Annotated in this window: 59 protein-coding genes, 2 tRNA genes and 1 rRNA gene; 3 read left to right on the forward strand and 59 right to left on the reverse strand. The window is 41.4% G+C overall.

All coding sequences use genetic code 11. The annotated features are described in order from the left end of the window. Positions 1-461: 461 nt before the first annotated feature. From lysS to spoIIE, 16 genes are all read right to left on the reverse strand, one after another. The gene (lysS, locus tag J7I90_RS24935) at positions 462-1,961 is read right to left on the reverse strand and encodes a lysine--tRNA ligase (RefSeq protein WP_214774336.1); all 1,500 of its coding nucleotides are present in this window, start codon (positions 1,959-1,961) and stop codon (positions 462-464) included. Positions 1,962-2,149: 188 nt separating this feature from the next. Then, positions 2,150-3,148: a tRNA dihydrouridine synthase DusB gene (gene dusB, locus J7I90_RS24940; protein ID WP_214774337.1), complete on the reverse strand. Its 999-nt coding sequence runs from the start codon at positions 3,146-3,148 to the stop codon at positions 2,150-2,152. A gap of 24 nt (positions 3,149-3,172) precedes the next feature. Next, complete coding sequence (locus J7I90_RS24945) at positions 3,173-3,385, reverse strand: helix-turn-helix domain-containing protein (RefSeq protein ID WP_095394493.1); 213 nt, start codon at positions 3,383-3,385, stop codon at positions 3,173-3,175. Next, complete coding sequence (gene folK, locus J7I90_RS24950) at positions 3,337-3,864, reverse strand: 2-amino-4-hydroxy-6-hydroxymethyldihydropteridine diphosphokinase (RefSeq protein WP_214774338.1); 528 nt, start codon at positions 3,862-3,864, stop codon at positions 3,337-3,339. Before folK ends, J7I90_RS24945 begins: the two co-directional genes overlap by 49 nt. Positions 3,865-3,866: 2 nt before the next feature. Next, a complete protein-coding gene (folB, locus tag J7I90_RS24955) occupies positions 3,867-4,226 on the reverse strand; it encodes a dihydroneopterin aldolase (RefSeq protein ID WP_034316287.1) in 360 nt (119 codons plus the stop codon). Between the two features lies 1 nt (position 4,227). After that, positions 4,228-5,064, reverse strand: coding sequence for a dihydropteroate synthase (gene folP / locus J7I90_RS24960; RefSeq protein ID WP_214774339.1), 837 nt, complete (start codon positions 5,062-5,064; stop codon positions 4,228-4,230). A 163-nt stretch (positions 5,065-5,227) separates the two neighbouring features. Next, positions 5,228-6,154 carry a cysteine synthase A gene (cysK, locus tag J7I90_RS24965; RefSeq protein WP_034316291.1) on the reverse strand — a complete coding sequence of 309 codons (927 nt, stop codon included), beginning with the start codon at positions 6,152-6,154 and terminating at the stop codon, positions 5,228-5,230. 130 nt (positions 6,155-6,284) lie between these two features. Then, positions 6,285-7,181, reverse strand: a complete 897-nt coding sequence (locus J7I90_RS24970) for a peptidyl-prolyl cis-trans isomerase (protein ID WP_214774340.1) — start codon at positions 7,179-7,181, stop codon at positions 6,285-6,287. A gap of 18 nt (positions 7,182-7,199) precedes the next feature. Then, complete coding sequence (hslO, locus tag J7I90_RS24975) at positions 7,200-8,081, reverse strand: Hsp33 family molecular chaperone HslO (protein ID WP_214774341.1); 882 nt, start codon at positions 8,079-8,081, stop codon at positions 7,200-7,202. A gap of 26 nt (positions 8,082-8,107) precedes the next feature. After that, positions 8,108-8,887: a type III pantothenate kinase gene (locus J7I90_RS24980; RefSeq protein ID WP_214774343.1), complete on the reverse strand. Its 780-nt coding sequence runs from the start codon at positions 8,885-8,887 to the stop codon at positions 8,108-8,110. 158 nt (positions 8,888-9,045) lie between these two features. Next, entirely contained in the window at positions 9,046-11,106 is a 2,061-nt protein-coding gene (gene ftsH, locus J7I90_RS24985) for an ATP-dependent zinc metalloprotease FtsH (protein WP_082854481.1), read from the reverse strand. 117 nt (positions 11,107-11,223) lie between these two features. Next, positions 11,224-11,763 carry a hypoxanthine phosphoribosyltransferase gene (gene hpt, locus J7I90_RS24990; RefSeq protein ID WP_214774391.1) on the reverse strand — a complete coding sequence of 180 codons (540 nt, stop codon included), beginning with the start codon at positions 11,761-11,763 and terminating at the stop codon, positions 11,224-11,226. Positions 11,764-11,795: 32 nt separating this feature from the next. Next, on the reverse strand, positions 11,796-13,190 hold the full coding sequence (gene tilS, locus J7I90_RS24995; RefSeq protein WP_214774344.1) for a tRNA lysidine(34) synthetase TilS: 1,395 nt from the start codon (positions 13,188-13,190) through the stop codon (positions 11,796-11,798). Positions 13,191-13,283: 93 nt separating this feature from the next. Further along, the gene (locus J7I90_RS25000; protein ID WP_214774393.1) at positions 13,284-14,279 is read right to left on the reverse strand and encodes a protein kinase domain-containing protein; all 996 of its coding nucleotides are present in this window, start codon (positions 14,277-14,279) and stop codon (positions 13,284-13,286) included. Continuing rightward, on the reverse strand, positions 14,248-14,985 hold the full coding sequence (locus tag J7I90_RS25005; protein ID WP_034316300.1) for a VWA domain-containing protein: 738 nt from the start codon (positions 14,983-14,985) through the stop codon (positions 14,248-14,250). Before J7I90_RS25005 ends, J7I90_RS25000 begins: the two co-directional genes overlap by 32 nt. 191 nt (positions 14,986-15,176) lie before the next feature. Further along, positions 15,177-17,651 carry a stage II sporulation protein E gene (spoIIE, locus tag J7I90_RS25010; protein WP_034316302.1) on the reverse strand — a complete coding sequence of 825 codons (2,475 nt, stop codon included), beginning with the start codon at positions 17,649-17,651 and terminating at the stop codon, positions 15,177-15,179. A 327-nt stretch (positions 17,652-17,978) separates the two neighbouring features. Between spoIIE and J7I90_RS25015 the strand changes: the two genes are divergently transcribed. Both J7I90_RS25015 and J7I90_RS25020 read left to right on the forward strand, forming a co-directional pair. Next, positions 17,979-18,052 (forward strand) — tRNA-Met (locus J7I90_RS25015). 20 nt (positions 18,053-18,072) lie between these two features. Next, positions 18,073-18,144, forward strand: a tRNA-Glu gene (locus tag J7I90_RS25020). Between the two features lie 164 nt (positions 18,145-18,308). Here the strand turns inward: J7I90_RS25020 and J7I90_RS25025 are convergent. The 31 genes from J7I90_RS25025 to metG form a co-directional block, all read right to left on the reverse strand. Beyond that, the gene (locus J7I90_RS25025) at positions 18,309-18,764 is read right to left on the reverse strand and encodes a S1 domain-containing RNA-binding protein (RefSeq protein ID WP_034316303.1); all 456 of its coding nucleotides are present in this window, start codon (positions 18,762-18,764) and stop codon (positions 18,309-18,311) included. 81 nt (positions 18,765-18,845) lie between these two features. After that, complete coding sequence (locus J7I90_RS25030; RefSeq protein WP_214774345.1) at positions 18,846-19,232, reverse strand: FtsB family cell division protein; 387 nt, start codon at positions 19,230-19,232, stop codon at positions 18,846-18,848. A gap of 13 nt (positions 19,233-19,245) precedes the next feature. Beyond that, on the reverse strand, positions 19,246-19,878 hold the full coding sequence (gene yabQ, locus J7I90_RS25035) for a spore cortex biosynthesis protein YabQ (RefSeq protein ID WP_214774346.1): 633 nt from the start codon (positions 19,876-19,878) through the stop codon (positions 19,246-19,248). Beyond that, on the reverse strand, positions 19,875-20,183 hold the full coding sequence (gene yabP / locus J7I90_RS25040) for a sporulation protein YabP (RefSeq protein WP_034316308.1): 309 nt from the start codon (positions 20,181-20,183) through the stop codon (positions 19,875-19,877). The genes yabQ and yabP overlap by 4 nt, the downstream gene beginning before the upstream one ends. Before the next feature lie 76 nt (positions 20,184-20,259). Next, a complete protein-coding gene (locus J7I90_RS25045) occupies positions 20,260-20,523 on the reverse strand; it encodes an RNA-binding S4 domain-containing protein (protein ID WP_057915395.1) in 264 nt (87 codons plus the stop codon). 23 nt (positions 20,524-20,546) lie between these two features. Then, the gene (gene yabN / locus J7I90_RS25050) at positions 20,547-22,019 is read right to left on the reverse strand and encodes a bifunctional methyltransferase/pyrophosphohydrolase YabN (protein ID WP_214774347.1); all 1,473 of its coding nucleotides are present in this window, start codon (positions 22,017-22,019) and stop codon (positions 20,547-20,549) included. After that, a complete protein-coding gene (locus tag J7I90_RS25055; RefSeq protein ID WP_214774348.1) occupies positions 22,012-23,634 on the reverse strand; it encodes a putative polysaccharide biosynthesis protein in 1,623 nt (540 codons plus the stop codon). Before J7I90_RS25055 ends, yabN begins: the two co-directional genes overlap by 8 nt. A gap of 221 nt (positions 23,635-23,855) precedes the next feature. Continuing rightward, positions 23,856-24,392, reverse strand: coding sequence for a stage V sporulation protein T (gene spoVT / locus J7I90_RS25060; RefSeq protein WP_034316314.1), 537 nt, complete (start codon positions 24,390-24,392; stop codon positions 23,856-23,858). A gap of 187 nt (positions 24,393-24,579) precedes the next feature. Next, positions 24,580-28,116 (reverse strand): transcription-repair coupling factor, encoded by a 3,537-nt coding sequence (gene mfd, locus J7I90_RS25065; protein WP_214774350.1) that lies wholly within the window; start codon positions 28,114-28,116, stop codon positions 24,580-24,582. Positions 28,117-28,271: 155 nt separating this feature from the next. Next, entirely contained in the window at positions 28,272-28,502 is a 231-nt protein-coding gene (fin, locus tag J7I90_RS25070; RefSeq protein ID WP_034316319.1) for an anti-sigma-F factor Fin, read from the reverse strand. Between the two features lie 105 nt (positions 28,503-28,607). Further along, entirely contained in the window at positions 28,608-29,168 is a 561-nt protein-coding gene (gene pth / locus J7I90_RS25075; protein WP_095394532.1) for an aminoacyl-tRNA hydrolase, read from the reverse strand. A gap of 261 nt (positions 29,169-29,429) precedes the next feature. Next, positions 29,430-30,068 carry a 50S ribosomal protein L25/general stress protein Ctc gene (locus J7I90_RS25080; protein ID WP_034316323.1) on the reverse strand — a complete coding sequence of 213 codons (639 nt, stop codon included), beginning with the start codon at positions 30,066-30,068 and terminating at the stop codon, positions 29,430-29,432. Between the two features lie 161 nt (positions 30,069-30,229). Beyond that, the gene (locus J7I90_RS25085; protein ID WP_214774352.1) at positions 30,230-30,982 is read right to left on the reverse strand and encodes an ATP-binding cassette domain-containing protein; all 753 of its coding nucleotides are present in this window, start codon (positions 30,980-30,982) and stop codon (positions 30,230-30,232) included. Between the two features lie 13 nt (positions 30,983-30,995). Beyond that, entirely contained in the window at positions 30,996-31,769 is a 774-nt protein-coding gene (ssuC, locus tag J7I90_RS25090; protein WP_214774395.1) for an aliphatic sulfonate ABC transporter permease SsuC, read from the reverse strand. After that, positions 31,744-32,910 carry an FMNH2-dependent alkanesulfonate monooxygenase gene (gene ssuD / locus J7I90_RS25095; RefSeq protein ID WP_214774354.1) on the reverse strand — a complete coding sequence of 389 codons (1,167 nt, stop codon included), beginning with the start codon at positions 32,908-32,910 and terminating at the stop codon, positions 31,744-31,746. Before ssuD ends, ssuC begins: the two co-directional genes overlap by 26 nt. A 12-nt stretch (positions 32,911-32,922) precedes the next feature. Further along, complete coding sequence (locus J7I90_RS25100; protein WP_214774356.1) at positions 32,923-33,903, reverse strand: sulfonate ABC transporter substrate-binding protein; 981 nt, start codon at positions 33,901-33,903, stop codon at positions 32,923-32,925. 311 nt (positions 33,904-34,214) lie between these two features. Beyond that, on the reverse strand, positions 34,215-35,168 hold the full coding sequence (locus J7I90_RS25105) for a ribose-phosphate diphosphokinase (RefSeq protein WP_034316329.1): 954 nt from the start codon (positions 35,166-35,168) through the stop codon (positions 34,215-34,217). A 15-nt stretch (positions 35,169-35,183) separates the two neighbouring features. Next, a complete protein-coding gene (glmU, locus tag J7I90_RS25110; RefSeq protein ID WP_214774358.1) occupies positions 35,184-36,557 on the reverse strand; it encodes a bifunctional UDP-N-acetylglucosamine diphosphorylase/glucosamine-1-phosphate N-acetyltransferase GlmU in 1,374 nt (457 codons plus the stop codon). 123 nt (positions 36,558-36,680) lie between these two features. Further along, positions 36,681-36,887, reverse strand: a complete 207-nt coding sequence (locus tag J7I90_RS25115) for a hypothetical protein (protein ID WP_214774360.1) — start codon at positions 36,885-36,887, stop codon at positions 36,681-36,683. A gap of 228 nt (positions 36,888-37,115) precedes the next feature. After that, a complete protein-coding gene (gene spoVG / locus J7I90_RS25120) occupies positions 37,116-37,412 on the reverse strand; it encodes a septation regulator SpoVG (protein WP_034316332.1) in 297 nt (98 codons plus the stop codon). 190 nt (positions 37,413-37,602) lie between these two features. Beyond that, a complete protein-coding gene (locus J7I90_RS25125; RefSeq protein WP_214774362.1) occupies positions 37,603-37,977 on the reverse strand; it encodes a RidA family protein in 375 nt (124 codons plus the stop codon). 13 nt (positions 37,978-37,990) lie between these two features. Next, positions 37,991-38,815: a pur operon repressor gene (purR, locus tag J7I90_RS25130; RefSeq protein WP_214774364.1), complete on the reverse strand. Its 825-nt coding sequence runs from the start codon at positions 38,813-38,815 to the stop codon at positions 37,991-37,993. A gap of 61 nt (positions 38,816-38,876) precedes the next feature. Next, the gene (gene ispE / locus J7I90_RS25135) at positions 38,877-39,746 is read right to left on the reverse strand and encodes a 4-(cytidine 5'-diphospho)-2-C-methyl-D-erythritol kinase (protein WP_034316338.1); all 870 of its coding nucleotides are present in this window, start codon (positions 39,744-39,746) and stop codon (positions 38,877-38,879) included. A 323-nt stretch (positions 39,747-40,069) separates the two neighbouring features. Then, a complete protein-coding gene (locus J7I90_RS25140; RefSeq protein WP_034316340.1) occupies positions 40,070-40,246 on the reverse strand; it encodes a small, acid-soluble spore protein, alpha/beta type in 177 nt (58 codons plus the stop codon). Positions 40,247-40,397: 151 nt separating this feature from the next. After that, a complete protein-coding gene (gene veg, locus J7I90_RS25145) occupies positions 40,398-40,649 on the reverse strand; it encodes a biofilm formation stimulator Veg (RefSeq protein WP_034316343.1) in 252 nt (83 codons plus the stop codon). A gap of 315 nt (positions 40,650-40,964) precedes the next feature. Next, complete coding sequence (yabG, locus tag J7I90_RS25150) at positions 40,965-41,843, reverse strand: sporulation peptidase YabG (protein WP_214774366.1); 879 nt, start codon at positions 41,841-41,843, stop codon at positions 40,965-40,967. A gap of 200 nt (positions 41,844-42,043) precedes the next feature. Then, positions 42,044-42,922, reverse strand: a complete 879-nt coding sequence (rsmA, locus tag J7I90_RS25155; RefSeq protein WP_034316346.1) for a 16S rRNA (adenine(1518)-N(6)/adenine(1519)-N(6))-dimethyltransferase RsmA — start codon at positions 42,920-42,922, stop codon at positions 42,044-42,046. Next, entirely contained in the window at positions 42,915-43,478 is a 564-nt protein-coding gene (gene rnmV / locus J7I90_RS25160; RefSeq protein WP_214774368.1) for a ribonuclease M5, read from the reverse strand. The genes rsmA and rnmV overlap by 8 nt, the downstream gene beginning before the upstream one ends. Before the next feature lie 253 nt (positions 43,479-43,731). Further along, a complete protein-coding gene (locus J7I90_RS25165; RefSeq protein ID WP_214774370.1) occupies positions 43,732-44,925 on the reverse strand; it encodes a G5 and 3D domain-containing protein in 1,194 nt (397 codons plus the stop codon). A gap of 239 nt (positions 44,926-45,164) precedes the next feature. After that, a complete protein-coding gene (locus tag J7I90_RS25170; RefSeq protein ID WP_214774372.1) occupies positions 45,165-45,932 on the reverse strand; it encodes a TatD family hydrolase in 768 nt (255 codons plus the stop codon). A gap of 209 nt (positions 45,933-46,141) precedes the next feature. Beyond that, the gene (metG, locus tag J7I90_RS25175; protein WP_214774374.1) at positions 46,142-48,103 is read right to left on the reverse strand and encodes a methionine--tRNA ligase; all 1,962 of its coding nucleotides are present in this window, start codon (positions 48,101-48,103) and stop codon (positions 46,142-46,144) included. 618 nt (positions 48,104-48,721) lie between these two features. Here metG and J7I90_RS25180 point away from each other — a divergent pair. Continuing rightward, positions 48,722-49,006: a transition state genes transcriptional regulator AbrB gene (locus tag J7I90_RS25180; RefSeq protein WP_048689982.1), complete on the forward strand. Its 285-nt coding sequence runs from the start codon at positions 48,722-48,724 to the stop codon at positions 49,004-49,006. A 47-nt stretch (positions 49,007-49,053) separates the two neighbouring features. Here the strand turns inward: J7I90_RS25180 and rsmI are convergent, their stop codons facing one another. The 12 genes from rsmI to rrf form a co-directional block, all read right to left on the reverse strand. Beyond that, positions 49,054-49,935, reverse strand: coding sequence for a 16S rRNA (cytidine(1402)-2'-O)-methyltransferase (gene rsmI / locus J7I90_RS25185; protein ID WP_214774376.1), 882 nt, complete (start codon positions 49,933-49,935; stop codon positions 49,054-49,056). Position 49,936: 1 nt separating this feature from the next. Next, positions 49,937-50,197 (reverse strand): GIY-YIG nuclease family protein, encoded by a 261-nt coding sequence (locus J7I90_RS25190; protein WP_214774379.1) that lies wholly within the window; start codon positions 50,195-50,197, stop codon positions 49,937-49,939. Next, positions 50,184-50,927, reverse strand: coding sequence for a tRNA1(Val) (adenine(37)-N6)-methyltransferase (locus J7I90_RS25195; RefSeq protein ID WP_214774381.1), 744 nt, complete (start codon positions 50,925-50,927; stop codon positions 50,184-50,186). Before J7I90_RS25195 ends, J7I90_RS25190 begins: the two co-directional genes overlap by 14 nt. Positions 50,928-51,105: 178 nt before the next feature. Next, positions 51,106-51,480, reverse strand: coding sequence for a DNA replication initiation control protein YabA (gene yabA / locus J7I90_RS25200; RefSeq protein WP_214774383.1), 375 nt, complete (start codon positions 51,478-51,480; stop codon positions 51,106-51,108). 14 nt (positions 51,481-51,494) lie between these two features. Then, on the reverse strand, positions 51,495-52,325 hold the full coding sequence (locus J7I90_RS25205; RefSeq protein ID WP_034316366.1) for a PSP1 domain-containing protein: 831 nt from the start codon (positions 52,323-52,325) through the stop codon (positions 51,495-51,497). 1 nt (position 52,326) lies between these two features. Then, positions 52,327-53,331: a DNA polymerase III subunit delta' gene (gene holB, locus J7I90_RS25210; protein ID WP_396020114.1), complete on the reverse strand. Its 1,005-nt coding sequence runs from the start codon at positions 53,329-53,331 to the stop codon at positions 52,327-52,329. 8 nt (positions 53,332-53,339) lie between these two features. Beyond that, the gene (locus J7I90_RS25215; protein ID WP_214774385.1) at positions 53,340-53,780 is read right to left on the reverse strand and encodes a YaaR family protein; all 441 of its coding nucleotides are present in this window, start codon (positions 53,778-53,780) and stop codon (positions 53,340-53,342) included. Between the two features lie 24 nt (positions 53,781-53,804). Next, positions 53,805-54,134: a cyclic-di-AMP receptor gene (locus J7I90_RS25220; RefSeq protein ID WP_034316369.1), complete on the reverse strand. Its 330-nt coding sequence runs from the start codon at positions 54,132-54,134 to the stop codon at positions 53,805-53,807. Positions 54,135-54,219: 85 nt separating this feature from the next. Further along, positions 54,220-54,861: a dTMP kinase gene (tmk, locus tag J7I90_RS25225; protein ID WP_214774387.1), complete on the reverse strand. Its 642-nt coding sequence runs from the start codon at positions 54,859-54,861 to the stop codon at positions 54,220-54,222. Between the two features lie 39 nt (positions 54,862-54,900). After that, entirely contained in the window at positions 54,901-56,355 is a 1,455-nt protein-coding gene (locus J7I90_RS25230; RefSeq protein ID WP_214774389.1) for an aminotransferase class I/II-fold pyridoxal phosphate-dependent enzyme, read from the reverse strand. 239 nt (positions 56,356-56,594) lie between these two features. Next, the gene (locus J7I90_RS25235; protein ID WP_081088802.1) at positions 56,595-56,813 is read right to left on the reverse strand and encodes a sigma factor G inhibitor Gin; all 219 of its coding nucleotides are present in this window, start codon (positions 56,811-56,813) and stop codon (positions 56,595-56,597) included. A 210-nt stretch (positions 56,814-57,023) separates the two neighbouring features. Continuing rightward, positions 57,024-57,139, reverse strand: a 5S ribosomal RNA gene (gene rrf / locus J7I90_RS25240). Between the last annotated feature and the right edge of the window lie 74 nt (positions 57,140-57,213).

Consider the following 57,213-nt stretch of genomic DNA (forward strand, 5'->3'; position numbering starts at 1 on the left):
AAGCGTTCGTCCTGAGCCAGGATCAAACTCTCCGAAGAAATGTTTGACTTGCTCATTTGCTTTTTTGATAGTGTGTGCTCACTTAAAATTTAACGTTGGCGCTTTGTTTTGTTCAGTTTTCAAAGAGCAATGTCTTTCGGAACAGCTTATTTATAATAACATTTTCATTACTCGGAGTCAACAACTTTTTTAAAAACTTTTTAAAGTTTGTAATCTGTTTGCAACTCGTTCGTAACGACAGATATAAATATAACACCATTACGTTAACTGTGCAATACCTTTTATAAAGTTTTTTTGCGATAATGTTGTTTTTCTTTCAAACCCTAGAATTCAAACTAAATCAAAGATATGAAATTATAATAAAAAAACAAAAACCGAATCGGACTTACTAGGATCAGGAGTTGCCCCAATGATCCCAGCCATCCGAATTCGGCCATGCAATCAAAACTCATTTTATTATATTAGCGATGTCTCATTAAAGGGAATAACAGGACGTCACGTATGGAAGGAGAATTAGTCAATAGCATAACCAAACGGTCAACACCAATTCCCAGTCCTCCAGTAGGCGGCATTCCGTACTCTAACGCCTCCAAGAAATCTTCATCCATTTCATGAGCTTCATCATTACCTTGCTCTCGTTCTTTCAATTGAGCTTCAAAGCGTTGACGTTGATCAATCGGGTCATTAAGTTCAGTGAACGCATTTGCATGCTCCCTACCTACAATGAATAACTCAAAACGATCTGTGAAACGGGAATCTTCCGGATTTCTCTTTGCTAAAGGAGAGATTTCCACTGGATGTCCATAGATGAATGTAGGTTGAATTAACTTATCTTCCACCTTTTGTTCAAAGAATTCATTTACGATATGGCCAAACTCCATGGATTCCTTAATTTCAATCCCATTTTCTTTAGCAAGCTGCTGGGCTTCTTCTTTACTCATTTCAGTCCAGAAGTCCACACCGGTATATTCTTTTACAGCGTCAACCATGTGAAGTCGTTTCCATTCCGGTTTTAACTCTATCTCATACTCCCCATACTGGATGGTAGTCGTGCCCAGAACTTCCTGAGCAATATGGGCAATCAGATTTTCCGTTAAACTCATGATATCTTGGTAATCCGCATAAGCTTCGTATAATTCAATCAATGTGAATTCAGGGTTGTGCCTTGTGGATACCCCTTCATTTCTGAAAACCCGGCCAATTTCATAAACTTTCTCCAATCCGCCAACGATCAAGCGTTTTAGATGAAGTTCAATGGCAATCCTTAAATTCAAAGGCATATCCAAAGCATTATGGTGAGTAAGGAAAGGCCGTGCAGCTGCTCCACCAGCAACAGAGTGCAATAGCGGCGTCTCCACTTCAAGGTATCCATGATCATCCAAATACCTTCTCATGGCTTGTACAATGCGACTGCGCATGATCAACGTATTTTTGCTTTCTTCATTTGTAATTAAATCGACATATCGTTTCCGGTAACGCTCTTCAACATCCTTTAGGCCATGAAATTTATCAGGCAACGGGCGAAGCGCTTTAGCAAGGAAAACATATTCTTTAGCTTTAATGGAAAGTTCCCCGACTTTGGTTTTGAAAATAACGCCTGTTACTCCTACGATGTCGCCAAGATCCGTTTGATTGAAAATTTGGTAAGAATCTTCACCGATGTTATCCAAACGGACGTAGATTTGGATTTGACCGCTAATATCCTGGATATGGGCAAATCCCGCTTTCCCTTTTCCACGCTTCGTCATGACACGGCCAGCGATCGTAACTTCAATTTCTTTTTCTTCAAGTTCTTCCTTTTCTACTTCACCATAAGCACTGATTATTTCTTGAGTGTTATGCGTGCGCTCGAATCTGCTCCCAAAAGGGTCTTGTCCATTATCCATCATGGCCTGCATTTTATCGCGCCTTACCTGCAGTTGGTCATTCAATTCTTCATGACTCACGAAAATCATCTCCATCTTTATTAATAAATGCTTTATATAATTAATCAGAAATTCTTTTGCATACATATTTATTCTTACATAAAGTTAAGGATTTCAACAGCTTTTTATCATAAAACATTGTTTATGTACATATAAAAACTGCCAGGATTACTGGCAGTTTAAGATAAGCGTATTATAGGAAAATAGGAAGGTGATGTCAAACATCAGACCATTTGGAGGTTTTGTTCCTTTGCTTCAACTTCATCAACAAGTCCATAAAGAAGCGTAACAACATCTTCTCTTGTTTCACAATCATTAATTCCTTTGCGAGCCTTAGCGTTCCCTTTAACACCCTTTAAATACCAAGAAGCATGCTTACGCATTTCGCGAACGGCGACATTTTCATTTTTCAACGCAATCAGACGATCCATATGAAGCACGCAAACATCCATCTTTTCACGAACTGAAGGCTCATCCATCAGTTGACCGGTTTCAAGATATTTTACAGTCCGGTAAATCATCCACGGGTTACCTAGAGCTGCACGGCCGATCATGACTCCATCAACACCCGTTTCCTTCAGCATTCTTTCCGCATCCTGTGGAGTTTCCACATCACCATTACCGATTAGGGGAATATTAATCGATTTCTTCACTTCACGGATAATGTCCCAGTTAGCTTTTCCTTCATACATTTGAACACGTGTTCTGCCATGCATGGAAACAGCTTTACCACCTGCGCGTTCAACAGCCTGAGCATTTTGAATCGCAAAAACGTGTTCATCATCCCATCCTATGCGCATTTTTACAGTTACCGGCTTTTCAACAGCATCAACCACCGCTGAAACCATCTCATAAATTTTGTTCGGATCGAGAAGCCACTTCGCACCCGCATCACATTTAGTGATTTTAGGGACAGGGCAGCCCATGTTGATATCGATGATGTCAGCAGTTGTATTTTTATCTACAAATTGCGCAGCTTCGACCAAATTCTTCTTTTCACCGCCAAAGATTTGCAAACTTAACGGCTTTTCTCTTTCATCTATATAAAGCATATTCATCGTTCTAGCATTTTTAAGAACGATTCCCTTGTCACTGACCATCTCCGCACAAACAAGACCAGCACCAAATTCCTTGACGGTCAAGCGGAATGCCGAGTTACAGACTCCCGCCATCGGTGCCAGCACTACCTGGTTCTTCATTTCTATATCGCCTATTCTTAACACTTTGTGGCCCCCTATAACATTCTTTCATTTTTCCTCAGGTGGCTGAAGCTCCTCAATGGAAATATGAAGAATTTCCGCCACTTCCAGTAAAAATGCTTCTGAAGGGTTACGGTTCCCTCGTTCAACTTCTCCCAGCAAGGAAACGGATACACCTATTTCCCTCGCAAATCCTTCCTGGGTATAACCCTTTAACTTTCGAAAAGCGCGAATACGCCTTCCCCATTTTTCACCTTCCATAATCGAACTCCTTCTTTATCCGAAATCTGTTCAAGCAGGTCGCTCAAAGGTGCATGCATTTGCGGAAGTGATATATCTGGGTCCACTTCCATTAAAGGCACGATAACAAAAGCCCTCTCGTGCATACGAGGGTGCGGGACTGAAAGAGTCTCTGTCTCAATATTTTCATGATTATATAACAAAATGTCAAGGTCTAAAGTACGAGGACCCCACCTGATTTCCCTTTTTCTCCCTAAATCCTGTTCAATTTTCATACAAGCCTGAAGTAATTGTTCGGGTTCTAAATCGGTTCTCACTTTAAGGACAGCGTTTAAAAAACAGTCCTGGTCTTCATATCCTATCGGGTCCGTTTCATATAAAGAGGAGCATGACACCAATTTGATATGCGGGCTTTCAGACAATAATTGGAAAGCCTTTCGGAATGTTTCAAGGCGATCACCTAAGTTCGACCCTATTGAAAGGTAAGCAATATTTCTCACAATCAGCGTCCCCTTACAATCTCTATAGCAACCGAATCATAGTGACCTGCTATTGGAGGATCTGGTTTATAAACCTTGACGGTGCATGTCTCGATGGAAGAATATTTATTAAGCAGTTCAGAGGCGATTTTTTCAGCGACAGCTTCCACTAACTTAAAAGGCTCTCCCTCAACAACATTTTTACACACTTCATATAACTCGCCATAGTTGATTGAGTCTTCAAGGTTGTCACTCTTTCCCGCCTTGGCTAAATCAGTCTGGACGATTAAATCCACTTTAAATCGCTGACCAAGCTTCGTTTCTTCCGGAAAAACTCCATGATAACCGTAAAACTCCATTTTATTCACATATATCTTATCCATATCATTCACCTTTTCCTAATAGAGCATCCATCATCTTTGCAGTCCGTGCCATTTCCTTCACATCATGTACGCGAACCATTTGACAGCCTTGTTGAATGCCATGACAGATTGTGGCGGCCGTTCCTTCCATTCGCTCACCAGGCGGCAGGTCCAGAACATGTCCAATCATGGACTTTCTTGATGTGGCTAACAGAACTGGATAACCTAACGATACCAGCTTATCAAGATTCCTCATCATTTCTAAATTCAACTTTAAATCTTTCGCAAAGCCAATTCCTGGATCGAGTATGATGTTTTCATCCTTGACACCTGCATCCTTCACCAACATGATGCTTTCGAATAAATCTTGAAGTACATCCCGAACAAAATGTCCATATTCCATATTACCCCTGTTATGCATCAAGATGATCGGCACATTATATTCCGCAGCTACCTTCGACATCAAGGAATCGGCTTTACCTCCCCATATGTCATTTAATATATGGGCTCCTGCTTTTACCGCCGCTTCCGCCACTCTTGATTTATACGTATCGACCGATATTGGAACCTCAATATTACGGGTTATGGCCTCTATAATCGGGGCGACTCTCTCTATTTCCTCTTCCTCCGATATCCTCTCATAATTAGGTCGGGTGGACTCTCCGCCTACATCCAATATATCCGCTCCATCGTTGACCATCCGTTCGGCATGCTTCAAAGCAGCATCTATCCGATTATATTTCCCGCCATCCGAAAAGGAGTCCGGCGTAACATTCAAAATCCCCATAATTAAGGTTTTATTGCTGTAATCCAAATCAAATGAACCGCATTTTATTTTTGACGCTCCAGCTAATGACATCCAACGTTCTCCTTCACTTAAAGAAATCTATATATACGAGTTTACCCATTTACACAGGCATAGTGCAAGCTCCAGGAAGATTCGGAACACTTCTGCTGACATTACTGCAAAAAGAAAAGCAAAGCCCCTAAGGAACTTCGCTTCTCATTTTTAGCGTCTTGTCTTACTCAAAATTATATAATGGCGTACTTAAGTAGCGTTCACCATTACTTGGTATGATGGCAAGTACCTTTTTGCCTTTTCCCAGTTTGTCAGCCACTTTAATGGCAGCTGCGATTGCACCTCCAGAAGAAATTCCGCCAAGGATTCCTTCTTCTTTTGCTGCGCGGCGTGCATAATCAAAAGATTCCTCTGTATTGACTTGAATGATTTCGTCATAGAGATCTGTATTCAATATAGTTGGAATGAAGCCTGCCCCGATTCCTTGGATTTTATGAGGTCCTGGAGTCCCTCCCGATAATACTGGGGAATCCGCAGGTTCAACAGCGTAAATTTTAATGTCAGGGAATTTCTCACGCAGGACTTCACCGGCACCTGTAATGGTTCCGCCAGTACCGATTCCGGCAACGAATGCATCCAGGCCTTCATCTCCAAAGGCTTCAACGATTTCAGGACCTGTTGTGTTCCGATGTACTTCAGGGTTGGCTTCGTTTTCGAATTGCTGTGGAATGAAGTAACCTTTTTCTTTAGAAAGCTCAGTCGCCTTTGCGATTGCACCCTTCATTCCTTCAGGCCCAGGAGTAAGAACTAACTCTGCTCCATAAGCGCGAAGCAAGTTACGGCGTTCCAAGCTCATCGTCTCCGGCATAACCAGAATTGATTTATAGCCCTTTGCCGCAGCTACCATCGCCAGGCCTATTCCAGTATTTCCGCTTGTAGGTTCAATGATCGTATCACCTGGCTTAAGGGTACCATTTTTTTCTGCCGCTTCGATCATCGCAAGGGCGATACGGTCCTTTACACTGCTGCCTGGGTTAAAATACTCAAGTTTCAAATAAATATCTGCACTGTTTTCATTTTGAAGCTTGTTTAACTTAACAATAGGTGTTTGTCCAATTAAATCGATTACAGAATTAGCTATACGTGCCATTTTCTCCACTCCCTTATCATTTCAATACCGAGTATGTTTATTGGTTTTATAATTTTAAAGTTACCAGTTTTAATAGTTCATTGTCAATAATTATATACTATATTCTAAATTTTCTCACACAACCATTGACCTACTTTTCTTCCTTCAATCCATAAAACCATTCTACATCAAATTCGTCCCAGAAAATTTTCCCTGAGACCGGTGCCTGAATCTGTTCAAGAGCTATTTGGCGGTGAATCTTGTCTTTAACTTCTTCATATTCATATTGCTTACCCTCTATTCTTTCATGCAGGTAGAGAACGGCCCAGCCATCCTCCGTTTGGATTGCATCACTCCACTTTTTCACCTTCAATTTCTCGGCAGCGGTAATGTATTCCTTGGATACTTGCTCGTTATCCTGTGATATATAACCCATGTCGCCCCCTTGATTGGCAGTGAATTCATCAAGCGACTTTTCCATTGCCAAGACATCAAAGGAGACACCTTTCTCCAGTTCACGTATGACTTGGTCTGCCTGCTTTTTTGTAGAAGTGGTGATATGGGAAATATGGAAAGCAGTAGGGATTCTGTAGATATCCTTATTATTATCATAATGACTCCGCATTGCCGTTTCGGAAACCGAAACGTCCTTGGTGAGGAGCTTCTCGAGAAGGAGACTCGACTGAATTTCCTGCCTCAGCTGATCGTTACTTTTATTAAGGTTCTGACCGGTAGTCCCATACATCGTTTTCATCATTTTAAGTTCCCGATCAAGCTCTTCATCCGAAGTCTTCACTTTGTATTTTTCAGCTGCCTGTTTCACTACCTCTTTATCGACCATATCCTCAAGTACATCTTCCCCATATCTTTTTTCGAGCTCATTAATCCATGCTTCCCGGGAAATATCCTTGGATCCAACCTTTGCGGCCGTTTCTTCCCCAATGACGGATTTTGAAATGATTAGTGGTTTTATGACAAAGATAATGATAGTCAATAGGTTCAACAAGGCAAGGCCAGCAATAATCGCCCGAAGCTTTTGTTTTGGCAAACCCTTATCCCCCGTAAATTATTTTTTGGTTTCCGCTTCCAGTTCCTCGAGTTCTTCCTTCGAGAATTGGTAGGTCTGATTACAAAAATGACAATGCGCCTCCGCTTGTCCGTCTGTCTCAATGATATCCCGGATCTCGGCCTGCCCAAGGCTAATCAATGCAGTGGCAATTCTCTCCCTGGAACATTGACAGGAGAATTGGACATCCATTTTTTCTAGTATATTCACATTGCCCTCACCTAAAATTTCGGTTAGGATTTCTTCAGGAGTCATTCCACTTTGAATCATCTTGGAAACAGGAGTTATCGTGCTTAGTCGATTTTCAATTTTGGAAATCGTATCTTCGGATGTACCCGGCATCAACTGAATGATAAATCCACCCGCTGCAAGGATTGAATTATCCGGATTCACGAGAACCCCAACCCCAACAGATGATGGCACCTGTTCGGAAGTAACAAAGTAATAAGTGAAATCTTCACCTAACTCTCCCGATACAAGCGGTACTTGCCCCGAAAAGTAATCACGAAGACCAATGTCTTTGACAACAGTCAGCAACCCATCGGTACCCACCGCTCTCCTTACATCCAGCTTTCCCTGCTCATTCAAATCAAAGTGGGTTTGCGGGTGAGTGACATATCCGCGGACTTCTCCCTTTGCATTGCTGTCGACCAGGATGGAACCAATCGGTCCACCACCCTCGATTTTAATCGTCAGCTTTTCTTCACCTTTTAACATTCCGCCCATCATAACGCCTGCCGTCATAGCGCGTCCAAGGGCAGCAGATGCAGTAGGCCATGTATAATGGCGTCGCTGCGCTTCTCCTACGGTGTCTGTTGTTGAAACAGCATATGCCCGCACCTGGCCTTCATAGCCTAACGCTTTTATTAGATAATCCTTCATTTATTTTGCTCCTTTCAAGCTTTGTATTACTTCTTTACTTGCTCACGATTACGTTTATAAATCAGCTGCAGCCCCTTCAAGGTCAAAAATGGCTCCACAACGTCAATCACAGTGGACTCATTAGCAATTAAGGTAGCCAGTCCGCCTGTCGCTATTACCGTTGGTTCTAGATTACTTTGCGCCTTAATTCGATTGACGATTCCTTCTACCTGACCAACATATCCATACAAAATGCCAGACTGCATGGCGGAGACCGTATTTTTCCCAATAATCCCTTCCGGCCGGCTGATTTCTATTCTTGGAAGTTTGGCTGCTTTTGAATAAAGTGCTTCAGTAGAAATATTTATACCAGGAGCAATGGCTCCGCCCATGTATTGTTTATCCTCATTTATGTAGCAATATGTCGTTGCCGTGCCAAAATCCACGATGATGAGAGGGCTTCCATATTCCTGAATGCCTGCAACCGCATTAACGATTCGGTCGGCTCCCACCTCACGGGGATTTTCGTATTTAATATTCAATCCAGTTTTTATTCCAGGTCCAACTATTAGCGGTTTAATTCCAAAGTATTTTTTGCACATGCGTTCAAGCGCAAACATAATTGGCGGAACTACCGAAGAAATAATGATTCCATCAAATTGATCAAACGAAAGACCTTCATGTTGCAGCAAAGACTTTATGACCATTCCATACTCATCTTCTGTCTTGTGACGGTTAGTCTCTATTCGCCAATGATATTTTAAAATATCTTCATCGTATACGCCTAATACGGTATTCGTATTCCCAACATCCAATACAAAAATCATCGTTTCATCACTCCGGTAAATTATTCTCCAACATCATAACACACTGCTATATCACACGCTATTAGTCGCACTTTTCGAAAGGTACCCCAAAAACTTTATCACAAGAGTTAAGAAAAGGGTATTTCCGAGGCGGAAATACCCTTTTGAATTTAGTCAACTTAAGACTTTTTATTGTCATCTTCGTTCGGGAAGGAAAGCGGCTGATCTTGAGGTGCACCTTCTTTGATTGGAGGGGTATTCAGTCCTTCCTCCGTTATTTCAAGGTCCTCAGGTCCTCTTTTATCCAATGGATCTAATAGGGCCTCTTTTTCTTCCTTCTTCTTATTGATGTTCACCTTGACATTCTCATCAGTGGTTAAATTCCCATTCAGAGCCGTATAATCCCGATCTGGCAATTTACCATTATGGAATAATCCTTTGATTTGTTCCGCATCAAGTGTTTCCACTTCAAGCAGGGTTTTTGCAACCAAATCAAGTTTTTCACGATTTTCAGTAAGGATTTTCTTACATCTTTCGTAAGCTTCCTTGATGATACGTTGAATTTCAAGATCGATTTCATATGCTATTGCATCTGAATAGTTTTGATCATTGTTGAAATCGCGGCCTAGGAAGACCTGACCTTGAGAATTACCGAATTGAAGCGGTCCGAGCTTACTCATTCCATATTCCATAACCATGCTACGAGCTATGCCCGTTGCACGCTGGAAGTCGTTATGCGCACCGGTACTCACTTCTCCGAATGTAACTTCTTCGGCTACACGGCCACCCAATAGTCCTACGATTTTATCTTTTAGCTCAGGTTCCGTCATGAAGAAACGATCTTCTTTCGGCAGCATAACTGCATAACCGCCAGCTTGACCACGAGGGACAATCGTAACTTTATGAACGATTTCGGCATCATCCAGAACCAGCCCAATAATGGTATGTCCTGCTTCATGCCACGCTACGATATTTCTTTCCTTTTTGGAAATGACACGGTTTTTCTTGGCAGGTCCGGCGATAACGCGATCCGAAGCTTCATCCAAATCGGACATGTCGATCTTCTTCTTATCTTGACGGGCAGCAACAAGCGCCGCTTCATTAAGTAAGTTTTCAAGATCTGCACCAGAAAATCCTGGAGTACGCTGAGCGATCGCTTTCAAATCGACTGTTTCTGCCAATGGTTTATTGCGTGCATGCACTTTCAGCACTTCTTCACGGCCCTTAACATCAGGGCGGCCTACCGTTATTTGACGGTCAAAACGTCCCGGACGCAATAATGCCGGATCCAATACATCAGCACGGTTAGTCGCAGCGATGATTATGATTCCTTCATTACCACCGAAACCATCCATTTCCACCAGTAATTGGTTCAATGTCTGTTCGCGTTCATCGTGACCGCCACCAAGACCTGCGCCACGTTGACGACCGACTGCATCAATTTCATCGATGAAGATGATACATGGTGCATTCTTCTTAGCATTTTCAAACAAATCACGAACGCGGGATGCACCGACACCCACAAACATTTCAACAAAATCAGAACCACTGATTGAGAAGAAAGGAGTTCCGGCTTCACCAGCTACTGCTCGTGCAAGTAAAGTTTTACCTGTACCAGGAGGCCCAACTAAAAGTACCCCTTTAGGGATGCGGGCTCCAAGCTCGGCATATTTGCGAGGATCTTTCAAGAATTCAACGACCTCGACAAGTTCCTGCTTTTCTTCGTCCGCTCCGGCAACATCATTGAAGCGAACTTTTTTCTTATCATCATTATACAATTTCGCCTTACTTTTCCCGAAGTTCATGACGCGGCCACCACCGCCGCCCTGAGCTTGGTTAAGTAAAAAGAAGAAGAGGATAAAAATGATTACAAATGGAATGATGGAAGTGAAAAATGTCACCCAGCCACTTGTCTTTTCTGGAGGTTCCACAGTGATGATGTCCTTACCCAACTTGGTTACGGCATCATTTATCCGACTTTGCGAATATTCACTGAAAGGCACGTACGTCACAAAGAATTTGTTTTCCTCATAACCTTTGAGCTTTCCTGTGATTTCAAATACACTGCTTTCGGGCTGCATCGTCAGTGCAGTAACGTCCCCATTCTCCAAATGCTTATAGAATTCATCTTGGGTCATTTTCTCCGTTGGTTCATTGTTATTATTAAAAATGCTTACAATCCCAATGATGACCAAAAAGATCAGTAAATAAAATATGGTATTACGGAAGATCCGATTCATCCCTTACCTCCTCCCACGGGTAAACAAACTATAGTAAATACTATCATATAAAATTAATGAATTACAATAATTTAACACCGCTGTTTTTATCTGGTCTTCTCTTTCAAACAGGTACGATTAATTCGAGTAAATTTCAGGCTTCAATATGCCAATATACGGGAGATTGCGATACTTTTCCGCAAAATCAAGACCATATCCGACAACAAATGCATCTGGAACGATGAACCCGGCATAGTCCGGAGTGATATCCGCTTTCCTGCCTGTTGGTTTATCCAATAAGGTAACGATTTTAATTGATTTTGCTTTTCGATAACGGAAAAGTTCCGCAAGATAGCTAAGAGTCAAACCGCTGTCGATAATATCTTCGATAATTAAAATATCCCGGCCTTCAACCGATGTATCAAGATCCTTGATGATTTTCACTTCACCGGAAGATACAGTGGAGTTACCATAGCTCGAAACATCCATAAAGTCCATTTCAAGATGTGTATCAACGCGTTTCAGTAAATCTGACATAAATGGCATGGCGCCTTTCAGCACTCCGATGGCCAACGGGAACTTACCTTGGTAATCAGCTTCTAGCTGCGCACCCAATTCCCTTATTTTCAATTGAAGTTCTTCCTCTGATATTAAAACTTTTTCAATGTCGTTTTGCATGGTCATTGTAATTAATTGCCCCCCATGAAGAATTAAGCTTTTTTATATTCTAAGTAAATTAAAGATTTTTCATCAGAAATTATATCCGGCTCGACATTTGACTTCTTTAAACCGGGCAGCCAAATCGCCGTTCCCGTTTGATCGATGATGACCGGCCACACATTTCTTTCTAGCATCGGGATCTTTTCATTAATAAAAATATCCTTTAACTTTTTAGTTCCACCTAATCCCTTGACGGCCATCCGTTCGCCTTCATTCCTGGTTCGGGCTGTAAGCGGAAACTGAACAGCTGATTCGGGAAGAATAAAAGAATGATTTCCCCTAAGTACCGGAATTTCTTCTTTTATATAGTGCGCTTTAATCTTATATCCATTCGGAAGAATAGTCTCACCGGGAATTTGTAATTTTAGGGAATATTCACGGCTTTTTTGCCGAAAAAATCTAAACATGCAAGTTTGATATGATTTTTCCGCAATAAGGCCCTCCGGAAGATGCAATTCTGCAGATGGTTGAGGATTCAAAAACAAAACTAAAAGTTGGTCAATATGTAATGCCGAAAGCGATGAAGGTCTCTCCAAATAAAGATAGTTTAATATTAGTTGAATCGCCCTTCTTTGTAAAGGTTTAGGCATCGCGAGAACCTTATCAATCTGAATAACCGCTTGATCTTTATCCTGCTGGATCCAAACCTCGGACATTTTGCTTGAAACCAGGTTCAAAAAAAACTCTTCATCTTCATATAGCTCTTCACTGAATCGTTGAAAATGCTCATGAACCTTTCTATTTTCTTTCTTTAGAAAAGGAAGAACTTCATGCCTAAAACGATTTCTTGCATAGACGCCGGTTTCATTGCTCGGATCAAACCTTGGTTCAATATCATGAAGGCCCGCATATTCGATTATTTGGCTTTTCGTGATTTCAAGAAAAGGCCTGATCAGATTCCCTGTATGAAAACGTCTCTTTATAGGAATACCCGCTCTTGCCTTGCCTGTCGCCCCTCTTGTTAAACGCATGAGCATCGTTTCTATTTGATCATCTCCATGATGCCCCAGGACAAGCGTGGAGGCTTGATGCTTATCCATCACTTCCTCATAGAAAGCAAAACGCAGCTTTCTTGACGTTATTTGTGAACTTTCCCCCGTCTGCTCCATCCGGGCAGGAACATCGATCCTTTTTCCCTCAAATGTAATGCCCCACCGTTCACAAATGTGTTCGACATATTTATAATCCCCATAGGACTCTTCACCACGAAACATATGGTCAACACTTGCTACGATCATCTCGTAATGAAAAAGAGGTTGAATTTCCTTAAGGATATGGAGAAGCACCAGCGAGTCCGGTCCTCCGGAAACGCCTATTAGCAACTTCGAGTTTTCCTTAATCAATTCGTTTCTATAAATGGTGCTCAGAACTTTTTCCTTTAACATACAATCTTCCTTCTTTATGGACAGGCATTAGTTTTATACGATTCAATCATGAAATGGTTTCAACCATTTCATGGCATTCACCTAATAACTATATCATAACAACTGTTCATATATGTAAAGAACATAGAGCATCGATATGATGGCAACCAGCAAAAACGTTTCAAAAAAACCGCCGCTTTTCTTTTTTGATTGGTTTTGGAACCTTCTTGCTTGTCTTGTTGAAGGTTGCGCGGTTTGCTGCTGACCCGTCGCTGTCTGGTTCGGGCCCTTTTTCTTCGAATGATTTTGCTTACTTAGCACCTTTACCAGATCCTCCCGCATTTGGACGGCTGAATCATACTGCCCGAGGAGCGCCTTATCCAACATCTTCCTGTATGGATGCAATTCCTTTTTCTGCTTAATTAAGTCGTTAAGCTGTTTATACCCCTCCCCTTTCTTCTGGAAACGTCCGGGATAGGCAGAATTGATTACAATCATTGCCACAGCGAACAAGTCATATTGCGGATCGGCCTTTCTTGATCCAAGTCCCCAGTACCCCCTGTCAAAGAACTCAGTAAATTCTTTAACAGACCGCCCGATCAAGGTGGTTCCGCCAACATCCACACACCGTACCTTATAGGCTGGTGATGTCACGATCAAATTCTCTGGTTTCAAATCACCGAACACCCAGCCATTGGAATGCAAGGCAGACAAGCTTGTTAAAAGCTGAAGCATCAAGACTCCAATCCATGACGACCCTTTCTTATCAATGAAACGCAAAAAATCTTGTCCATGGATATATTCCATGACATAAAAAGGGAGCTGCTTTCCTGTTTTCATGAAATCATCCGCTTCCAAAAATGAAGGTCCAAGGGTAGACCCCTGGACCTTTGAAAAGGATTTTAGGATATTCATCTCCGAAATAATGGACGTCCCATTATCACTGAGCTTTAAAGCATAATGACGATTTCCTCTTTCAACCAAATAAACGATCCCGTTCGCTCCACACCCCAATTCCTTAATTATTTTGTACTGGTTTTTATTCCATTTTCCAGTGACTATACTGCCAGGAAGAAGTTTACATTGATTCCTCAAAGTATTGTTCATCATCATGTGATAACAATCCCCTCAATGAACGTTTTTTATTGAAATGAGTTAAAGCTTCACGAATGGCAGGACCTGTCGGAGTGAGTCCCCCTGTACTAAGCTTAGGAAAGGTTGCCGTCAAGGCTTCGAGGTTCGGGGTCCAATCCAGCAACTTTTCAACGTCATTTCTTTTCCCAGGAAATACGAATACGGAAAAACGGCTGTCACCCATCCTTGCATTCATACTAAGGGAAAGATCTAATAAGGAATCTTTCACTGTAGGCAGTTTATGTTTCATGCTTGCACTGGTATCAACAAGAATCAGTACTTCGAGCTTGCTTGTTTCCCCAAGCTCATCGACCACCTCCATCACTTCTCCCCGTTTATCCGGCGGAAGATCCTCCATCGTTTTTGAATCTCCGAGTATTTGTTGAAGCTCGCGATTGATAACTCCCTGTATCGTTTGAGTCATCGCCTTTTGTGTCACCATCTGGACGGTTTGGGACAACTGCTGCGAATAGACTACTTGACTTACGCCACCTCCTGAACCAGCAATCTTCTCGATTTCCTTAAGTCCCTTTTCATCTATCACATCATTTTCCATTACACCTATGACATTGATGGTTATGCCTTGTTCCCTTGCTAATTCAGCCATGGCAGACGGCTCCTCACCATGATTTGAACATCCGTCGGTTATAAGCAAAATCTGTCTTAATGTTCCTGCTTTCATGTTTTGCTCTCCCTTCCTATCAACTTGTTACCATAATTGACTAAAAAAGGGGAAATTATACGCAACAGACATTACACCAAGTCATATCATGGAGCGGAATGATTGAAAAGAGTTCATCACTTTACCTTTTATCCTTCTTCCATTTACACCACCTCATTTTGGGTTTTATTTATTTTATATATAAACGGCCCCTACTGGGCCTTTTTGCGTTTTGGGGAAACGGGAATGGATGCCCATTTCGGTGTGTTATGCTTAATTTTCGATGTCACCACTGTCATGTCATCATCTATGATGCCTTTTGTTCGGATGACCTCTTCCAATATTAAATCAGAGATTTCCTGCGGATCGTCAGTTTCCATTTCCTTGATTTTTCGTTTTAGCCAGAACTCGATATTTTCGACATGTGAGGGGCCATCGAACACTCCATCGCTCATCATGATTAATATATCCCCTGCCTTCAGCTCTTCTGATACTACATCAACATCAAAATCCTGGATGATCCCCATAGGGAGGTTACTTGATTCAATTTTTATTATCCTATCCCCCCTTTTAATGAAACTCGGTATCGAACAGATCTTTAAAAACTTAGCCCTTGCGTCCTGAAGATCAATCATTGCCAAATCAAGAGTCGAAAATATTTCATCGGTAGTGCGTAGAGATAATACGGAGTTTACGGATTTAATGGCTATTTTTTCTTCTATTCCCGATTGTAAAAATTTTTGTAGCAGCTTCAATGTTTCTGTACTTTCAAAATGGGCCCTTTCCCCATTTCCCATTCCATCACTAATGGCTATTGCGAATTTGCCGCAGCCAATTTCCATGGTCGTAAAACTATCTCCTGAAACAAGCCCTCCCCCCTTGGCAGCATGAGCCACACCCGTTTCGACCGTGAATTTTTTTGCTGACCTAAATATCACCTCACATTGCCCGCTTGGATACGTTGCACACTCTTCTGAATGAACGACTATCGTTTCCCCTAAAATGTCAGAAAGCATAGGTGCAATCAACTTTTCACATTCCCCTCTGCCCTGGCAGTATGGGACACTCATCTCTATATCAACATTTCCTTGTTCTAGACTGTATATTTCCACATGGCCTATGTGCAGGCCAAAATCCTGGATGGCTTCCAAAATGGATTCTTCATGTACATGATGATTCTTCCTTTCCCTTTGAATTTCTTTTGCAAAATCATCCATCACTGCCGAAACGCCCCGCAGTTGATCCGCCACTAGCTTCCGGCTTTCCTTCACCTGCCTTTTTAGTTTTTGGTTAGCTTCAAAATAAGTAAGCTCCTGTGATATCGCCCCAATCACCTGAGGCCCGCGACTGCAATATTTCCCCCATTCTTTCGAAGTTTTTTGGGGGAGCTGACCATTATTTTCACTTAATTGAAGCATAATTTCCTGCATGCCGTCATAGGTTGTATTAAAGTTCTTGGACCAGCATTGTTCCTTTTTAAAACAAAGCTGGCACGTTTTTTCCGTTACATTACTTAAGAAGTAGTCGAATTCTTTCTCATCTTCCTCCAATCTTCCCCTTTCATCCACTTGGGAAAAGCTATTAGAGAGCGCCTCAAATACATGTGAGAATTGCTCCACCCTTTGAGCGGTGACATCCCTCACTTTTCGGGCATACTGCTGCTGTTCATCAGAATTCTCGACTGTTCCCGGTATATGTTTCGCTATTTTGTTGATGATGGATGACGGTGTCAATATAAATAGGGCCACAGCTATAAGTGATTCATAAAGGGTCACCATAATATTATTGGTGCCCTCACCATATAAACCTATCAGTAATGTAGCAATCAAGAGGCCGCTAGCGACCCCTATCTTCCTTCCCTCCTTCAACAGTCCGCCCAGAAGCCCTGAAAATGCGAGAAGGCTCATTTGATATAGACTGGCAATACTTGCCAAGCTGAATATCAATCCAGTAACTACACCTACAGTGGAGCCTATGGCGGCCCCTCCCGCCAGCCCGAAGAGGAGGACCAAGTATCGCGAGAATATATGGTCGAGTGATAAATCGTATATCATCCAGCCGATGGTTCCGGTCATCACCGAAGCCAGTAAGATGATGATGCTGACAATTTCCTCCGTCTTTAATGATTGGGACTTTGTCCTAACGGTCAGCATCGGGATGGACTGTATGAAGATTAAAGTTAAAATCATCGCGAGTCCCGCCTCTACTCCTATCATCATCAAGTCGTACAGCTGAATCGTTCGGAATACCAGATATTGCTCGGCCAGGTTGACCAGGAATAGTGAAGCGAATACGTACATCGACATCGTCTTGAATTGTCCTTCCACGGCGGGCTTCTTGATCTTATGAAATAACAGGAGCAGGAACGCCGATGCAAAGATGACTAAACTATTCGAATAGTGAACGGTCAGCCCACCTGCAATCAATCCGAATAACGCCAGTGGAGCCCTATCACGTCTCATGAGAAAAACGGCTGCGAAAAACGGAAGTCCAAATGGTGCCAACTGCGAAAGAATTAAAGCCCTTCCTAATAAAAAACCGATGATTGCTAAAGAGATACCTTTTTTTATGAATATGTCTTCACTCTTCATTTGCAGTTGTTGGATCCAATTGATGGCCCCTGCCTTCGCTTCTTTTAACTGAACATCTCCAAGAGGTTCCATCATAGGTCTTTCCACTTTTTCCATTTCAACACCCCATTCGTATTAGTGATTTTTATTATAAAGAGGGCTTGTCTATTTTTTTGTCAGAATTTTATAAGCGGATAAGAAAAACGTTCGACGAAATTCTTCTTGAATAATCATTTGTATACAGGTTTTTGTGCCTTTTTTTTCAATACAGAAACGGGTGTTCTTTTTTTTTTGAAGAAAAGCAAAGTTTTTAGGTTATTTTTGCGGAAAATAACCCGAATAAATAATCAGGAAATGGAAACCGACAAACTTTAATATTTTTGTTGACATTTTTTCTTTACGAATGTAAGATATAACTTGTGCTTCAGTAGCACTTACCATTATGGCGGCGTAGCTCAGCTGGCTAGAGCGTACGGTTCATACCCGTGAGGTCGGGGGTTCGATCCCCTCTGCCGCTATCTTTCAACATGAAACTTACGGCCCGTTGGTCAAGCGGTTAAGACACCGCCCTTTCACGGCGGTAACACGGGTTCGAATCCCGTACGGGTCATCAAATATCAAAAGCGCCTCTGCACACTTTTATCAGTAAGTGAACAGAGGCGCTTTCTTTGTCGTACTATAATAAAAGAAGACAAGCCGGCAAGCTTGCCTTTATCTACACTATGAATAATTTCACAGGAAAAGTTGCTAAACTATTATTTTTCAGCAGCAGTTTTATCCGCGTCTTCCTCCTCGACCTCCCCGTTTCGTTTCGGTGCTACGTTTTAGGGTCGTTAAGCGGTCTTCGCTATCTTTTAAGAATTTAGCCATTTTTTGCTCAAAGTTTTCTTTCGGTTGGAAACCATTGCCTTTCGAGCGAAAGTCTTTGGAACGGCTGTCATTCCCTCTACCTTGGCGCGGACGTGGTGTGTATGCAGGTTTTTGTTCAACTTCAGGACGGTCTATCGCTTTTTTTATGGACAAGCCAATCTTGCCATCTTTAACGTTGATGACTTTCACCTCAACTGTATCGCCCACTTTTAAATGATCATTGATATCCTTGACATAGTTATCAGCCACTTCACTGATATGGACAAGACCGGTTGAACCTTGAGGTAGCTCTACAAATGCACCAAAATTAGTTATGCCTGTTACTTTACCTTGTAACTTGCTGCCTACTTCGATTGACATAAAAAAAATGTTCCTCCTTAGAAATGTTAAAAAAATCTCTTCACCCTATATTATAACGAAAGTAAAAAAACAGTGTCAATATTAGTCACTATCTTCCTTCCCTTTTGGAAGTGTAAAAATGATTTCACCTTTTTCAGACAAGAAATAATCCCGTCTTGCTATTTTTGCTATATAATCGTCGTCATTAAGCTTTACGATTTCTTCTTTAAGAAGGGTCTCGTCTTTTTTCAATTCAGCTAACTTTCCCTTCAATTCTTGCTTTTGCTGAACTTTCTCATCCAGTGCAACATTTTGCGTTATGAGGGTGGAAACGGCAAAAATCAAAAAGACAGCGGCGAAAACTGAGTAAAGAGTTAATCTACGCATTAGACCACGCTTCTTTTTTTCTACGGTTTGTACTTTTTTCTCTTGTTGAGCGACGTAGGGATTTTCCATTTTTGCCACTTTCCTTTTACGCAGGCTACTCATTTTTTATCGCTCCTCATTTCTTTTTATTTTTCCATCCATTTATCGTTCTAAATATAGAATTCTTTATTTTCAATAAAATCCCTTTTCCTTTATTATAAAACTTCCCGACGTTTTTCGTAACAAAAACCGGCAATAAATTCCATATATAAGTCAGAATCCATTTTAATGGTCTCCAGAATATATTCAAAATAAAGAGAAGTATTTTCCCCGCCCATTTTAATAAGGTCAAAACGAACTTACCTATCCCGATGATGATGGCTAATATGGATACTATTACCCATTTTATCGGTAGAAATATCATCATGTGAACCGAATTCGCTATAAATCTCGCCAACTTTATCACAAGTATTATCAAAAACTCCAAAAAACGTTGATATAATCCTTTGAAAAGTGCTTGATAAGCTGAAAAACCGCATAATAAGGCCAAAAATAAATAGAGGCGAAACTCTCCCTCATTCACTAAAAACAAAACATAAAAAATAAGGAGACCCTGAATGATCCAGAAAAGGAAGTCATGGATGAATACAATCCACCTTTTCCTTTCTGAACGATTCAGGAACCGGCTATACGTATCCAGGGCAGCTCCAAAGCCACTGCCCATGCCTATCATCGCAAGCAACGTATAAAATTGGATCGTTAAGGTCATTTGAACAACTTGCCAAAGAATCCTTTAGCTTTCTCCCCTGATTGCTCATCTAAATAAACAAGGTCGAAAATCTTTCCCTTAATGGAAACGATGCCTTTATCAACATCCAAATTCTTCATTTGCAAGTTTTGGCCCCGGATAGATAAGAATCCCATTGACGTTTCGAGCAGAAACTCTTCATTATCAAAACTTTCGACTTGTTTGACACCGGTAATATCAAGTAAACGGCGGCCTTTCATCGTTACATCATGCTCTTGGGTCGTTCCCTTTGTGTAACCAGCATTCGGATCAATATATTGGCTCATTTTATCATCCCTCACAGTACCACTGATTTTGTACAAGTGTATGTCTGTAAGAGTGGAATTAGAACCAAGCCTGTCCTTACTCCTCCGCTAGCTTTTCTTCCTTTACGATGGTATACATTTCTGCAGCCGCTTCTTTTTTAGTCGTTTCTTGAATTTTATCGACACGTACCGTAACAAGCTTTTGACCGAATCTGACTGTCAGCTCATCGCCATCTTTTACATTCGAACTTGCTTTGGCCTGTTGTCCGTTAATCGTGATTCTCCCTTTATCCGCAACCTCTTTCGCAAGTGTGCGGCGCTTGATCAACCTTGAAACCTTTAGGAATTTATCCAATCTCATCGACATTCAAATCTCTCCCTTAATTAAAGTCCTTTAGCTTTTGCTTCATCCCAATATGAATCCAATTCTTCCAATGTATAATCTTCAAACTTTTTGTCTGCCCTTTGAATACACTCTTCTATATATGTAAAACGCTGTTGGAATTTCTGGTTTGCTTTGTAGACGGCTTCTTCCGCTTGTATGTCATAATAACGTGAAATGTTGACAAGCGCAAAAAAGAGGTCGCCCAGCTCTGATTTTATTCTTTCAACATCCCTGTTCGGACTTACTATTTCCTCTTCCAATTCCTGCACTTCTTCCCTGACTTTCTTCCAGGCTTCGGAAACCTCATCCCAATCAAATCCAACCTTCGCAGCCCTTTTTTGATACTCTTCGGCCCGAAGTAAGTTAGGCAGCGATTTCTCAATACCATCCAGTATGGAATTCAGAGCTTTTGTTTCGCCCCCCTTTTCATCTTCTTTGATTTTCTGCCAGTTCACCAATACATCTTCTTCACCGTTCACTTCAACATCTCCGAATACGTGTGGGTGGCGCCGAATCATTTTTGCCGTAATGCCCTCAATCACATCATCTATCGTGAACATGCCCTCATCTTCACCGATCTGTGAATGAAGCATCACCTGAAGCAGGACATCCCCAAGTTCACCAACCATACCCTCATCGTCACCCTCATCGATGGAATCAATCAGCTCATATGCTTCTTCTATTAGATATTTCTTCAAGCTTTCATGAGTTTGTTTCTTATCCCACGGACATCCGTCAGGACCTCTAAGTTCTGCGATGACCCGCCGCAGCTTAGAAAACTCCCTATATCGTAAAGCTTCATCTTTAACGGGCGGAACATAAACACTCGTCAAGTTACTTAACTCCATCTGACGGTCGAGTTCGAATAGGGCGCACTTTGTCACTTTTTCCTGACTGCTGCCTGCCGCAGTTACGATATATACCTCGTAGTCATCCGGTAGCTTTTCCATCAAAGTCAGCTTCACATCGGATGCACTGAATGCGTCATACACCTGTCCGATTATCATATGCTGGGTAATGTGTAAATCATCCGGTGAAAGATCCGTTCCATCCAATAGCTGAAATCCTTCAATTGGATCGATCCTAACAGCCTGAAATAATGGGTCAAGGAAACTTTGCCCGCCCTCGAGCTTAATGGCTATTCCAAGAGCCGGACCCTTTTCAAGCAAAAGCTGTACCGTTTTTTCCGCAACCATGGGATGCCCCGGAACTGCGTATAAAACGGAACGGTTTGAAGCCTCGTGTAATAATGTTTCGGCAATTTCTTCATATACAGCTTCAAATTGGTCGTGCTTTTCATATATCCCGTCAAAAGCCGTGAAATTCATTCCTTCCCTTTTCAAATCCCCGATTACCGGATGATCAGCCGTTCTGACGTAGCATTGTTCCATTTGTACCAATTTTTTATAAATCCCTAGTGGAAGCTGCTCTAAATCCCCAGCACCAAGGCCTATTATCGTAATCTCATTCATGATTTCGTATACTCCTATTCGTTATTATAAATCGTTTAAGCTTTGAACCTGCAGGTATAAGTGAAAGTTCCTCTTCACCAAATAAGCCTGCACGAATGGCGGTCATCACAAACACGGCTGCACCGATCCCTACTCCGATCAAAGCTTGGACTGTAGCTAACAACCGGCTATCGCCTGAGGACATCCATTCGAATAAACAATTGAATAAAACAACCGCCGCACCCATGTAAACCGTACTCTTCAGGATTATTAGCACATGCCGCTTTTCTATTAATGTTTTTTTGATATGTACTCTCAATACCACATAAAATAATACCGTCATGATCAAATATGCAAGTACTGTTGCCGAGGCTGCTCCCGCGATTTTGTAATGTGGCACCAGAACAAGGTTCAAAGCCCACTTGCTGCCCACCCCCACAATCGTGATGATCACCGGCACGAATGAATGACCTAAACTTTGAATCACTGCCGCTTCCGCCATTATGAGGGATGTGAATAAAATCGATAAAGAGAAAATTGCTAAAGTAATCGTCCCTTTAACATCAGTGAACAGCATATGATTGACAGGCTTCATCGTCACCACCAGCCCGATCGCAGCAGCGGCCCCGATCGTCGCACTTACACGAAGCGACAATTTGATCTTATTCAATAATTCAAGTTGACTTTTACTCTGAACGAATCCGGATATGACAGGTACTAGCGCCAATGCAAAAGAATTAGCGACGACTGTACCTAGCTGAAGCAACGGCTGTCCTCGATCATATACCCCTTTCCATTCTTTGGCTTCCCTTTCCCCCATCCCCGTTTCCCTTAACAGCGAATACAAGTGCAGTGAATCGACAAACTGAAACAAGATAAGGATCAAACCAGTAATGCAAAAGGCCAACCCTTGGAGAACCAGGACTTTGGAAATTTTGATGAAATTCACCGGTTTGATTCTCATTCGTAAAAAAAGCTTCCATTCTTCTCTTAAAATAACGAAGGCAATAAGCAGTACCAGGCCAATTATGCCGCCGGTTACCGAACCGAGGACCGCCCCTTTGCCGACAACATAAGGAGAGTAGCCAAGATGCACGAATATGGTGGAAAGGACCAGTATCGTCAATACACGGATGCATTGTTCAGCAACCTGCGAACTTGCCGTCGGTAACATGTCGTTTATTCCTTGAAAATAGCCTCTTAATACAGAAGAAATCGGCATTAATAAATAGGAATAGGCAACGATTCTCAGCAGACCGGCTAAATGCGGATCCTTCATCCATCCTGCAATCCAATCGGCGCCAAAGAATAGTGCAGCAAACATCATGACACTTATCGAACTTAAGACGATGAATGATGTCACCAATATGTCCCTGACCGCAAAGTTATTTTTGGAAGACTCCCGTTCTGCAATAAGTTTGGATATGACTACCGGAAAGCCGATTGTCGATAATGTAAAAGCAACACCGTAGAAGGGATAAACCTGTTGATAGATATAAAACCCGATGTCACCCGCAATGTTCTGATATGGTATGCGATAGGCCGCGCTCAAAACTTTCACGATAATCGCTGCAGCGCTCAAAATCAGCGCACCTCGAAAAAGTTCATTTGATGTTTTATAAGGCTTTTCAGCCATATTTTTTCCTCTTTTCACTCATATGTGGTAGTTATTATAGCATAATTCTAATGGGTATTTTTCAATTCCAGCAATACTGTAAATCATTTTCCATATTCACCTTGAAAAATATCTTCCCCCTCTTTATGTCCGCCCCATCCGGTTAACCTTTTAGAAAGAGCAAAAAGGACAGCGCGAATGCTGCCCTTTCCATCTTTTAAGATATAAATGCATGTCCAAGGTTACTGTTCCATTTGTCTAGCTAGGAAGCTTGCTGCTGTTTCAACCGATTTCTGTTCCACTTCACCAATGGTGCTGTCTTTAGAGAAAATCAAGACGGCACCAATGGGGTCGCCACTCGCAATGATTGGAGCTGCCGTATAAGATTGGACCTCTTCATCATTGGAATCAACGAATGAGACTTGTCCGTTCGGGGACTCCAAAACAGGATTTCTTTCTTCCATTATCTTTTCCACTAGGTCACTAACACTTTTGTTTAAGTATTCTTTTTTGGAGCCGCCTGCCACCGCAATGTAAGTATCCCTGTCACAAATCATAACTGGGTTTCCAAGGCTATCATATAGTGCTTCTGCATATTCCCTTGCAAAATCGCCTAATTCACTAATTGGAGAGTATTTCTTTAGGATGACTTCACCATCTCTATCCACAAATATTTCCAGTGGATCTCCTTCACGAATACGGAGTGTCCTGCGAATTTCCTTCGGGATGACGACTCTTCCTAAATCATCAATTCGGCGAACGATACCAGTTGCTTTCATCTAATGTTGCCTCACTTTCATCTAATTGATTTGATAAATCCTCATTTTGTAGCAAAATCATCACCAGCTATTGTACTTAGTATTTTTCTAATGGTAAGTTCTATGCACTTTGAAAAAATTTTTCTTTTTGTTGCATCTTTTTACCATGGTACCTAAAAAAATTTCTTCAAGAGGATTATCATCAATTTTAGTTTTTAGTGGCTTGCGTCTCTTTTTTTACATACGGTAAACCCTTGGCCATCTCAAATAAGATATTGAGCCATTTGCTTTGTTCCACGCCTTTTATGTGCAGGACCAGCTTCATTCGATTGCCGTCCATGCCGAAGCCCACCATACGGCCATACTTCGATCCCAGCTCGAACACTTTTTGTCCATCCACATCGCTGCTGACCTTTTCCCTAAGGAGAATGCTGATTTCCTGCTTTAATTGTTTAATGCTTTCAATTCCGGCCTTTTCAGCATATACCTTCATTTCGGCAATCATGAATAAATAGGAAACCTCTTCTGGATACTCTCCGAAACGATCGATCATTTCATCCTGTAATTCTTCCACTTCTTCAAGTGAAGCGATACCTCTGAACCTTTTATACATTTCTATCTTCTGATGTCCATCCATTATGTAGGCATCAGGGATATAAGCGTCCACTTCGACGTCAATTTCCAGTGTGTTCTTCTCTTCGGCTGGTTGGTCATTGCGTTTCGCATCCACCGCTTCTTTCAGCATTTGTGAATACAGATCAAAACCGACCGAATCGATGAAGCCATGTTGTTGAGCCCCTAAAATGTTTCCAGCTCCCCTGATGGATAAATCACGCATCGCAATTTTGAAACCTGAACCCAATTCTGTAAATTCCTTAATGGATTGAAGACGCTTTTCTGCCACTTCCGTCAACACTTTATCTTTCCTATAAGTGAAGAATGCATATGCCACCCGATTGGATCGACCTACACGGCCACGCAGCTGATAGAGCTGTGAAAGTCCCATTCTATCCGCTTCATTCACGATAAGCGTATTGACATTCGGGATATCAACACCCGTCTCTATAATGGTTGTACTTACCAAAACATCATATTCGCCTTCCAAAAAGCCGAACATGACGGCTTCCAGTTCTTGCTCTGTCATTTGCCCATGAGCATAGGTAACACGGGCATCGGGCACAAGCATGGAAATTTCTTCTGCTTTTCTTGCTATATCCTCTACCCGATTGTAAAGGAAATAAACCTGACCGCCCCTGGCCAATTCCCGTTCTATCGCTTCCGTTACCAATGAGCCATTATACTCCATGACATAAGTTTGGATCGGAAACCGGTTTTCAGGCGGAGTTTCGATGACGGACAGATCCCTCACGCCCAACATCGACATATGAAGGGTCCTCGGAATCGGTGTCGCAGTCAAAGTCAGTACATCCACATTAGTTTTTAACCGTTTGATCTTTTCCTTATGTGTAACGCCAAAGCGCTGTTCTTCATCAATGATGAGCAATCCCAAATCGCGGTACACGATATCTTTGGATAAAATCCTATGCGTGCCCACCACAATATCCACCGTGCCGGCCTTCAATCCTTTTATCGTCTCCGTTTGCTGCTTTTTAGTCCGGAAGCGGCTCATATGGCCAATCGAAATCGGATAATCCTGAAAACGCTCCCTTAATGTTTCATAATGCTGCTGGGCGAGGATTGTGGTCGGAACTAGAAACGCAACCTGCTTCCCATCCATTATGGCTTTAAAAGCGGCCCGGATCGCCACCTCTGTCTTCCCATAACCAACATCGCCGCATAATAAACGATCCATCGGCCGTTCCCGTTCCATATCCTTTTTGATTTCGACTATGGAACGTAATTGATCTTCCGTTTCGTTATAAGCGAATGATGTTTCGAATTCCCTCTGCATATCACCATCAGGTGAAAAGGCATACCCCTTTGCCGCTTCTCTTTCTGCGTATAACTTGATTAAATCATCGGCAATGTTCTCAACGGATGATTGAACCTTGCTTTTGACACGTTTCCATTCCGTTCCGCCCAGCTTATAAAGCTTCGGCTCTTTTCCTTCAGAACCGACATATTTTTGGACAAGATCAATTTGGTCGACAGGAACATACAATTTGTCATCCGCTTGATAACGAATATTCAGGTAATCTTTATGGACCCCATTTATTGTAAGGGTTTCAATACCCAAGTATTTACCGATACCGTGGTTAACATGAACGACATAGTCACCGATCTTCAGTTCGGAATAACTCTTGATTCGCTCTGCATTCGATAGTTTCTGTCTCCGTACCGATTTCTTTGACTTCTTATTGAACAATTCCGTTTCCGTAATGATACTGAATTTTTGCATAGGCAATTCAAAGCCGCTATTCAGACTGCCGCGTAAAATCTGTACTTTACCTGGAAGGATGCTGTCAGCATTAAACAGTTCTGCGGCCTCTATATCATAGTCGGCTAAAACCGAATGCAGCTTTTTTACCCGTTCTTCATCCTGTCCAAGTATGACGACTGTATATTTCCCTTTTTTCCAACGTTCCAGTTCAGCCTTGAACACATTCATCTGTCCATGGAAATTTTGCATTTGTTTACTGGCAAAATTCAGGATATTCTGAGGATTCGTATGCGGTACATGCCGTAAAAACAATGAAAGGTATACAAACGGCCTGCTGGATTTCATTATTAATTCCTGCATGGGATGAGCCAATTTAATGTCATGGATGATTTGTCCCTGACTTAAAAGGTCCGTGTACCAACCAGCCTCTTCTTTTTCCAAAGAATCATTGATTTCCTGGATTCTACTGATTTCATCTAAGAAAACCAAACCGTTTACCGGTAAATAATCTATTAAACTAGCTGGATCTTCATACGCTAAACTTAAGTATTTAAAGATTTTGTCGGGTATATTCCCCATTTTCAGCTGTTCAAGTTCATAACTGATCGTTTGGACCAGCTGTTCCTTGGTTTTCTCGTCCTTAAGTTTCTTCAAGCTTTTACTTAATCCGCTCTCGAGCCTAGTTATGATTCTTTCGATATGCTCCGTCTCTAGCAAAGCCTCACTGACGGGACCGATCGTCACTTTCTTGAGTTTCTCGATGGATCGCTGATCTTCACTTGAAAAAGTCCTTATTGAATCTATTTCGGTATCGAATAATTCAATTCGTATTGGATTAGGTTCGGTGATCGGGTAAATATCGATGATACCGCCCCTGATACTGAATTCACCTGGAGAAGCAACCATTTCAGACCGGTTATAACCCATGGCAATGAATTTATTAAGCGTTGGTTCAAGCTCGATGTCTTCCCCTAGATTAAACGCTAGCTGATGCCTCTTCCAAATATCCTTTGGAGGAAGCACACGACGCACCCCGGGAATCGGGGCAATGACAATCCCTTTCTTTCCCTCTGCCCAGAAGTTCAATGCCTCGACACGTTGGGCCCTTAATTCCGGGCTGGCAACACTCAAATCAGCCGCAATCAATTCATTGGCTGGATATATATATAATTCTTCCTCGGGAATGAAACTTGATAAGTCCTCATGGAATTTTTGTGCTTGCAATAAATTATGGGTAACCAATAAAATAGGCCTATTCGTTTTTTCATATACGGAAGCCAGCAATAGCGATCTCGAGGAACCTGTGAGACCTGAGACGATTTGCTCCTTAAGCCCTTCATCGATGCCGGCTATTAACGAATGAACATCATCTTGTTTGGAGAACAAGTTCTGCAATCCATTCATTTTCTTTCCCCCCTCTCTTTAACGTGCGAAAAACCATTTGCTGTATTTGAACTTGGCCATCACCAAGATCCTCTTTATTAACGGAAACTTTTATGTGCCCTGGTATTCCAGACAAACGGAAAAATGCTTTGGATTTTGTCCAAAGCCCTCTCCCGCTAATGAATAATATAATCGTTTTCATATAAATCAGGGTTTCTTTGCAGTGATTCATGGCAATCTTCACATATCGCCCTTACATGCATATCCCCTTCAGAATCATAAACGATCATCTCTTGTCGCTCTTCATCGGTAAGTTGATTAAAACCTAACTGCTCCGTACTCAGTGAGTGTGCCTCGATTGAGCCCAGCTTAGTTCCGCAATGTCGGCATCGATAATGGAGAGCCATTTGGTAACCCCCTATTTTTGTAATAGTGTTAGTATGTACAAAAGTAGAGGGTTTTTATTCAGCGAAACAGGAAGATATTATTCTTTACTTATATCTACTCTCTGCTTATTGGTTATATTCGTTCATGACCTGTATAAATGGTTTTTCCAACCAGGCTTCACATGAAGCTGCGCTTTTTTCGATCGTTGCCCCGACATGATCCCATTCTTCAGGCGAAAAACGCCCTAATACATAGTCAGATACCGGAATGCGGCCAATCGGGCGGCCAATGCCTATTCTGATTCGATTGAATTCCTGTGTACCCAAATGGGCAATTGAAGATTTTATCCCGTTATGACCGCCTGCACTTCCTTTTTGACGAAGGCGAAGCTTTCCTGGAGGCAAATCAAGGTCATCATATATTATGACCACATCCGCGATGTCCACCTTAAAGAAATGCATGACAGCCGAAATGGATTCTCCTGACAAATTCATATAGGTTAAAGGTTTCAGCAATAAAACTTTTTCTCCCTTTACCATTCCTGAACCATATATCCCCTTATGTTTTGCTTGATCAAGAGAGATCGACCATCTCTTGGATAACTCATCTATTACTTCAAATCCGACGTTATGCCGGGTTTTTTCATATTGTTTACCGGGGTTCCCTAACCCTACAATAATTTTCATGATTCACACTCCGTCATTACGGTTATTTAGGGAGTTACACTGGGACGAAGTTTTTCCAAGATCATTGACCTTAGAAAAATAGTACCCTAATTTCAAGCTGGACTGCAAGCGACCGGAGAACTAATTAGGTAAAATCCAAATTAAAGGATTCCATTACGAAAAAATCTGTCCGATTTAAATGGATGCACCCAGAGATTGAAAAGACGTAACTCGTTAAGAGCTACGCCTATTATATCATGATTCACTTGTTTAATCCCGGCATCATGACTCTGGTGATGCCTTGGTTTCCCTGCCTTCTTCATTTTCAGGGATACCGCCGTCCTGCTGTTCACCTGTACTTATTTCCTCTTCCTGGCGAGGAGCCAAAACAGATGCAACAACTTCTTCACCATCGTGGCCGATTGTAACTTGCTTATTCGTTTGGATATCGGATATGTAGATTGTATCCCCTACCTGAAGTTCGGTAACGTCAACATCGATGGAGTCAGGAATGTCATTAGGTTTAGCCGTGACCGTCACTTCATGAAGAGACTGCTGAAGGACCCCACCGTCTTTCACACCTTTACAAACACCGACAAGGTTAATGCGAACTTGTGCCTGTAATTGAGCGGACATATCCACAATTAAAAAGTCTGCATGATAAATGGAGTTTTTTAGTGGATCCTTTTGATAGTCAGAGAGCATGACTTTGTAACTCTTACCTTCCAAGTCCAAAGAAATGATTCCATTACGGCCTATTTCCTTGATTGTCTTTTGAAGCTCGATATTATTGACGGAAATGGCCGTACTGTCATTTTTATTGCCATATACTATCGCAGGGATTTCGCCGCTTTCCCTCAAATTCCTTAAATTAGAGTGTTTTGAATCCGTACGTTCTTTTGCAGCTAATATATTACTCATACATCCTCCGCCTTCCTAAATATGAATTACAAGTTTCTCTATATTTAACATTCCCCTAAATGGTGAATCATTAAACATGAAAGGTAAAATCCGATGGGAGCAAGAAGGCGATAAACATATGGTAAACTTAGGAATTCCCTGTGAAATCTTTTTTCTCTAATTCAAGCGTGAATCGCTTTTTTTTCCATTTTCCCCTCAACTTGCATCACTCGGTCAAGGATTTGGGCTGCTAGTGATGAGTATTGCATACTATCCTTTTTCCGTGGTCTTGGCAGATTGATTTCCTTATTCAAGACAACTTTGCCTTCTTCGATTAATATGACACGGTCGGCAAGCATTACGGCTTCTTCAACATCATGTGTAACGAGTAAGGCAGTAAAATCCCTTTTTCTCCATAGTTCTTCAATCAGCCTTTGCATGCCAATCCTCGTTAAAGCATCCAATGCCCCTAGCGGCTCATCCAAGAGGAGAATGTCAGGTTGGTTCACCAATGCCCTCGCTAATGCAACCCTTTGTTTTTGCCCCCCAGATAAAACGGACGGCCAATCATTTGCTCGATCTGCAAGGCCCACTTGCTCCAGTAACTCCATAGCGTTTGACTTCCAATCCCCTTTCAAGCCTACGCCAATATTTTGAAGGATTTTTTTCCAAGGAAAAAGCCTGCCATCCTGAAACATCGTACGTGATGATTTATTTAATCCATTCAATGGTTTTCCATTCACCAGTATCTGCCCGCCCGTCGGCTTTTCCAGTCCTGCCACAAGGCGAAGCAAGGTGCTCTTTCCACATCCACTCTTACCGACAATGGCTATGAATTCTCCTTTTTTAAATGTCAGGTCCAGCCCCTTTAATACTTTAAACTCCCCAAAATCCTTTCTTACACCCTGCAACTCCAACGAATTTCCATTTTTCATGTTAATGACCTCCTCATTGGTATGACGGATGCCACTTTAAGCATCTTTTTTCAATTACTTTGGCCGCAACGTCCGATATTTTTCCTAATAAGGCATATAAGAGAATACTAAGAACAACAATATCCATCCTCATGAATTCACGGGCATTCATAGCCATATATCCAATTCCGGAATTAGCGGATATTGTTTCTGCGACAATTAATGTGACCCACATGATTCCAAGTGAGAAGCGGATACCCACCAAAATGGATGGAAAGGCTGCAGGGAGAATCACATTCCAGAATAAAGAAAAACCATTCAACCCATAAACCCTCGCCGCTTCGATTAATCCCTTATCCACCGATTTAACACCATGAAATGTATTTAAATAGATAGGAAATAGAACCCCTAAAGCGACAAGGAAGATTTTCGCTTCTTCTTCTATACCAAACCATAGAATCACCAGCGGTATTAAAGCTAAATGCGGAATATTACGCAACATCTGAAGCGAGGTATCGAATAAGGTTTCAGCAATGGATGATAATCCATTTAGTAAACCTAGTACAAAACCAATGATCCCGCCTATTAAAAAGCCGATGAAGGCACGCTGAGCACTTATGCCGATATAATCAATAAGTTCACCAGTCCCCAGTAAAGCAACACCCGCTTGAAACACATCAGTCGGGGCAGGCAATATCCGATCCGACAGAATCCCCCACAAGGACAGCAGCTGCCAAGTTACCAAGAGAAGAATGGGCACAATCCATGATATGAGGTGGAACTTATTGAACTTTTTGTTTAACTTCATCTTCATTTTCACTTCCTTTTGTAGGGTAGTGGTCATTAGCCAGTATTTCCCCGAATGGGCTCGTAGCTTTTGAAACGGTTCCTTGCAGCCTTTCAACAGGGAGTAAAGGGAATAATAATTCCGCAACTCTGTACGCTTCTTCAAGATGAGGGTATCCGGATAAAACAAAGGATTCTATTCCGATTTCTTCATATTCCTTCATTCTGGCAGCAACATTTTCTGCACTCCCGACTAGTGCCGTACCCGCGCCCCCGCGCACAAGACCCACACCGGCCCATAGGTTAGGGCTGATTTCAAGCGAATCCCTGCTTCCTTTATGAAGTTGCGACATCCTCTTCTGACCCACTGAATCAAATCGTTCAAAAATCTTTTGCGAATTTTCAATCATTTCATCATCCACATATTTAATGAGTTCGTCCGCTGCCTGCCAAGCTTCTTCTTCCGTTTCTCTTACAATGACATGCATCCGTATGCCAAATCTGACCTCACGTCCATATTCTGCCGCCTTTTTACGCACCTTTTCAATTTTCTCAGCCACTTGCACCACGGGCTCTCCCCAAGTCAAGTACACATCTATATGCTTTCCTGATATATCGATGGCCGGGTCGGAGGAACCGCCGAAATAGAGTGGCGGGTATGGTTTTTGTACTGGTGGCAACAGGATGTCCCCGCCTTCGACCTTTAGGTGCTCCCCTTCGAAGTCCACTTTACCCCCGGACATTTCCTTCCTCCAGATATCAAGGAATTCATCTGTTTGCCCATACCGTTCCTTATGATTCAGAAATACGCCATCACCCGCCAATTCGACGGGATCCCCTCCAGTCACTACATTGATCAAGAGACGTCCATTCGAAAGCCGGTCGAAGCTCGAGGCCATCCTGGCTGCCAAGGTTGGCGACATTAAACCCGGACGAATCGCAACTAAAAATTTCATTCTTTCCGTTGCAGAAATCAATGAAGAACCCACGATCCAAGCATCCTCACAGGATCGTCCCGTTGGAAGCAAAGCCCCTTCAAATCCCAAATGATCAACCGCCTGTGCAATTTGTTTTAAATAAGGAAGTGTAATCGCTCTCCCTCCCTTTGTCGATCCTAAATAGCGACTTTCCCCATGTGATGGCAAAAACCAAAATACTTTCATTTTATTTCCCCCTTAATTTTTATTAACATCTGCAGATGCATCTAGAACATTAATTTTGCTTGGAATTAATTTAAGATTGTAAAATGTATCGGCAATATTTTGTTGATCATCCAAAACCGTACTGGAAATCTCCTCAAGTCCGTATTCTTTTCTTTTTAATGTTTTTTCCAATGCCTCCACACTCATTCCAATTTCCGGAGATAAAAACTCAGCGACATCCCTTGGGTTTTCTTCAATCCATTTATCAACTTTTATCAGTTCTTCTTTGATGATCTTCAACGCCTCTTCATTCCCGGCAAATGAATCATTGGCCAAGAAGAATTCTCGATTAGCAACCAGTCCTTCTCCATCCCGGATCGTTTTCGTTTCAAGCTCCAATTCCGCCGCTGATAAAAATGGATCCCATATTACCCAGGCATCGATTTGGTTTCCTTCAAAAGCAGCTCTCGCATCAGCCGGTGGCAAGTAGACGGGCTGAATGTCATCAAGAGTAAGACCTGCTTCCTCTAATGCTTTGACCAATAGGTAATGAACATTTGAACCTTTATTCAAGCCAACCTTCTTTCCCTTTAACTCTTTCACATTTTTAATGGGTGAATCCTTTTGTACGACTATAGCCTCTCCTGATGGGTTTGCCGGTTGATTGGCAATATAGACAAGTGGTGCCTTGGCTGCTTGTGCAAATACCGGCGGCGCCTCCCCTGTATGCCCAAAATCAATGCTGCCGACATTCAAGGCTTCAAGCAGCTGAGGTCCTGCAGGGAATTCAGTCCAATCGACGGTATATCCCACTTCTTTTAAACGTGTTTCCAGATTCCCTTTTGATTTTAAAATATTTAATGTCCCGAATTTTTGATAACCGATTTGGATGGTTTTCTCTGATTCTTTTGCGTCAGCACTTGTGGAGCTGTTCTTTTCCTGCCCGCATGCACTCACTATCAGCATGAAGATGCTGAAAATGGACAACAGCCATATCTTTCGTTTTTTCTTCATATTCTGCACACCCTTCTTAAACTTTTTATCTAAAAATAAAAGGCTCCTTTCCTTCACCAATTGGACAATAGGGCAAATGTGGCCTAATGTTCAATGGTAAGTGAAAAGGAGCCTTCGGTAGTCCGATCGGCATTAACCAGTATGCACTTGCATAGTACAGTTTTTCATTCCATGAAGATGAATTGTATTTTGTATGGTTATTTTATTATTACTATTCTCATCTGTCAACTAAGAATTAAATATTTTCTGAAACTTTTAAACGAAAACACGGCGAGCCCAAAAGGCCCGCCGTGTTCCATTTTATTTGGTTATCAATCGAATAATGTACTGACTGATTGTTCCTCATGCACACGAATGATTGCCTCTGCAATCAAAGGTGCTACAGAAAGACCAACGATTTTATCAATTTTCTTATCTTCCGATAGGGCAATCGAGTTAGTCACGACCAATTCCTTGATCGTTGAATTTTGAATCCTTTCGATGGCAGGACCTGAAAGGACAGGGTGTGTACAACAAGCGTACACTGCTTTAGCACCATTCTCCACGAGGGCATTGGCCGCTAATGTAATAGTTCCTGCAGTATCGATGATGTCATCAATCAGTATTGCTGTCTTCCCTTCAATATTACCAATGATGTTCATGACTTCAGCCACGTTCGGTCTTGGGCGGCGCTTATCGATAATGGCGATCGGTGCTTTTAGGCGATCGGCCATTTTACGGGCACGTGTTACACCACCATGATCTGGGGAAACGATGACGATATCACTTAAATCTTTTTCCTTGAAGAAATCAGCTAAAATCGGAACGGCAACAAGGTGATCGATCAGAATATCGAAGAAACCTTGAATTTGAGGTGCGTGAAGATCTAATGTGATTACACGGTGGGCACCAGCCGTTTCTAAAAGATTTGCGACAAGTTTAGCTGTAATTGGTTCACGCGCACGCGCTTTACGATCTTGGCGGGCATAACCGTAATATGGCATTACAATATTAATCGTTTTAGCTGAAGCACGTTTAAGAGCATCGATCATAATTAAAAGTTCCATTAAATTTTCATTGACTGGTTGGCTTGTTGATTGGATTACGAATACATCACAGCCACGGATACTTTCTTCAATATTAATTTGAACTTCACCGTCACTGAAACTTGTTACACTACATTTTCCAAGTTCAACACCGATTGCTGCAGCGATTTCCTGAGCTAAATCGAAGTTTGAATTTAAAGAGAATACTTTTAAATTAGGATCTAAATACTGATTTGACATGATGACCTCCGTCGGTTATTTATTAAATTTCAAATTCTTGACATAATCTTCTTTGTTAACTTGACGAGCCCGGGCAACGGATAGGGCTTGCTGCGGTACATCTTGCGTGATGGTTGAACCAGCAGCTACATATGCCCCTTCTCCTACTGTCACAGGTGCAACCAGATTGGAATTGCAGCCTATGAAGACATTGTCTTCAATCTTCGTCAAATATTTATTTTTCCCGTCGTAATTCACGGTAATAGATCCACAGCCTATATTAACATTCTCCCCAACCTCTGCATCACCAATATAACTCAAGTGTGAGGCCTTGCTTCCTTTGCCAAAAACGGTCTTTTTAATTTCGACAAAATTACCGATCTTAACGGAATCCTTAATATCTGATTGAGGTCTAACATGTGCGAATGGACCGATTTTAACAAAACTTCCAATACTGCTTTCGTGCACAACCGATTGGAGGACTTCCGTTCCATCACCAATTTCACAATTACTGATTTCCGTATTCGGGCCAATTAAGCAGTCCTGCCCGATGATACTTTTTCCTTTAATGAATGACCCAGGGTTAATGACTGTATCCTGTCCGATTTGCACATCCGCTTCAATGAAAGTTGTAAGCGGGTCGATGATCGTTACACCGTTCCTCATATGCTTTTCATTGATGCGTTTCCGTAAAATTTGCTCAGCCTGCGATAAAGCCACACGGTCATTCACACCCAATGTCTCCTCGAATTCACTGGATTGGAAAGCCGTCACCACTTCGCCTTCTTCTTTTAAGATTTCAATAACATCCGGTAAGTAATATTCTCCCTGGACATTTTCATTCGAAACCTTTTTCAGCGCGCTGAATAATGCTTGGTTGTCGAAGCAATATGTACCGGTATTTATTTCCTTAACATATCTTTCTTCTTCCGAAGCATCCTTATGCTCGACGATTTTTTCTACAAGCCCGCCTTCACCGCGAAGGACCCTTCCATAGCCAGCAGGGTTATCTGCATATGCTGTTAAGATTGTTGCTTTCGCCTGACTTTGCTCATGCAAAGCTATAAGCTCTTTCATTGTTTCCGCTTTAATCAGAGGCGTATCACCGCAAATAACAAGGGTCGTGCCACTTTTTGCGGATAAAACGCTTTCCGCTTGCATTACAGCATGTGCCGTACCTAATTGCTGTTCTTGTAAGGCATACTTGCATGAATCACCAAGTTGATCTTGAACCTTTTCAGCACCATGGCCGATGACTGTTACAATATCTTCTATTTGAAGTTGATTGACTTGATCGATAACATGTTGTACCATTGGTTTCCCGCAAACAGGGTGCAAAACCTTATAAAGCTTAGATTTCATCCTAGTACCTTGCCCAGCGGCCAATATTATTGCATAGCGATTACTCATAACAGGCCTCCATTTTCACCTTTTTATCCACTAAAAATATTATCTCAAATAGTGATTCTTTTCAAGGTAACAATTAAAAGTACATATAATTGTCAACCAATCGGGTGAAAAATTCCCGTTATCCTACAGCTTACAAATGCCAGCATTGGACCTTGGAGCATTATTTGGGATCATGAAATGAATGATATATGCCCGGTCAATGTACAGAAACATCCTTTCCTCCCCTTTATCCCAAAACACTTCCACGACCGCGCCATGCCCTATATACAAGCCTTCTGGCAGCACTGCACTCGTTGTTAACCCCCATTCCGGGATTAGGTTACCATTCATTTCATTAGAGAGATTCTCTTACAGGAATTTCAATTTCCGGTTGAACAAAAAGGTTTTAAAAATAAAAAGGATGGGTACTTAAACTTTAGATAACACCGTAAGTTTTACAATTGATGAGCGGATAAGTTCTAAACTTATCTGTTTTTGAATAAATAAAAAAGAGCACTACTTATGAAGTAGGCTCTAGATGCACGAATTATAAATTTAAAGTTTAAAAGTAAGATTATTTTAAGAAGCACCTGCTCCAGCTTCCTCTAATTCAGTTTCAAGTTCTCCCAATCGATGATATTCTGTCAAGACAGCTTCTTGAATTTTCCCGCGTGTCGAGGAATTGATTGGATGAGCGATATCCCGGAATTCTCCATCTGGAGTACGTTTACTTGGCATTGCTACAAATAAACCATTGTTTCCGTCGATCACACGAATATCATGAACCACAAATTCATTATCCAGTGTAATTGATGCGATAGCTCTCATACGACCATCCGTATTCACACGGCGTAATCTTACGTCAGTTACTTCCATTTAAGCTCACCATCCCTTTTTGTTGTTGTTAAAACTTAAAGTACATATTCAACAAAAAAACGTGAACTCCTTCTATTATCTGTAATTTTTTTAGAAAATTCAGCCTAGTTTTTAAAAATATTAAAAATCACCCATATAATACAGGAAAATTCCCCATTACGAATGCCCTGAAAAATAAAAAAACGCCCGTTTATTTAACGAGCGCTACCACTTCTATTTCCACTAGTGCATCTTTAGGAAGGCGAGCAACCTCTACACATGAGCGGGCTGGTTTGTGAGCAGAAAAATATTCTCCGTATACTTCATTAATCGAACCGAAATCGTCCATACTTTTAATGAATACTGTAGCCTTAATGACAGTTTCCAATGAAGCCCCAGCTTCTTTCAATACAGCTTGGAGATTCTTAAAGACCTGAAGTGTTTGTTCCTTGACATCCCCAGTCACCATCTCACCAGAAGCAGTAAGCGGGATCTGTCCAGAACTGAAAAATAACGTATCCACAATCACGCCTTGTGAATATGGTCCAATCGCTGCCGGTGCTTCATCAGTATGTATCGTTTTCATGAAATCATTCCCCCTATTCCTTTTTCGTAAAATAATTCCCACGGCTTACATTGATTTTCTTGTCTCTTTCGACCACCTGCGTCAACTTGATTAATGAAACATAGTCCTCGACAAGGCACTCCTCCGTATGCTCGGATTCAACCAGCACTGCAATTCCGGCAACTGTTGCCTTGAATTCATCCAATAGACTGACCATACCGTTAATGGTACCCCCAGCCTTCATGAAATCGTCTACAATCAATACATTCGAACCCTCAACCAAGCTTCTCTTAGAGAGTACCATAGTCTGGATCCTCTTTGAAGATCCTGAAACATAATTGATGCTCACTGTAGAACCTTCCGTTACTTTATTATTCCTACTTACAATGACAACTGGAACATTCAAATAATTTGCCACGGCGTATGCTAATGATATCCCTTTGGTTGCCATCGTCATGATGACTGAGACATTTTTCTTGGCATACATTGAAGCGATTATCCTTCCAACCTTATTCACGGTTTGCGGATGCCCTAATATGTCTGTCATATATAGATAACCGCCAGGAAGTAGCCTTTCGGGACTAGCGATCGTATCGCATAATCCGTCAATGAAGGCATTGACTTCTTCTTCCTTGATGGAAACAATATATTTCACTCCGCCAGCCGCACCTGGAACGGTTGTTAAAGAACCTATTCCGCGTTGTTCAAAGGTATCTTTGATGATGGTCAAATCTTCACTGATCGAGGACTTTGCCGAACTATATCTTTCAGCAAAATAAGTCAGCGAAACTAGTTCACCTGGATGTTCTAATAAATAATTGGTCATATCGACTAGCCTCTCGCTGCGACGAAATTTCATTGAGACACCCCCTTTGTGAATTCCGAATATTATATTGCAACTATACCACTAATGTACGTTTCTATTCAAGATTGTTTCGATCACCCAACAAACGGACCGCATAGACCTGATCACAGAATCCGCGAAGGCCATTGTAAATCCTCTGCATGCGCGAATCATGTTCCACCAAACCAAAAACGGTCGGACCGCTTCCGCTCATCAAGACCGAATCTGCTCCAAATGTCTTCATTTGATCTTTAATGTTCGCAACCTCCGGGTATAACTGCAATGTCACTTGTTCAAGAACATTCCCCAACCCTTCACATACATCGTGATAATTGTTTTCCATAATAGCCGAAATCATTCCAGGTACATCCGGATGCTCCATTTTTGAAGTTTGGAGCCTTTTGTATATATCGGCAGTCGAAACGCCGATCGTCGGTTTGGCCAAGATGACCCAGCACTTTGGCGGTGCAGGAAGATGCGTGATCTTTTCCCCGCGCCCTCTTGCCAATGCCGTACCTCCATATACACAAAATGAAACATCAGAGCCAATTTCAGCTCCGATTTCCGCAAGTTCATCCATGGAAAGACCAAGCTTCCACAGTCTATTTAAGCCTCTTAAGGTTGCTGCGGCATCACTGCTGCCACCAGCAAGTCCTGCGGCTACAGGTATATTTTTCTCTATAGTTATGGAAACACCTTTATTGATTCCAAAACGTTCCTTTAGAATAAATGCAGCTTGATAAGCCAAATTCCGGTGATCATCCGGAACAAATCGATTATGGGATAGAATTTGAATATGATTTCCCGTTATTTCCTTTAGTTCAATTCTATCGGCAAGGTCGACTGTCGTCATGATCATTTCCACCTCATGATACCCATCAGGCCGTTTGAAAAGCACATCCAAAGCCAAATTGATTTTAGCCGGGGCTTTTTCCATAAGCTTCAATATGTCCACCTACTTTAACGTTCTTAAAAGTTCTTGTCCTATTCTATCATATTTGTTTATATTCTAAAGGTTTTTTCATCGTAATTTCAATGTAATGAAGCTAAGATTGGCCCTTAGAGGAGAATAGACACATGTAGGCACATTGGGGGGCAGCCACTTCCTGCATCCCAAAAGACTTGCTACATATCCATATAGCATTCACCGATACATAAAAAAACCAGACTCCTTAACTACAATGTAAGCAAAAATGAATAGAGCTATACATTGTATAAAGAGTCCGGCTTCCATCAACATGACGGCATGATACAATTAAGTGTTTTATTTTACTCTTTGTTCACCAATTGACGTTGTGCTTTTTCGATGGCAAGTTTTACCATGTTTCCTGCGTCCCTGGCCCGGATTCCTCCCCAGCCTTCTTTCTGGACAACATCGTAAAATCCAAGTTCCTTAGCCAATTCCTCTTTAAGATCATTTGACATAATCCCTTTTTTCCTGCTCAAGCGAAGCAACCCCTTTCACATGCCGTCACATGCCTAGTGTTTGCAACATACGCTATTTCATTACATCCTTTTTAAGCCTTTATTGGGGCTCACAGGATATTATATACAAAACAAAAAGCAGCAAACAAAATTGTTAGCTGCCTCGTCTAAGTTACATCTCTTGTTGTTTGTTTAAAAATGTTAGTTCTACGGTTTCCGTTAAAACATCCGCATAGCTGTAAGATACTCTTTCAAACGCATTTTCATCTTGGTCGAGCTCAATTACAAAAACAGCCGGATAAGTTTCCGCCAAAGTTCCAAATCGTTCTACAGTCTTTCTTCTTCCACCGTTTGCTTTTAAGAGCAATCTTTTACCCAGGTTTGAATCAAGTGCAGTTTTAATATCAGCTAGAGTTTTTGGCATTTTCGGTCCACCTCACTAAGTTAAGTATATCACAATTTACAAATATACGCAAACAAAATAATAAATTATATCAGCACTTAAAAATGTAGTCAATATATTTTTATCTGAAATTCGGCAAAATCGCGAACAATTTTATTATATCCTGGGAAATGAAAAATTATGTAAACGAACTATTCCATTATTTATTAAGCCGAATTTTCGTAAATAAATCATTGCCTACGAACATTGCTCCACAAATAACCCATTTTTTTGTGAGGATATCCGAATTCTCCCCCCTACCAAAAGCAAGCTGCATTCTTTCAAAATGCAGCTCGTTCATTCTTCCTGAAATGGCTTGAAAGGCAACCCGGTCCGTAACACCCCTTTTGTCTCAATTCCCCCCAGCCCCTTCTCTCCCGTTAATGTATTCCGAAGGACATCCCATACATGAATATGATCGGAAAAAGGCGTAAAGCTTATCTTTCCGACGATATATACCGGATCAAGAGCATGTATATTGACACGGGAAGGAGAACTTGCGAAATTTGCCCCCGCTTGGATCAGCGATTCAAAATGCGACTGACAAGCCCCGGCAAAAATAATCAGTTGGTCTAAATGAGAAACCTTCCTTCTCGCTTCTCTAACTGTCTGTACAAAATCCTTTGAGTGACGGTAGGCATTAATATCGGACATCGGTCCTTTTGATTTTGAATAGGCATCATGACCGGTGACAACAAGAATGTCCGGCCGATAATGATCCAGCAACCCCCCGATCCTTTGAGGCATTTCCTTTTCATTGCAAAAGATGCCATTGACCGGAATACGGAATTTCTGATATAGATCCATGCATTTCCTTAAGTAAGATGCATCCCCATCAACATGGAGCACCCTCCCTGGTATTTGAAAATATTCACCGCTATACCGATAGCCATTACTGGATTGATAGCCGTTTTTTTGTTGTTGCAGCTCTAGATCTTGCGTTAATAAGCGGTCAGATTGTTCTTGTAGTACCTCATTCGACCTTTGTCGATCATTTCTTTCATTATCATTAATAATCATTAAATCTTGAAAAGGTGCATCTGCAATCAGTCGTATATCTTCCCCATAAAGAATAGCTTCACGCCTTCCGTCAATATCACGGATATCAATTACCCGGAACAACACGTCGCATTTATAAGAAACCCGACCAACAATATCGTTTATTTGAATATTCATGGCCCCACCCCATGAGAAGACTTATTTTCAGCCCGCCCTAGTTTATTTTCATTCTTAAGTTATGCGAACCAATCTTGAATGGTGAAAGGTGAAGAATGATTACATTTTCGGGTGTTTCGATCATGATGGGCCAATTTCAAAATAAAAAAAGCCGGAAGCTGGGAGTGACCCCATTCCGACTTGAATCTTTCACTTTTTCTTTATTTGAAATTCGGCAATAACGCATCACTTAAGCGGCCAAATTCTTTGATGCTCAATGTTTCGCCCCGTCTGGAAGGATCCACTTCCGCGGCTTCGAGAGCGGCAAGTATGTGTTCCTTTTTTGATTTACCATCTGGCATCTGACTGGTTAAGTTATTTAAAATCGTTTTCCGACGCTGTGCAAAGCACGCCCGGGTCACAGTGAATAAGAAATCCTCATCCAGGACCTCGACGATTGGCTTCACGCGCCTAGTAAGGCGGATTACAGCTGAATCAACATTAGGCTGAGGCATGAAAACCGTTTTTGGTACGATCATCACTGTTTCGGCTTCTGTATAATATTGAATGGCAATGGATAAAGAACCATATTCCTTTGTCCCAGGTTTTGCGGCAATTCGGTCAGCCACTTCTTTTTGCAGCATGCACACGATGCCTCTAATGGGCAAGTCCTCGGACAATAGCTTTAAAATGATCGGCGTCGTGACATAGTATGGCAGGTTTGCAACAACCATCAAATCCGAGAATCCAGCAAATTCATCCTCGATGACCTTCTTGACATCAGCCTTAAGAACATCCCCGTGAATGATGTTTACATTGTTATAGGGAGACAGTGTATCCGATAAGATGGGCAGTAGACGCTGATCAATCTCAAAGGCCGCAACCTTTTTGCTGCTTTTCGCCAGTTGTTCCGTCAATGCCCCGATTCCCGGCCCAATTTCGATGGCGCCGCTTTCCTCTGTCAAATTGGCATGTTCGACAATGCGTTTCAAGATATTCGTATCGATTAAAAAGTTTTGGCCTAAGCTCTTTTTAAAGGAGAATCCGTACTTCTTTAATATTTCTTTCGTTCTGACAGGGGTTGCAATATCCTTATTCATTTTTTTCCTCCTGAATTATCTGTACCATCGCTTTCTCAAAAGCCTCAGTTGATATTTGGAACATTTTTAGTCTCTTATATAACTGTTTACCATTGGTATACCCGATTTTTAACATAGATCCAAGTTTTTCCCTTCGTTCCTTGGCACCGGATCCCCCGATTAAACCTGCATCTATTAAATCCTGCTGTGAAATCTCTTCTGAAGCCTCTTCATCCATTATTTGGGCATCCTTTAACGCATTACGAATTGCCTCGGGAGAAGCATGTTCCACACCAATTCCTCTACCTGACTTAGGAAGGGCTTCCTTCTTCGTTAAAAAGGCGTGTTTACACCCTTTTACTTGTTCCGAAATGATATTCCTGATTTTTTGACCAGGAAAATCAGGGTCAGTGAAAATGATGGCTCCACGTGTCTTTTGTGCAAGCCTCACCTGTTCGATACAGGACTCATTCACCGCTGATCCGTTGGTTTCTATTGTATCAGCATTAACAGCCCTTTTTATCGCCACCGTATCGTCTTTTCCTTCTACAACAATAATTTCTTTAATCTTTTTCATGGTTTCCTCCATACAGAAAAGCGCAGGCGCTTTGATTAGCTCTTGGATAATCGTAACCGGTCCCCGTAAAAAACCTTTTTGGGCAGAGAATCCAGTCTAGATTCATTTATGAAAGTTTACAGCATATATTGAAATCTTATGGAATGGTGAGACGTCTATCTTATTAAAACAGTTTTACATGGGGTTTTTCAACAAATGGAAAATAAAACGCAAAAAACAGGAGACGAATTCATCTCCTGCGAGAGAAACCTTATTAGTCCAATACTCGAATCTTTACTCTCTTTACACCCCAGCGATAGGCATCATTTTTTGAAGAAAAGAAGACGTCAATCCTATTTCCCTTTATTGCCCCGCCTTTATCAGCTGCTACAGCATAGCCATATCCCTCTACATATACTTTCGACCCCATGGGAATTACGCTTGGATCGACAGCAATGATTTTCGCACCCGGATTACTCTTTAGATCTACTCCTGTGGACGTGACTCCGGAACAGCCCTTACAACTGGCAGTATAAGCTGTTGAAGATACGTATATTTCTTTCCCGCTTGAAGAACTAACGTTAGTTACTCCCCGTGATGCCTGCGCAACCGTCGTTCGAGTTCCGACCGTTACAACTTTATCCTGCTTTTTATTAACTACTTTTTCTGAAAGTAATTCTCTTTTGACCTCTTTGCCATTTTCTTTAACAACTTCATATTCCTTGGAAATGAGTCCATCTTTTCCCTCTTTGACAATTTTCTCTTTCCCTTTTGATAAAGAGTCATCTTTTTTAGTTATGACAGCAAAGTCAACTGGTTCTTCCACTACATCGGTGACTTTTTCAATTCGAACTACGTTTACCGTATTCTCAGCTTTAACTTTTTCGGTTAATTCTGGCTCAACTCGATCCAAATCATTGAGTTTTACTCCTTGTTGCTTTAAAAAGTCAGCGACAGTAGTCGAAGTTGACCATACCTGCTTTTCGTCTCCACCTACCACTAATTTAAGTGAAAAGGCTTTGTCTATGGCAACTTCCATATTCGCTTTCAGCTTCGTACTTTTTGAAGGGGTGATCTTATCCTGTTCCTTCACACTTAGATTTTGGTCCTTTAAAAGTTCATCTACCGTATCTGCGGTGGACCAGACTTCCTTCTTCTTACCATCCTGTACCATGACGATTTTTTGTGCAGGCTTCCAAACCACCTCCAAATCATCATCAACCTTTGTGGCTCTTGATGGGTGGACATAATCCGCGGCTTGAACGTTAATCTCTAAGTCTTCCAACATATCATTTACAGTAGCCGCGTGTGTACGCACTACCTCTTTTTTTCCATCTAGCATGATTGTTACTGTATCCTTTGTTCCTTGATATATAAGTATTCCCAATGCTGCAGAAACAAGAATAGCACTGCAAATGGCCATTGCCATTCTCTTCTTCCCAAAAGGTTTGGGAATAAGGTTTTTCATAGTTTTTAATAGAATGAAAAACTCCTCCTTCCTCCCGGTGATTATATAGACTTAGTTATCAAGCTGTCAACCCATTCACTTCTCATTCAGGAAATTACTTCCTATTATGCATACTCCATATTGAAAAGGAAAGGGCGACTTCTCGACATAATAAGCCTATAGTTGGAGTGAAATTTGTAGAAACCTTAAAAAATGCGATTTTAGCTAGCAAACTCCGGGGGATATTGTAAAAAAAAATGTCAGTTAATGCCGAATAATTTCTTGGCATTTTTCGTTGTTGCCTTTGAAACTTCCTCTATTGTAAGTTGTTTGATTTCTGCAATTTGTTCAGCGACAAGTTTCACATATGAGGGTTCATTACGCTTCCCTCTATAAGGATGTGGAGCCAAGTATGGACAATCGGTCTCAATCAGTAAACGGTCTAAAGGTACGGCTGCTGCCACTTCCTTAGGTTTTTTTGCATTCTTGAAGGTCACAGGGCCTCCCAATGAAATATAAAAATTCATATTGATGCACTCTAAAGCCGTTTCTGCACTTCCGCTAAAGCAATGCATGATGCCGCCAACCCTTGATGCCTCTTCTTCCTTCAGTATGTTCACGATATCCGCGGTCGCTTCACGATTATGGATGATAATGGGCAGCCCCACCTTTTTGGCCAATCGGATCTGCTTCCTGAACACCTCCATTTGCACATCTTTCGGAGATTTATCCCAATGATAATCCAGACCCATCTCCCCAATGGCCACAACCTTTGGATGATTGGATAATTCCTCGATCCATTGTAAGTCGTCTTCTGTCATATCTATAGCATCCACAGGATGCCATCCGACTGCGGCATACATGAAATCATAAGTTTCTATTAATTCCATTGCCCTTATAATGGTAGGCCGGTCAAAACCAACGACTACCATATTATCGACCCCTGCTTCCTTAGCTCTTCCTATTACGTCTTCAAGATCCTCGTTGAATTGTTCCGCATTAACATGTACATGTGTATCAAATAACATTATTTTTCTTCCTTTCTAGCACTATTTTATAAAAAAATGAAAGTTTTATGTTTCACATTTAGGTAACAAACAGATTACAAAGGAGGCTGTATGCCCAGCTAATAAATGTAGAACCAAAAACTAAACCTATATTATGTTACTTTTTCCAAAAGCATAAAGAAAAAAACATAAAAATGTTTCATATGAAACACCTTTATGTTTTCATCCGTTTATTTCACCTTTGAACCATTTGGAATCGATGAATCTATTGTAGCGACTGAGAGCACATCATCCTGGCTTCCCGCCAAAATCATTCCTTGAGAGAGCTCGCCACGAAGTTTAACAGGTTTCAAATTCGTTACGCATATCACTTTTTTGCCTACTAAATCTTCTGGTTTATAGTGCTGGGCAATGCCTGATACGACTTGCCGTTTCTCATAGCCCAAATCAAGCTGAAGTTTAAGAAGCTTATCCGCCTTCTTTACAGGCTCAACTGCCATTACCTGAGCAACACGAAGCTCCACTTTCGTAAAGTCATCAATGGTGATTTCATCAACCTCGGGAATTGTCTCTTCCACTTTTTCCTCGGCCTTAGGCGCATCCCCCTGCATTTGTTCTTTAATATATAAAACTTCCTCTTCCATATCCAAACGAGGGAAAATCGGTTCTCCCTTCAAGACTTGTGTTTCAGCAGGAATTTGACCGAACTCCGCTAAACTGTCCCAGGATTTCAACACATCGTCTTTGATGCTAAGCTGAGCAAAGATCTTTTCAGGTGTTTGCGTCAAGAACGGTTTCAAAAGGATTGCCGTCCTGCGTAATGATTCCGCCAAATGAACCATGACACTGGCAAGGTCTTGTTTCTTTGATTCATCTTTAGCAAGAGTCCATGGCTGGGTCTCATCAATGAATTTATTAGTTCTGCTCACTAGTTGCCAAATGGATGTCAGTGCAACTGAAAATTCCATGTTTTCCATTGCTTCCTCATACTTGCCAACCGTTTCTTGGTTCATTTCAAGCAAAGCTTTTTCGAATTCGCCATTGGATCCTTCGTAATTTGGAATCACACCATCAAAATATTTATTGACCATTGCAACTGTTCGATTTAATAAATTCCCTAAATCATTGGCCAGGTCAAAATTGATCCGTTCCACAAATCCTTCCGGTGTAAATACCCCATCGGAACCAAATGGTACTTCACGCAATAAATAGTAGCGTAAAGAATCCAAACCGTAACGATCGATCAATGTAACGGGATCCACTACATTTCCTTTTGATTTGGACATTTTACCATCTTTCATGAGAAGCCATCCGTGGGCGAAGACTTTCTTTGGAAGCGGCACGTCAAGAGCCATTAACATGATCGGCCAATAAATTGTATGGAAACGAACGATTTCCTTTCCGACCAGATGTACATCTGCCGGCCAATAATTCAAGTATTTAGAATCATTGTCCGTTCCATACCCTAATGCCGTTATATAATTGGTCAAAGCATCAATCCATACATAAATGACATGCTTTGGATCTCCCGGCACCTTGATGCCCCAATCGAAAGTAGTACGCGAAACGGCCAGATCTTCCAATCCAGGCTTGATGAAGTTATTGATCATTTCGTTTTTGCGGGATTCCGGCTGAATGAAATCCGGGTTTTCCTCATAAAACTTAAGTAATCGATCCGCATATTTACTCATCTTAAAGAAATAAGATTCCTCTTTCACCTTTTCAACAGGCCTGCCGCAATCAGGACAGTTTCCATTGCTCTCTTCGACTTGACGTTCCGTGAAGAAAGATTCGCAAGGTGTACAATATAACCCTTCATATTGGTCTAAATATATATCTCCCTGGTCCAATAACCTTTTGAAAATCTTGGCTACGACCTCTTTATGGCGATCTTCCGTCGTCCTGATGAAATCATCATATGAAATATCAAGCTTTTCCCAGAGTTCTTTAATCCCTGATACGATATTATCTACATATTGCTGTGGAGTGATTCCTTCCTCAGCCGCTTTACGCTGGATTTTTTGACCATGTTCATCAGTACCCGTTAAATACATGACATCGAAGCCACGCATCCTTTTATAACGAGCCATGGCATCCCCTGCCACTGTCGTATACGCATGCCCTATATGTAAATTGCCACTCGGATAATATATGGGTGTCGTGATATAGAATGTTTTTAATTTATCTTGCACTTCGTTCCCTCCTCATCATTTGAAAAACCGGCTATGGGACTGGCCCAAGCCATAAGAATATATTTAAGCTATTATCTCTATTTTAACGCTATATACAATTCTGTGCGACTATAATCACTAATCTAATCTTCATGTTAATAGAATAAAAAAATAATAAGTAGACCCAACGTAAAAATAAGGGTACTTCCCTTCTGTCAGCATTACCTCTTACCTCAACAAAATATACCTAAATTTCTTTTTTTGTGCAACAACTCACATATTCGCAAACTTTTTCAGAAAATTATCCTTAATTCAGAACTTTTGTTTTGAAACTAAAATATATTTAATCATATAATAGGGAAGTATGTTTTCATATGCATACTTTGTCGAAATGTGGTGAAGGGAGCAGTTCTTTGTATCCTGCATTTCTTTACTTTTAAAGGCATAACCGATTTTTTCTCTTTAAAAGCCATTTTGTTACACGAAATGGGCCTTGCTATTTCTTACAAAAAAATGAAAATAAATCATTGACGAATTTGGGAATGGCTGGTATTATAAATTTATAAAAAAATTTGTCGAATAATGGCGAAAAAAATAGAAATAGGGTACTAGATTGTAACTGAGAGGAGAATTTTTTAAATGAAATCTACAGGTATTGTTCGTAAAGTTGATGAGTTAGGCCGGGTGGTTATTCCAATCGAACTTCGTCGTACATTGGGTATCGCTGAGAAGGACGCTCTTGAAATCTATGTGGATGATGAGCGCATCATCTTGAAAAAATACAAACCAAACATGACTTGCCAAGTTACAGGTGAAGTTTCCGATAACAACCTTACACTTGCTAATGGTAAATTGATTCTTAGTCGTGAAGGTGCAGAATTACTTATTCAAGAAATTCAACAAAACTTCACTGCTTCTAAATAAATGATAAAAAAAACTTCCGTTCTTCGGAAGTTTTTTTATGCTCATTATTATTTTATATCAATGTGATACGCTTGATATACATCTCGTTTTTGTAGATTGCGATCTTTTGCGACCTGCTTGATTGCGTCCTTTGAAGTGAACTCCTTGGTTTCTATATAATGATTAACATGACCGACGATATCAAGGGCCATCCACCAAGCCTCTTCCGATTCATCCTCCGACCATTGCCCGCCTTCTATTATTAAACAGAACTCACCGCGAATTTCGGATTCCATCGCCCATGTCAAGGCCTCACTCACAGTCCCTCGAATGAACTCTTCAAATTTCTTCGTTAACTCCCGGCATAATACTATACGACGGTCACCTAAAATTTCATGCATATGTTTCAATGTTTCTTTCAATCGATGTGGCGATTCATAAACGATCCAAGTTGATTCCATTTTTTTTAACTTTTCCAGTTCCTGCTTTTTTTCTTTTGTTCCCCTTTGTAGAAAACCATAGAAGTAAAAAGGCTGGGGAACCAGTCCAGATGCGATCAATGCAGTTAATGCAGCATTTGCCCCCGGCAACGGAATGACTTTAAACTGTTCGGCAATGGCATCTTTGACCAGTTCATATCCCGGGTCGGATATCGTCGGCAAGCCAGCATCACTTACCAATGCGATGACCTCTCCAGATCGAAGCCTCTCAAGCATTTGCTTCCCGCTATATTCCTTATTATGTTCATGATAGCTGACGATAGGTGTCGAAATTTCAAAGTAGTTGCATAATTTCTTCGTATTTCGCGTGTCCTCAGCAGCAATGACATCCGCTTCCTTTAAGATTCTTAAAGCCCGGAAACTCATATCCTCAAGGTTTCCTATCGGTGTAGGAACCAGATATAGAGCCGGCTCCAATCCTTCTTTTTCAAAACTCTTTTGCTGCCACATATCATGTATCCTCCTTTGCCATCCACTTTTCCTTTTGTTTTCTTGTTAATTGCTTAAATTTATATTCAGCTTGCATGGCCAATGTCCGTGTTTCGAATATTTCATGATAAATCAGTTCAACCGGTGTCCGGCCACGTGTATACTTAGCGCCCCTGCCTTGATTATGAACCTCAATCCTGCGGTGCAAATCATTGGTATACCCAGCATAAAAACTGCCGTCCCTGCACTTTAAAACATAAAAATAATGCTTATTCCTCTCCATATAGAATCCTTCTAATTTCGGGATTATACTCATTTTGATTATTATATACAACAAGCGGGGGAAGAATCTTCAAATCAGGGTTGCCGTCCTTTATCCCTTCTATAAGAATCGTATTCGCTTCTTTTGAACTCTTAGGATAAACGAATTGCAGTCGCTTCGGTTCAATTCTGTACATCCTCATGAAATGCAGGATATCCATCAGACGGCCCGGTCTATGAACGAATGCGGCTTTCCCACCTTGACGCAGCAATTGGCTTGAAACACGCATGACATCCTCAAGATTACACATGATTTCATGTCGGGCAATTGCAAAGTGCTCATTTTTGTTAATTTCCTCGATGGATGGCGTCGGGAAATAGGGTGGATTGCAAGTAACGACATCATATTTGCTATACCCTATCTGCTTTGGAATCTCTTTTATATCTCCATGAATCATCTCGATTTGGGAGGTCACGCCATTATAGTCCATGCTCCTCTGTGCCATGTCATATAACCGCTCTTGAATTTCAACACCGGTAATTGTCCCTTTTGTTCTTGTACTCAGCAGCAAAGGTATGACCCCATTGCCTGAGCAAAGATCGACGATTTTCCCTTTTTGAATCGGTACATTCACGAACCTTGATAATAAAACGGCATCTAATGAAAAAGAGAACACCGATGGGCTCTGGATGATCCTTAAATTCTCAGCCAATAGATAATCCAGGCGCTCATCTCCATTAAGTTCTACCATTGCTGTTACCCTCCTAATCATGTATGGAAAAAGCATGTTTAGGGACCATGCTTCTAAGTTACTGTCGTACAAAAAGGGGCCTGACTCATAGTATGCGTCAGACCCCGAATCACTATATATTGTAAACCGGTCTATCTATCACGTAAAAGAGATGGAACATCTTTTATATTATCCATTATCACTTCTTGTTTAAAAAAGATAAACAGAACAGGCAATCCCCTTCTTTTCGTAAACTGCCAAAATGCAGATTACAAATATGAAAGCCTTCTTGATAGATACGGGCTAAGTTATCATAGCCTTCCCCGATATCCAAAACCTTTTCCGCACTTGGAGTACGGTTTTTCACTTTTTGTTTGACCTTAACTGCAGCAGGCGCACTTTCGACTTCCACAAGGCCCAAACGATGGCGCAAATGCTCGTTTTCCAGCTTGACCGACTGATTTTCCTCAAGGATTTCAGCTAAGTTCTGCTTCAATTCTCCAAGCTGCTTATATAATTGGCCTATCTGGGTTTCCATATTGGTCACCGAATCAAAAATATTTTTCTTATCCACGCTCTCCCACCACCTTAATAATCTGTGGCTTGAATAGAAACGGCTCCCTCTTTTAGAATCTCATCTAGAGTATACTCTAATACTCTTTCTTGCTCGATTAGTTCAATCTGAAGTACGCGTTCTAGAATATTAAGCCCCACTACCTTGCCTTTGCCACCAGGCGTATTAATCATTTCACCTAAATCAGGAAGCATTTCCTTCGCACTTTCATACTCATCATTTTCATATTTCAGACAGCACATCAATCGACCGCATAAACCTGAGATTTTTGTAGGGTTTAATGATAAATTCTGATCCTTCGCCATTTTGATGGAAACCGGTTCAAAATCTCCAAGAAATGTGGAGCAACAAAGCATTCTGCCACAAGGCCCGATGCCACCAAGCATCTTTGCCTCATCCCTTACCCCGATTTGGCGCAGTTCTATGCGAGTTCTGAATATGGCAGCTAAATCTTTGACTAAATCACGGAAATCCACGCGACCATCCGCTGTAAAATAAAACACGACTTTATTTCTGTCGAAAGTATATGACACATCAACCAGCTTCATATCCAGCTTATGTTCCACAACCTTTTGACAACAAATAGTGTAAGCCTCTTCTGCAGCCGCCTTATTCTCGTCTACAATCAGCTTATCTTTTGCATCAGCGACCCGAAGTACTTTTTTCAATGGCAGGACAACATCGTTTTCATCTACTTGTTTACGGGCAGTAACGACTTTACCGAATTCAACACCGCGGACAGTCTCCACTATTACAAAATCGTCCTTAGGAATTGCGAATTCACCCGGATCGAAGTAGTATATTTTGCCCGCCTTTTTAAAACGGACACCTACAACATCATACAAATCATGATCCCTCCTGCAAATTCAGCACAAGCTGTTCCATCAACAGCTGTGGATTCGTGTTGGACATCAGCTTCCTTTTTGCTTCCAAAATGCAACCCATATGTTCAGCAAGGCGTCTTGGGGAAAGATGAAGAGCGTGAGTTTCAAATTCCTTCAGTTTATTTTGGAACACAACGAAGTCCTTTTTGTCCAACTGAATGTATAATAAATCCTTATATATAAGAAGTAACAAATCAAGACCTCTGTCAACCTGTTCTCTTTCTTTAAAGTGTGTGAACCAATCCGTCTGAAGGTACAGCATTGCCTTCAAGGAATTAAGTTTTAACACTTCATATAATTTTACCACTATTTTTTGAGCTTGTACAAACCATTCATCATGGCTAAGTTCGATTCCAGCTTCCACATTCTGTGTGATGTGGGCAATAACCGAGGCCAGCTGTGGTTCTAACTCCTGTTCTATCAGCTTCCGTTTCACATTCTCCGGAGATAATGGCTTGAACGAAATCACTTGGCACCTTGATAATATAGTCGGCAGAATCCTCTGAAGCTGTTCAGTCATCAATATTGCTACAGTATCAGCCGAAGGTTCTTCTAAAAATTTCAATAGACTGTTGGCTGCCCCCACCGACATTTTGTCAGCATCGGCAATCATATAAACCTTCCGATCTGCCTCTACGCTCTTTTTCGAAAATTCTTCCTGAAGCCCCTTGATTTGCTCTTTCTTTATTGAGAGACCGTCTTTTTCTATCAAATGGACATCTGGATGATTCCCACTTGAAATCCGTTTGCAATTCCGACAAAGTTCGCATGGCTCATAACCTGCTGTCGGGGCTTCACATAGCAAGCTTTTGGAAAAGGCATAGCTTATCTCTTGCTTGCCTGTCCCTTTTTCCCCTTCAAATAAATACGCATGAGCCACCCTGTTCTTCGTTATGCTATTTTGCAGCATCGTCATTACCTGCGGCTGAATTTCACTCATGTCCTGCCATGTTTTATCCAAAACCATCAACTCACTTAAGTATATAAATTAATCAGAAGACCTTTAATCTCGCCAATCATTTCCAATATTTCAAGCGAACTTTTCTCTTTATTAAGAATTTCCTCGCTTAACTCAACTAATTTTGCATCTATCGTTTCCACGGTTTTCAATGGCCGGCTCTGTCCATATTCATTCCAGCTCGTTGATTGCTTCAGTTCCAGTCCATATTCAACCGCTTCTTTAACAAATCGTTTCACCAATGCTTTATATTTTGCCAATTCCCTAAAAGTACGTGACCTTACTAAACGCTGACCCGCCCCTTCGATATCGCCTATCAAACGGTTTAATGTTTGGATTTGCATCTTTTGATCCTGTGTCTGGACCATTTGTTGAAATCTGCCATTTCTGGTTTGAAATTGTTTGGCATCCTGACGCGATTTATCCAGCTTAATAGGGATATCATGGTTGATTTTCATAATGAACCTCCCTAAAACTAACCGTTAAAATTGTAAAAAGTTTTCAACCGGCAGAACAAAAATGGTTGCACCGCCCACTTGAATCTCCACTGGGTAAGGTACATATGACTCGGCATTCCCGCCCATCGGTGAAACCGGTGAAACTAATTGGGATCGTGACTGACAATTCTGTTTGATGATCTGGATGGCTTGGTCAACACGTTCATCCTCTGTTCCAATCATAAAAGTCGTATTACCTGATTTTAAAAACCCGCCAGTGCTGGCTAACTTGGTCGTTCCGAAATTATTTTCCACTAATTGATTCAGCAGGCGATGACTATCCTTGTCTTGAACGACAGCAATGATCATTTTCATTCTCATCATCCTCCGGTTACTCTGAATTTTTACTAACTACATTATATCAAATAGTATTGGTTGAATAATATGGAAACCTATATAATCAGTTTCCCGCTTTCGCTAAAAAATCCAATAAGCTGGCTTTCGTTTCCTCAAAGACTTCTTCTATTGTCCGGCCTGCATCCACGATAATGAAACGTTCTTTCCATCTATTTATAATGAACTGATAACCTTCACAAACTTTTTTATGAAAGTCGAGGGCTTCAAGATCCAGCCGGTTCACTTCCCGTTCCCCATTGGACTGGATGCGTTTCAATCCCTCTTCTGGATCGATATCAAAAAAAAGCGTGGCATCTGGCATCATATCTCCAATTGCAAATTTATTGATATTGTAAACTTCTTCTATATCCAAACCCCTTGCATGACCCTGATAGGCTAACGAGCTATCTATAAACCGGTCACAGAGGACAATTCCCCCTCGTTCCAGCTCAGGCATGACCACTTCCACTAAATGCTGACGTCTTGCTGCTGCGTATAATAAAGCCTCTGTCCTCGAGTCCATGGCTGTATTATCTTTATTAAGGATCACTTCCCTAATTTGCTCCGAAATGGGAACTCCCCCTGGCTCACGGGTTAATAGAACTTGATAGCCTTCTTGTTGCAGAGCCTTGCCAAGCATTTGGGTAATGGTTGTTTTCCCGGCACCCTCAGGCCCTTCCATTGTTATAAAAATACCACGTTTCATCGATGTACCTCCAAGGTTCTTTGTATGTAGTATATCATTTTAACCAGTCTGCCCGCTTTCATAAACGATTAATTCTCCGTTTGAAAGGGAGGAACCACCATGAAACCTTGATCCCATTTCCAGCAGTCTCCTCAAATTGGATATATGTTCAGGAGTAATCATTTCCCCGGACATAATTAAAGGGATGCCCGGCGGATAAGGAATGACCATCTCGGCGGATACCTCTCCGACTGCTTTCCGTAATGCGACAGGTCTTGCTTTGCTATGCTTCATGACGGAGTAGGGCATTTCAAGCCCTGTCATTGACCTTCCATCAGGCCAGAGAACCCGAAGATCTGCTTCCTTATTTCCAGTTCTGTTATGAGTGGCACTTTTTATAGTTTGTATGATTTCATGAAATGGAAAATCGGTACCCCTTTTTAATAAGGGTAAAATCATCAATAAATTATCAGGATCAGCCAACTCCGTAAAAATGCCTTCAGCTTCACATAGCTGCTGTAACTCAAACCCGCTCAAACCATTTGTTGATTGAATGACCACTTTCAACGGGTCCGCCGCAGTACCTAGTGGCGCCTCCAGCACCCTTACTGTTTCCAGGGCACCTAATTCGCCTCTGAAATCTAATATCTTTTCAATAAGGTAACTTTTATCTTCTGATGTAAAAGCGGCTAAGAAGGCCCTGGCCAAGTCAAGCGATCCCATAATTGGGTAAGATGGACTGCTCGACTGAAGCATTTGTAAATAGAATGCTACTTGATCGACATCAACTAAGGATGAATTCACATGAAGAAATGACCCCATCGTCATGGCCGGCAGTGTTTTATGCGCTGAATGGACAACGGCGTCTGCCCCTGCCAAAATAGCCGACTTTGGAAACGGACTTCCTAACTTAAAATGAGCGCCATGTGCCTCGTCCACCAGCACAGGGATCCCTTTTTGATGTGCGAGTCTTACCATTTCCGTCAAGTCTTCACCAATTCCATAATAATTAGGATAGGTAACAATGATGGCTTTTGCATCTGGATGTAAACTCAAGGCTTCTTCAATTAAATTTGATCCCACACCGCCGGCAATGCCCCATTTCTCATAATAATCCGGTTGCAAAAAAATCGGTTGTACATTCGCTAACATCAATCCATGTAAAATTGATTTATGGCAGTTTCTTTGGACAAGGACTTTATCACCTTCCCGGCAGGCAGCAAGAATCATGGCAATGTTGCCTACTGTTGACCCATTAACGAGAAAATAACTTCGCTTTACCCCATATAGATCAGCAAGTAGTTGCTCGGACTTTAGAATGACCCCCGCTGGAGCATGCAGGTCATCTAAACCGCTTATTTCCGTGGCATCAATACCAAGCAGGGGGTTGTATAAGGCTTGGCCCTTTTTATTAAACACCCATCCATTTTTATGCCCTGGGACATGCAGGGATATGGAGCTTTTTTTATGAAAAGCACTCATTGCATCGAACAATGGTGTCTGTGATTGATTCATTTTTCTCTTCCCTCATATCATAGTATTTTTTCATTTTATCAAATAAGTACAATTTTATCTCATATTGCGTCGACAGAAAGGCAATTATGGATCTCTGAACAGTCTGTTTGGAGGGAACTTACAGAAACATAGGAGCATGTTGCCAAGCATTCTTCTAAAGTACCAAAAAAAGAATCAGAGACTAAAGAAACACACATTTCTTTTATCTCTGATTCTTTAACTTTCCACAAACTATTTTTTCATGATAATATTTCAGGATTAGTGATTTTTCTTAATTTCTTTAAGTAATATTGGTACTTGGGATCGTTCGTATCCGTCCCGATCATATCCCTTTCGCATTCCTCACAAATAAAAGTCGTATATAGATGTATACCCATTCCTTTAACTTGTTCACAAACCGCGCACGTTTCCCCTGCCGTTGTTTTGGTTGTTGTTGTCCCCAACATCTCCACCTCCATACCTGCATTCTCCCCAAAAACCATTGTTCGCATACATTGATTTAAATAGTTTAAGAGAACCCGGGGATGCTTTTAACAATGTATGATGAAGAATTTCAATACGTGTATGTCTTCATAAAAGTTTCCATAATTGATAATCCCTTTATATCCAATGATTTTTCTTTGCATTAAGCAAAAAAAGACCAGCCGGATGGCTGATCTTTTCAAATGGCTTGGCGGCGTCCTACTCTCACAGGGGGAAACCCCCAACTACCATCGGCGCTGAAGAGCTTAACTGCCGTGTTCGGAATGGGAACGGGTGTGGCCTCTTCGCTATCGCCACCAAACATAAAAGGAACGTTGTTCCTTCAAAACTAGATAATAAGAAGGTATTTCATTTTTTAAAAAGCGTTGGTTAAGT

Source organism: Bacillus sp. ISL-57 (genome assembly GCF_018613135.1).
Lineage (GTDB): Bacteria > Bacillota > Bacilli > Bacillales > DSM-1321 > Peribacillus > Peribacillus frigoritolerans.

Excerpts from the sequence above, each read along its gene's own strand:
- lysS (WP_214774336.1), bottom strand. The coding sequence starts at position 1,961 with ATGGAGATGATTTTCGTGAGTCATGAAGAATTGAATGACCAACTGCAG.
- J7I90_RS24945 (WP_095394493.1), bottom strand. The coding sequence starts at position 3,385 with ATGGAAGGTGAAAAATGGGGAAGGCGTATTCGCGCTTTTCGAAAGTTA.
- folB (WP_034316287.1), bottom strand. The coding sequence starts at position 4,226 with ATGGATAAGATATATGTGAATAAAATGGAGTTTTACGGTTATCATGGA.
- folP (WP_214774339.1), bottom strand. The coding sequence starts at position 5,064 with ATGTCATTAGCTGGAGCGTCAAAAATAAAATGCGGTTCATTTGATTTG.
- cysK (WP_034316291.1), bottom strand. The coding sequence starts at position 6,154 with ATGGCACGTATAGCTAATTCTGTAATCGATTTAATTGGACAAACACCT.
- hslO (WP_214774341.1), bottom strand. The coding sequence starts at position 8,081 with ATGAAGGATTATCTAATAAAAGCGTTAGGCTATGAAGGCCAGGTGCGG.
- J7I90_RS24980 (WP_214774343.1), bottom strand. The coding sequence starts at position 8,887 with ATGATTTTTGTATTGGATGTTGGGAATACGAATACCGTATTAGGCGTA.
- ftsH (WP_082854481.1), bottom strand. The coding sequence starts at position 11,106 with ATGAATCGGATCTTCCGTAATACCATATTTTATTTACTGATCTTTTTG.
- hpt (WP_214774391.1), bottom strand. The coding sequence starts at position 11,763 with ATGCAAAACGACATTGAAAAAGTTTTAATATCAGAGGAAGAACTTCAA.
- tilS (WP_214774344.1), bottom strand. The coding sequence starts at position 13,190 with ATGTTAAAGGAAAAAGTTCTGAGCACCATTTATAGAAACGAATTGATT.
- J7I90_RS25000 (WP_214774393.1), bottom strand. The coding sequence starts at position 14,279 with ATGATGAACAATACTTTGAGGAATCAATGTAAACTTCTTCCTGGCAGT.
- J7I90_RS25005 (WP_034316300.1), bottom strand. The coding sequence starts at position 14,985 with ATGAAAGCAGGAACATTAAGACAGATTTTGCTTATAACCGACGGATGT.
- spoIIE (WP_034316302.1), bottom strand. The coding sequence starts at position 17,651 with ATGGAAAAAGTGGAAAGACCTATGATGGAACCTCTTGGAGATGTTCAG.
- J7I90_RS25025 (WP_034316303.1), bottom strand. The coding sequence starts at position 18,764 with ATGTCAATCGAAGTAGGCAGCAAGTTACAAGGTAAAGTAACAGGCATA.
- J7I90_RS25030 (WP_214774345.1), bottom strand. The coding sequence starts at position 19,232 with ATGAGTAGCCTGCGTAAAAGGAAAGTGGCAAAAATGGAAAATCCCTAC.
- yabQ (WP_214774346.1), bottom strand. The coding sequence starts at position 19,878 with ATGACCTTAACGATCCAATTTTATACGTTGCTTGCGATGATAGGCATG.
- yabP (WP_034316308.1), bottom strand. The coding sequence starts at position 20,183 with ATGAGCCAATATATTGATCCGAATGCTGGTTACACAAAGGGAACGACC.
- J7I90_RS25045 (WP_057915395.1), bottom strand. The coding sequence starts at position 20,523 with ATGAGATTGGATAAATTCCTAAAGGTTTCAAGGTTGATCAAGCGCCGC.
- yabN (WP_214774347.1), bottom strand. The coding sequence starts at position 22,019 with ATGAATGAGATTACGATAATAGGCCTTGGTGCTGGGGATTTAGAGCAG.
- J7I90_RS25055 (WP_214774348.1), bottom strand. The coding sequence starts at position 23,634 with ATGGCTGAAAAGCCTTATAAAACATCAAATGAACTTTTTCGAGGTGCG.
- spoVT (WP_034316314.1), bottom strand. The coding sequence starts at position 24,392 with ATGAAAGCAACTGGTATCGTTCGCCGAATTGATGATTTAGGAAGAGTC.
- mfd (WP_214774350.1), bottom strand. The coding sequence starts at position 28,116 with ATGAATGGATTGCAGAACTTGTTCTCCAAACAAGATGATGTTCATTCG.
- fin (WP_034316319.1), bottom strand. The coding sequence starts at position 28,502 with ATGGCTCTCCATTATCGATGCCGACATTGCGGAACTAAGCTGGGCTCA.
- pth (WP_095394532.1), bottom strand. The coding sequence starts at position 29,168 with ATGAAAATTATTGTAGGGTTAGGGAACCCCGGTAAACAATATGAAAAA.
- J7I90_RS25080 (WP_034316323.1), bottom strand. The coding sequence starts at position 30,068 with ATGAGTAATATATTAGCTGCAAAAGAACGTACGGATTCAAAACACTCT.
- J7I90_RS25085 (WP_214774352.1), bottom strand. The coding sequence starts at position 30,982 with ATGAAAAATGGAAATTCGTTGGAGTTGCAGGGTGTAAGAAAGGATTTT.
- ssuC (WP_214774395.1), bottom strand. The coding sequence starts at position 31,769 with ATGAAGTTAAACAAAAAGTTCAATAAGTTCCACCTCATATCATGGATT.
- ssuD (WP_214774354.1), bottom strand. The coding sequence starts at position 32,910 with ATGAAAGTATTTTGGTTTTTGCCATCACATGGGGAAAGTCGCTATTTA.
- J7I90_RS25100 (WP_214774356.1), bottom strand. The coding sequence starts at position 33,903 with ATGAAGAAAAAACGAAAGATATGGCTGTTGTCCATTTTCAGCATCTTC.
- J7I90_RS25105 (WP_034316329.1), bottom strand. The coding sequence starts at position 35,168 with ATGTCAAATCAGTATTTAGATCCTAATTTAAAAGTATTCTCTTTAAAT.
- glmU (WP_214774358.1), bottom strand. The coding sequence starts at position 36,557 with ATGAGTAATCGCTATGCAATAATATTGGCCGCTGGGCAAGGTACTAGG.
- J7I90_RS25115 (WP_214774360.1), bottom strand. The coding sequence starts at position 36,887 with ATGAATGGTAACCTAATCCCGGAATGGGGGTTAACAACGAGTGCAGTG.
- spoVG (WP_034316332.1), bottom strand. The coding sequence starts at position 37,412 with ATGGAAGTAACTGACGTAAGATTACGCCGTGTGAATACGGATGGTCGT.
- J7I90_RS25125 (WP_214774362.1), bottom strand. The coding sequence starts at position 37,977 with ATGAAAACGATACATACTGATGAAGCACCGGCAGCGATTGGACCATAT.
- purR (WP_214774364.1), bottom strand. The coding sequence starts at position 38,815 with ATGAAATTTCGTCGCAGCGAGAGGCTAGTCGATATGACCAATTATTTA.
- veg (WP_034316343.1), bottom strand. The coding sequence starts at position 40,649 with ATGCCAAAAACTCTAGCTGATATTAAAACTGCACTTGATTCAAACCTG.
- yabG (WP_214774366.1), bottom strand. The coding sequence starts at position 41,843 with ATGAATATTCAAATAAACGATATTGTTGGTCGGGTTTCTTATAAATGC.
- rsmA (WP_034316346.1), bottom strand. The coding sequence starts at position 42,922 with ATGAATAAGGATATTGCAACCCCTGTCAGAACGAAAGAAATATTAAAG.
- rnmV (WP_214774368.1), bottom strand. The coding sequence starts at position 43,478 with ATGAAAAAGATTAAAGAAATTATTGTTGTAGAAGGAAAAGACGATACG.
- J7I90_RS25165 (WP_214774370.1), bottom strand. The coding sequence starts at position 44,925 with ATGAAAAACCTTATTCCCAAACCTTTTGGGAAGAAGAGAATGGCAATG.
- J7I90_RS25170 (WP_214774372.1), bottom strand. The coding sequence starts at position 45,932 with ATGTTATTTGATACACATGTACATGTTAATGCGGAACAATTCAACGAG.
- J7I90_RS25180 (WP_048689982.1), top strand. The coding sequence starts at position 48,722 with ATGAAATCTACAGGTATTGTTCGTAAAGTTGATGAGTTAGGCCGGGTG.
- rsmI (WP_214774376.1), bottom strand. The coding sequence starts at position 49,935 with ATGTGGCAGCAAAAGAGTTTTGAAAAAGAAGGATTGGAGCCGGCTCTA.
- J7I90_RS25190 (WP_214774379.1), bottom strand. The coding sequence starts at position 50,197 with ATGGAGAGGAATAAGCATTATTTTTATGTTTTAAAGTGCAGGGACGGC.
- J7I90_RS25195 (WP_214774381.1), bottom strand. The coding sequence starts at position 50,927 with ATGGTAGAACTTAATGGAGATGAGCGCCTGGATTATCTATTGGCTGAG.
- holB (WP_396020114.1), bottom strand. The coding sequence starts at position 53,331 with ATGGTTTTGGATAAAACATGGCAGGACATGAGTGAAATTCAGCCGCAG.
- J7I90_RS25215 (WP_214774385.1), bottom strand. The coding sequence starts at position 53,780 with ATGAAAATCAACCATGATATCCCTATTAAGCTGGATAAATCGCGTCAG.
- J7I90_RS25220 (WP_034316369.1), bottom strand. The coding sequence starts at position 54,134 with ATGAAAATGATCATTGCTGTCGTTCAAGACAAGGATAGTCATCGCCTG.
- tmk (WP_214774387.1), bottom strand. The coding sequence starts at position 54,861 with ATGAAACGTGGTATTTTTATAACAATGGAAGGGCCTGAGGGTGCCGGG.
- J7I90_RS25230 (WP_214774389.1), bottom strand. The coding sequence starts at position 56,355 with ATGAATCAATCACAGACACCATTGTTCGATGCAATGAGTGCTTTTCAT.
- J7I90_RS25235 (WP_081088802.1), bottom strand. The coding sequence starts at position 56,813 with ATGGAGGTGGAGATGTTGGGGACAACAACAACCAAAACAACGGCAGGG.